Origin of the sequence: Shewanella vaxholmensis, assembly GCF_031932135.1 — a bacterium.
GTDB lineage: Bacteria > Pseudomonadota > Gammaproteobacteria > Enterobacterales > Shewanellaceae > Shewanella > Shewanella hafniensis.
Window position 1 is genome coordinate 57,672 of the sequence record NZ_JAUOEV010000009.1, and the last position, 57,671, is coordinate 115,342.

The 57,671-nt window shown below is 46.0% G+C and carries 47 protein-coding genes and 11 tRNA genes (2 of these 58 cut by a window edge); 31 read left to right on the forward strand and 27 right to left on the reverse strand.

The genetic code is table 11. From position 1 onward, the window contains the following. On the reverse strand, positions 1-214 hold the 5' portion of the coding sequence (locus Q4Q46_RS09905; protein WP_311905863.1) for a glucosaminidase domain-containing protein. Its footprint begins 599 nt before the window's first position; the window shows 214 of its 813 coding nt (coding positions 1-214); the start codon lies at positions 212-214; its stop codon lies off the left edge, out of view. Between the two features lie 339 nt (positions 215-553). On the opposite strand from Q4Q46_RS09905, the gene Q4Q46_RS09910 reads away from it, so the two are divergent. Continuing rightward, positions 554-1,492, forward strand: a complete 939-nt coding sequence (locus Q4Q46_RS09910) for a YvcK family protein (RefSeq protein ID WP_311905864.1) — start codon at positions 554-556, stop codon at positions 1,490-1,492. 110 nt (positions 1,493-1,602) lie between these two features. On the opposite strand, the gene Q4Q46_RS09915 is transcribed toward Q4Q46_RS09910, so the two are convergent. The 5 genes from Q4Q46_RS09915 to Q4Q46_RS09935 form a co-directional block, all read right to left on the reverse strand. Continuing rightward, on the reverse strand, positions 1,603-2,796 hold the full coding sequence (locus Q4Q46_RS09915; protein ID WP_311891098.1) for an amino acid aminotransferase: 1,194 nt from the start codon (positions 2,794-2,796) through the stop codon (positions 1,603-1,605). A gap of 407 nt (positions 2,797-3,203) precedes the next feature. Continuing rightward, positions 3,204-3,290, reverse strand: a tRNA-Leu gene (locus tag Q4Q46_RS09920). A 49-nt stretch (positions 3,291-3,339) separates the two neighbouring features. Next, a tRNA-Cys gene (locus Q4Q46_RS09925) sits at positions 3,340-3,413 on the reverse strand. 24 nt (positions 3,414-3,437) lie between these two features. Continuing rightward, a tRNA-Gly gene (locus Q4Q46_RS09930) sits at positions 3,438-3,513 on the reverse strand. A 343-nt stretch (positions 3,514-3,856) separates the two neighbouring features. Further along, complete coding sequence (locus Q4Q46_RS09935) at positions 3,857-5,290, reverse strand: glyceraldehyde-3-phosphate dehydrogenase (RefSeq protein ID WP_106650455.1); 1,434 nt, start codon at positions 5,288-5,290, stop codon at positions 3,857-3,859. Positions 5,291-5,493: 203 nt separating this feature from the next. Here Q4Q46_RS09935 and Q4Q46_RS09940 point away from each other — a divergent pair, with 203 nt between their 5' ends. Next, a complete protein-coding gene (locus Q4Q46_RS09940) occupies positions 5,494-6,393 on the forward strand; it encodes a DUF2989 domain-containing protein (RefSeq protein WP_311905865.1) in 900 nt (299 codons plus the stop codon). A gap of 201 nt (positions 6,394-6,594) precedes the next feature. Beyond that, entirely contained in the window at positions 6,595-7,605 is a 1,011-nt protein-coding gene (gene gap, locus Q4Q46_RS09945; protein ID WP_006081590.1) for a type I glyceraldehyde-3-phosphate dehydrogenase, read from the forward strand. 147 nt (positions 7,606-7,752) lie between these two features. Here gap and nadA read toward each other — a convergent pair whose 3' ends face one another. From nadA to astE, 5 genes are all read right to left on the reverse strand, one after another. After that, the gene (nadA, locus tag Q4Q46_RS09950) at positions 7,753-8,835 is read right to left on the reverse strand and encodes a quinolinate synthase NadA (protein ID WP_311905866.1); all 1,083 of its coding nucleotides are present in this window, start codon (positions 8,833-8,835) and stop codon (positions 7,753-7,755) included. Between the two features lie 132 nt (positions 8,836-8,967). Beyond that, positions 8,968-10,590 carry a dihydrolipoyllysine-residue acetyltransferase gene (locus Q4Q46_RS09955; RefSeq protein WP_311905867.1) on the reverse strand — a complete coding sequence of 541 codons (1,623 nt, stop codon included), beginning with the start codon at positions 10,588-10,590 and terminating at the stop codon, positions 8,968-8,970. 9 nt (positions 10,591-10,599) lie between these two features. Next, the gene (locus tag Q4Q46_RS09960; RefSeq protein WP_006081587.1) at positions 10,600-11,577 is read right to left on the reverse strand and encodes an alpha-ketoacid dehydrogenase subunit beta; all 978 of its coding nucleotides are present in this window, start codon (positions 11,575-11,577) and stop codon (positions 10,600-10,602) included. 3 nt (positions 11,578-11,580) lie between these two features. Continuing rightward, complete coding sequence (locus Q4Q46_RS09965; protein ID WP_311905868.1) at positions 11,581-12,759, reverse strand: thiamine pyrophosphate-dependent dehydrogenase E1 component subunit alpha; 1,179 nt, start codon at positions 12,757-12,759, stop codon at positions 11,581-11,583. 162 nt (positions 12,760-12,921) lie between these two features. Further along, a complete protein-coding gene (astE, locus tag Q4Q46_RS09970) occupies positions 12,922-13,956 on the reverse strand; it encodes a succinylglutamate desuccinylase (protein ID WP_311905869.1) in 1,035 nt (344 codons plus the stop codon). A 342-nt stretch (positions 13,957-14,298) separates the two neighbouring features. Here astE and msrA point away from each other — a divergent pair, with 342 nt between their 5' ends. Continuing rightward, positions 14,299-14,778, forward strand: a complete 480-nt coding sequence (gene msrA, locus Q4Q46_RS09975; RefSeq protein WP_311905870.1) for a peptide-methionine (S)-S-oxide reductase MsrA — start codon at positions 14,299-14,301, stop codon at positions 14,776-14,778. 113 nt (positions 14,779-14,891) lie between these two features. Here the strand turns inward: msrA and pgm are convergent, their stop codons facing one another. Beyond that, on the reverse strand, positions 14,892-16,544 hold the full coding sequence (gene pgm / locus Q4Q46_RS09980; RefSeq protein ID WP_311905871.1) for a phosphoglucomutase (alpha-D-glucose-1,6-bisphosphate-dependent): 1,653 nt from the start codon (positions 16,542-16,544) through the stop codon (positions 14,892-14,894). A 62-nt stretch (positions 16,545-16,606) separates the two neighbouring features. Then, complete coding sequence (gene seqA, locus Q4Q46_RS09985) at positions 16,607-17,149, reverse strand: replication initiation negative regulator SeqA (protein ID WP_107947487.1); 543 nt, start codon at positions 17,147-17,149, stop codon at positions 16,607-16,609. 297 nt (positions 17,150-17,446) lie between these two features. On the opposite strand from seqA, the gene Q4Q46_RS09990 reads away from it, so the two are divergent. The 6 genes from Q4Q46_RS09990 (at position 17,447) to efp (ending at position 21,308) form a co-directional block, all read left to right on the forward strand. Beyond that, on the forward strand, positions 17,447-18,223 hold the full coding sequence (locus Q4Q46_RS09990; protein WP_311905872.1) for an alpha/beta fold hydrolase: 777 nt from the start codon (positions 17,447-17,449) through the stop codon (positions 18,221-18,223). A 101-nt stretch (positions 18,224-18,324) separates the two neighbouring features. Beyond that, a complete protein-coding gene (locus Q4Q46_RS09995; protein ID WP_006081578.1) occupies positions 18,325-18,546 on the forward strand; it encodes a DUF2788 domain-containing protein in 222 nt (73 codons plus the stop codon). A 10-nt stretch (positions 18,547-18,556) separates the two neighbouring features. Beyond that, on the forward strand, positions 18,557-18,829 hold the full coding sequence (gene ybfE / locus Q4Q46_RS10000; RefSeq protein ID WP_006081577.1) for a LexA regulated protein: 273 nt from the start codon (positions 18,557-18,559) through the stop codon (positions 18,827-18,829). 54 nt (positions 18,830-18,883) lie between these two features. After that, positions 18,884-19,411, forward strand: a complete 528-nt coding sequence (fldA, locus tag Q4Q46_RS10005; protein ID WP_006081576.1) for a flavodoxin FldA — start codon at positions 18,884-18,886, stop codon at positions 19,409-19,411. 112 nt (positions 19,412-19,523) lie between these two features. Further along, complete coding sequence (gene earP, locus Q4Q46_RS10010; RefSeq protein ID WP_311905873.1) at positions 19,524-20,702, forward strand: elongation factor P maturation arginine rhamnosyltransferase EarP; 1,179 nt, start codon at positions 19,524-19,526, stop codon at positions 20,700-20,702. 45 nt (positions 20,703-20,747) lie between these two features. Next, positions 20,748-21,308, forward strand: a complete 561-nt coding sequence (gene efp, locus Q4Q46_RS10015; RefSeq protein WP_006081573.1) for an elongation factor P — start codon at positions 20,748-20,750, stop codon at positions 21,306-21,308. A gap of 152 nt (positions 21,309-21,460) precedes the next feature. On the opposite strand, the gene Q4Q46_RS10020 is transcribed toward efp, so the two are convergent. Then, positions 21,461-22,795, reverse strand: coding sequence for a glutamine synthetase family protein (locus tag Q4Q46_RS10020; protein ID WP_311905874.1), 1,335 nt, complete (start codon positions 22,793-22,795; stop codon positions 21,461-21,463). 310 nt (positions 22,796-23,105) lie between these two features. Beyond that, complete coding sequence (locus Q4Q46_RS10025) at positions 23,106-24,488, reverse strand: Na+/H+ antiporter NhaC family protein (RefSeq protein WP_311891111.1); 1,383 nt, start codon at positions 24,486-24,488, stop codon at positions 23,106-23,108. Positions 24,489-25,263: 775 nt separating this feature from the next. On the opposite strand from Q4Q46_RS10025, the gene Q4Q46_RS10030 reads away from it, so the two are divergent. From Q4Q46_RS10030 to Q4Q46_RS10040, 3 genes are all read left to right on the forward strand, one after another. Continuing rightward, on the forward strand, positions 25,264-26,478 hold the full coding sequence (locus Q4Q46_RS10030) for a pyridoxal phosphate-dependent aminotransferase (protein ID WP_006081570.1): 1,215 nt from the start codon (positions 25,264-25,266) through the stop codon (positions 26,476-26,478). A gap of 247 nt (positions 26,479-26,725) precedes the next feature. Next, positions 26,726-27,313, forward strand: a complete 588-nt coding sequence (yfbR, locus tag Q4Q46_RS10035) for a 5'-deoxynucleotidase (protein WP_220776450.1) — start codon at positions 26,726-26,728, stop codon at positions 27,311-27,313. Positions 27,314-27,338: 25 nt separating this feature from the next. Continuing rightward, a complete protein-coding gene (locus Q4Q46_RS10040) occupies positions 27,339-28,688 on the forward strand; it encodes an anti-phage deoxyguanosine triphosphatase (protein ID WP_311891112.1) in 1,350 nt (449 codons plus the stop codon). Positions 28,689-28,873: 185 nt separating this feature from the next. Here the strand turns inward: Q4Q46_RS10040 and Q4Q46_RS10045 are convergent, their stop codons facing one another. From Q4Q46_RS10045 to zwf, 4 genes are read right to left on the reverse strand one after another with little or no spacing between them, the layout of a single operon-like run. Next, positions 28,874-29,515 (reverse strand): bifunctional 4-hydroxy-2-oxoglutarate aldolase/2-dehydro-3-deoxy-phosphogluconate aldolase, encoded by a 642-nt coding sequence (locus Q4Q46_RS10045; RefSeq protein ID WP_311891113.1) that lies wholly within the window; start codon positions 29,513-29,515, stop codon positions 28,874-28,876. Positions 29,516-29,535: 20 nt separating this feature from the next. Further along, positions 29,536-31,362, reverse strand: coding sequence for a phosphogluconate dehydratase (edd, locus tag Q4Q46_RS10050; protein WP_028759996.1), 1,827 nt, complete (start codon positions 31,360-31,362; stop codon positions 29,536-29,538). 9 nt (positions 31,363-31,371) lie between these two features. Further along, positions 31,372-32,070 carry a 6-phosphogluconolactonase gene (gene pgl / locus Q4Q46_RS10055; RefSeq protein ID WP_006081565.1) on the reverse strand — a complete coding sequence of 233 codons (699 nt, stop codon included), beginning with the start codon at positions 32,068-32,070 and terminating at the stop codon, positions 31,372-31,374. A gap of 9 nt (positions 32,071-32,079) precedes the next feature. Beyond that, positions 32,080-33,552 (reverse strand): glucose-6-phosphate dehydrogenase, encoded by a 1,473-nt coding sequence (zwf, locus tag Q4Q46_RS10060; protein ID WP_106650437.1) that lies wholly within the window; start codon positions 33,550-33,552, stop codon positions 32,080-32,082. A 312-nt stretch (positions 33,553-33,864) separates the two neighbouring features. On the opposite strand from zwf, the gene Q4Q46_RS10065 reads away from it, so the two are divergent. Further along, positions 33,865-34,719 (forward strand): MurR/RpiR family transcriptional regulator, encoded by an 855-nt coding sequence (locus Q4Q46_RS10065; protein ID WP_106650436.1) that lies wholly within the window; start codon positions 33,865-33,867, stop codon positions 34,717-34,719. Positions 34,720-34,905: 186 nt separating this feature from the next. Next, on the forward strand, positions 34,906-36,345 hold the full coding sequence (gene pyk / locus Q4Q46_RS10070) for a pyruvate kinase (protein WP_311905875.1): 1,440 nt from the start codon (positions 34,906-34,908) through the stop codon (positions 36,343-36,345). 267 nt (positions 36,346-36,612) lie between these two features. Here pyk and Q4Q46_RS10075 read toward each other — a convergent pair whose 3' ends face one another. Beyond that, positions 36,613-38,892 carry an acyl-CoA dehydrogenase gene (locus Q4Q46_RS10075; RefSeq protein WP_311905876.1) on the reverse strand — a complete coding sequence of 760 codons (2,280 nt, stop codon included), beginning with the start codon at positions 38,890-38,892 and terminating at the stop codon, positions 36,613-36,615. A gap of 16 nt (positions 38,893-38,908) precedes the next feature. After that, a complete protein-coding gene (gene psrA, locus Q4Q46_RS10080) occupies positions 38,909-39,547 on the reverse strand; it encodes a TetR family transcriptional repressor PsrA (RefSeq protein WP_006081559.1) in 639 nt (212 codons plus the stop codon). 220 nt (positions 39,548-39,767) lie between these two features. Between psrA and Q4Q46_RS10085 the strand changes: the two genes are divergently transcribed. After that, positions 39,768-41,633: a M2 family metallopeptidase gene (locus Q4Q46_RS10085; RefSeq protein WP_311905877.1), complete on the forward strand. Its 1,866-nt coding sequence runs from the start codon at positions 39,768-39,770 to the stop codon at positions 41,631-41,633. 100 nt (positions 41,634-41,733) lie between these two features. On the opposite strand, the gene smrA is transcribed toward Q4Q46_RS10085, so the two are convergent. Further along, positions 41,734-42,324 (reverse strand): DNA endonuclease SmrA, encoded by a 591-nt coding sequence (gene smrA, locus Q4Q46_RS10090; protein ID WP_311905878.1) that lies wholly within the window; start codon positions 42,322-42,324, stop codon positions 41,734-41,736. Between the two features lie 118 nt (positions 42,325-42,442). Between smrA and Q4Q46_RS10095 the strand changes: the two genes are divergently transcribed. Next, positions 42,443-43,018, forward strand: coding sequence for a DUF4440 domain-containing protein (locus Q4Q46_RS10095; protein ID WP_106650430.1), 576 nt, complete (start codon positions 42,443-42,445; stop codon positions 43,016-43,018). A 129-nt stretch (positions 43,019-43,147) separates the two neighbouring features. Beyond that, positions 43,148-43,675 carry a YchJ family protein gene (locus Q4Q46_RS10100; protein ID WP_311905879.1) on the forward strand — a complete coding sequence of 176 codons (528 nt, stop codon included), beginning with the start codon at positions 43,148-43,150 and terminating at the stop codon, positions 43,673-43,675. A gap of 18 nt (positions 43,676-43,693) precedes the next feature. On the opposite strand, the gene Q4Q46_RS10105 is transcribed toward Q4Q46_RS10100, so the two are convergent. From Q4Q46_RS10105 to Q4Q46_RS10115, 3 genes are all read right to left on the reverse strand, one after another. Beyond that, the gene (locus tag Q4Q46_RS10105; protein ID WP_220776443.1) at positions 43,694-45,877 is read right to left on the reverse strand and encodes a putative bifunctional diguanylate cyclase/phosphodiesterase; all 2,184 of its coding nucleotides are present in this window, start codon (positions 45,875-45,877) and stop codon (positions 43,694-43,696) included. A 251-nt stretch (positions 45,878-46,128) separates the two neighbouring features. Continuing rightward, complete coding sequence (locus tag Q4Q46_RS10110; RefSeq protein ID WP_006081553.1) at positions 46,129-46,416, reverse strand: DUF406 family protein; 288 nt, start codon at positions 46,414-46,416, stop codon at positions 46,129-46,131. 208 nt (positions 46,417-46,624) lie between these two features. Beyond that, the gene (locus Q4Q46_RS10115; RefSeq protein WP_106650426.1) at positions 46,625-47,113 is read right to left on the reverse strand and encodes a VC2046/SO_2500 family protein; all 489 of its coding nucleotides are present in this window, start codon (positions 47,111-47,113) and stop codon (positions 46,625-46,627) included. 125 nt (positions 47,114-47,238) lie between these two features. Between Q4Q46_RS10115 and Q4Q46_RS10120 the strand changes: the two genes are divergently transcribed. The 4 genes from Q4Q46_RS10120 (at position 47,239) to Q4Q46_RS10135 (ending at position 49,059) form a co-directional block, all read left to right on the forward strand. Beyond that, positions 47,239-47,323, forward strand: a tRNA-Tyr gene (locus Q4Q46_RS10120). Positions 47,324-47,394: 71 nt separating this feature from the next. Next, a tRNA-Tyr gene (locus tag Q4Q46_RS10125) sits at positions 47,395-47,479 on the forward strand. 84 nt (positions 47,480-47,563) lie between these two features. After that, a tRNA-Tyr gene (locus Q4Q46_RS10130) sits at positions 47,564-47,648 on the forward strand. 265 nt (positions 47,649-47,913) lie between these two features. Then, on the forward strand, positions 47,914-49,059 hold the full coding sequence (locus tag Q4Q46_RS10135) for a PLP-dependent cysteine synthase family protein (RefSeq protein WP_311905880.1): 1,146 nt from the start codon (positions 47,914-47,916) through the stop codon (positions 49,057-49,059). Between the two features lie 118 nt (positions 49,060-49,177). Here the strand turns inward: Q4Q46_RS10135 and queE are convergent, their stop codons facing one another. Next, entirely contained in the window at positions 49,178-49,846 is a 669-nt protein-coding gene (gene queE / locus Q4Q46_RS10140) for a 7-carboxy-7-deazaguanine synthase QueE (RefSeq protein WP_311905881.1), read from the reverse strand. A 171-nt stretch (positions 49,847-50,017) separates the two neighbouring features. Between queE and queC the strand changes: the two genes are divergently transcribed. Further along, positions 50,018-50,740, forward strand: coding sequence for a 7-cyano-7-deazaguanine synthase QueC (gene queC / locus Q4Q46_RS10145; RefSeq protein ID WP_107404460.1), 723 nt, complete (start codon positions 50,018-50,020; stop codon positions 50,738-50,740). Continuing rightward, positions 50,737-51,333, forward strand: coding sequence for a rhombosortase (rrtA, locus tag Q4Q46_RS10150; protein ID WP_311905882.1), 597 nt, complete (start codon positions 50,737-50,739; stop codon positions 51,331-51,333). Before queC ends, rrtA begins: the two co-directional genes overlap by 4 nt. A 76-nt stretch (positions 51,334-51,409) precedes the next feature. Here the strand turns inward: rrtA and uvrB are convergent, their stop codons facing one another. Further along, on the reverse strand, positions 51,410-53,416 hold the full coding sequence (gene uvrB, locus Q4Q46_RS10155) for an excinuclease ABC subunit UvrB (RefSeq protein ID WP_311905883.1): 2,007 nt from the start codon (positions 53,414-53,416) through the stop codon (positions 51,410-51,412). Between the two features lie 1,433 nt (positions 53,417-54,849). On the opposite strand from uvrB, the gene Q4Q46_RS10160 reads away from it, so the two are divergent. From Q4Q46_RS10160 to rsxA, 7 genes are all read left to right on the forward strand, one after another. Further along, positions 54,850-54,925, forward strand: a tRNA-Asn gene (locus Q4Q46_RS10160). Between the two features lie 54 nt (positions 54,926-54,979). Continuing rightward, positions 54,980-55,055, forward strand: a tRNA-Asn gene (locus Q4Q46_RS10165). A gap of 32 nt (positions 55,056-55,087) precedes the next feature. Further along, positions 55,088-55,163: transfer RNA gene (locus tag Q4Q46_RS10170), tRNA-Asn, on the forward strand. Between the two features lie 43 nt (positions 55,164-55,206). Beyond that, positions 55,207-55,282: transfer RNA gene (locus tag Q4Q46_RS10175), tRNA-Asn, on the forward strand. Between the two features lie 50 nt (positions 55,283-55,332). Next, a tRNA-Asn gene (locus tag Q4Q46_RS10180) sits at positions 55,333-55,408 on the forward strand. Positions 55,409-55,612: 204 nt separating this feature from the next. After that, positions 55,613-57,517, forward strand: coding sequence for an EAL domain-containing protein (locus Q4Q46_RS10185; protein ID WP_311905884.1), 1,905 nt, complete (start codon positions 55,613-55,615; stop codon positions 57,515-57,517). Positions 57,518-57,642: 125 nt separating this feature from the next. After that, positions 57,643-57,671, forward strand: partial view of an electron transport complex subunit RsxA gene (rsxA, locus tag Q4Q46_RS10190; protein WP_006081543.1) — the beginning only. Its footprint extends 550 nt past the window's final position; only the first 29 of its 579 coding nucleotides appear in the window; the start codon lies at positions 57,643-57,645; the stop codon falls past the right edge of the window.

Below are 57,671 nucleotides of genomic sequence, written 5' to 3' on the forward strand. Positions count from 1 at the left end.
GCAGAAAATCAAAAAAGGCTTTCTTCTTTTCTGTGATATCGTTGATCGCAGAAAAGTCAGGAACTTGCGTAACAGGATCGACAGCGTCAACGAGTTGGGTCGCAATGCTAGATGAACCATTCGTGTTGGGAATGATCCAAACGCGCAATGCAAAAATCGCCACTATGACCATGGCTAATGCCAATGTAAACGATCCGATTCTACCCGTTTTCAATAGTTCACCTTAAGTATGACGCCCGTATTGGGCAAATAAAGGGCGGATTATAAGCTATTTGTCAGATTTAACGAAATGTGCCCGCCGTCACTGTCATTAATCACGCATCTGGCACATTAACTCAGGTACAATATTGCGCCTAAGTCGCGATTCTAAATCCGTGTATACGTGCTTGCCGTATGACAGTCGATAATAGATGCAAGCTTTCGACTGAGCTTTTATACTAAGGTTCCTTAACGCAGTTAAATTGCACAGTAGCGCTTACGTCATTGCGCTTTGTACGTAATCAGTGATGACAGTAACATTCATTTTTCGGGTATTCAGGAAGGAAGAACCCAGATGCAGCATTTGATGTTAAATCAATTTGAACGTGTCGTCGCCATTGGCGGAGGCCATGGTTTAGGCCGAGTATTATCGTCACTCGATTTTTTAGGCAGCCGTTTAACGGGAATTGTCGCGACCACAGATAACGGTGGCTCTACCGGTAGACTCAGAGCCGAGCAGGACTGTATTGCCTGGGGCGATTTACGCAACTGCTTATCCCATCTAGCCAATCGCCCTTCCGTCGGCTCACAACTATTCGAATACCATTTCCAAGGTGAAACTGAACTCAGCGGCCATAATCTGGGTAATCTTATTTTACTGGCGCTTGATCAGCTGTGCGTTCGTCCATTAGAAGCAGTTAATCTCATCCGTAATTTACTCAAGATTGAAACCCAGCTGATCCCTATGTCTGAACAACCCACACACTTAGTGGCTCTGCAAGCCTGTGGTAGTAAAGTATTTGGCGAGATCAATGTCGACAGTATGGATGAAGCACCTATCGCGCTCTGCCTTGAGCCACAGGTCGATGCAACTTTTGAAGCCTGTGAGGCTGTACGGCACGCAGATTTAATCATTTTAGGCCCTGGCAGCTTCTTAACCAGCATAATGCCGCCGCTGCTATTACCTAAGTTTGCAAAAAGCCTAGCCGCTACTAAAGCTCAAGTGATCTTTATCGATAACCTTGCAGAGGAAGCCTCACCCGCGGGTCGATTTAGTATTGAGCAACGTATCGCTTGGTGCCATCAAGTGATTGGCAAGCCCATCATTCACAAAGTGTTACGTCATGGCGAACAAACGCGTTTAGGACCACTCATTAACTATTTTCCGTTGAAGAATCGCCATAACCCGAATTTACATGATCAAGCGAACCTATTAGATGCATTAAGCGCCCTGCTGCGAATTAAATCTGAGCTCACGCTGCAATCGCAGGAGCCTCTCGCGCTTAGCTGCTAATCACTGAATAGCCCGCACATACTGAAAAACATAAAGGACAGCAAATGCTGTCCTTTATGTTTAAGGCTAAAGAAAAATTCCTTTAGCCTCTTTCTATAACCTAATAAGCCTTACAATACTTGCGCTATCGCTTTGCAGATCACTGGCATATTGGTCTTAGTCATACCTGCAACGCTAATGCGTCCTGAACCAACGATATAAACCCCAAACTCGTCTTTCAAGCGCGCCACTTGGGCTTTATTCAAACCAGAGAAACTGAACATACCATTTTGGCGAGAAATAAAGCTAAAGTCCTGAGTCACGCCTTCAGCCTTTAAGCTTTCAACGAACAAGGTACGCATTTCGGCGATACGCTCACGCATCTCTTTAACTTCCTGCACCCACATGGCTTTCAGGGCTGCGTCATTTAAGATAGTGCTGACGATCAGCGCGCCATGTGCTGGCGGATTAGAATAGTTTGCACGTATGGTACGTTTCACTTGGCTAAAGGCACGCACGGCAGCATCAGCATCTTCAGCCACCACAGTTACGGCGCCGATACGTTCGTTGTACAAACCAAAGTTTTTAGAGAAAGAGTTAGCAACCAGCAGCTCCGGCACTTTTGATGCCACTAAACGAAGACCAGCCGCATCTTCTTCAATTCCAGCACCAAAACCTTGGTATGCAAAGTCAAACAATGGCACAAGTTTCTTATCGGCACACAATTGGGCTACGAGTTCCCATTGCGCCAAGGTTAAATCGATACCTGTTGGGTTATGGCAGCAACCGTGTAGCAACACAACATCGCCTGCATTCGCGTGAGACAAGTCCGTCATCATGGTATCAAAATCGATATCATGGGCTTCTGCTTTGTAATAACCGTATTCTTTAACGGCTAAACCCGCAGTTTCAAAAATGTTTTGATGGTTGGCCCACGTTGGATTGCTGACCCAAATAGTGTGCGAATCGGTATTACGCAGTAAAAACTCAGCAGCAATACGCAGTGCACCTGTGCCGCCCGGGGCTTGCGCTGTGGCAGCACGGCCAGAAGTGATTAATGCACTGCCCTCACCGAATAACAATGTTTGTACAACATGGTTATACGCTTGCACGCCTTCAATGCCTAAATAGTTTTTGGTCTTCTCTTGCTCAAGTAAAATAGCCTCGGCTTTTTTCACTGAAGTCAGCACTGGAGTTTGTCCAGCCTCATCCTTATAAATACCGACACCCAGATTAACTTTATCCTGACGGTGATCAGCCTTAAAGGTATCAGTTAAACCAAGAATGGGATCTGCGGGTGCGAGTAATACTTGAGAGAAAATCATGACTACGTATCCTAATTATGCGCGTGTAGGGGAAATTTCGGCTTATTTATACCACTGTCTTTAAGGGGGGAATAGCGACTTAAGCACCTTCTCAGGGAAATTCTTACGCCATTGTAGATTTAACAGTAAAAGTTTAATTTTTTTATGTAATTATAAGCATAAACGGAAAATTGCTTTAATAAAGTTATTTATAACATCTAGATCACAAAATCCTGTAATTTTATCTTGTAGAAAAGAATCGCGCTGACGTCGCAATACTGAATGAATAAAATGTGAGTGGAATCTATAGCTAATTCTAACTTAGCCGAGTAATCATCTTAAATACCACTAAGTGAGCCAGTGGCATTCGGCTTTGAGGATCTATAAAGCAAAAAAGCCCTGACATCAGTCAGGGCTTTTCTGTTTTTTGGTACCCGAGGCCAGACTTGAACTGGCACGCTGTTACCAGCGAGGGATTTTAAATCCCTTGTGTCTACCGATTCCACCACTCGGGCAAACTCTTTATATTAACGACGTGAATCGTGTCATTAATACTTTAAACTATGGAGGCGCGACCCGGAGTCGAACCGAGATCGACGGATTTGCAATCCGCAGCATAGCCATTCTGCCATCGCGCCCAAATTGCCAAATTAATTAAAATTTGGAGCGACATATCGGGTTCGAACCGATGACCTATACCTTGGCAAGGTATCGCTCTACCAACTGAGCTAATGTCGCCTATCATTGCGCTTAATCATTAGAAGCCATGCTAGGCATGCTTTCCCCTGACTGCGGATTGGCATTCTACCGATTTAGACCTCAGAGTCAATCAACAATTTTTAAAAAATGATCTAAGCCGCACCGTTTGCCCAATAAAGCGCCACAAGTCCGCGAAGTTGATGTTTCCTTCATCAATTTAGGCTTTTTTGCCGATACTAACGCCGAGCGGCAGATGATTAAGTGAGGCAGAAAAGCTGTGGTTGATTGTGAGGATTGAGTCGAACTCAATTAAATTGCCTGAGTATAGAAAACAAAAGCGCCCTACTGGGCGCTTTATGTGAAGGTTATTAACGCAGCTAACTTATGCCGGCAGAGATAGCGTCGTTAAACCTAACATAGTTTGCATTACACCAACCACTTGGCAGCTGTAACCAAACTCGTTGTCATACCATACATAAAGAATGGCACGCTTGCCTTCTGCGATAGTTGCCTGTGAGTCAACCACGCCCGCATAACGAGAACCCACTAAATCGCTCGATACAATTTCAGTAGAGTCGGTGTAATCGATTTGATTTTGTAGTGGTGATTGCAGCGCCGTATCTTTCAGGTACTCATTCAGCTCATCTTTACTGGTTTCAGCATTCAAGTTCATGCTGATGATGGCCATAGAGACGTTCGGCGTTGGCACACGAATCGCGTTACCGGTTAACTTGCCCGCTAACACTGGCAGTGCTTTAGCAACGGCTTTCGCGGCGCCTGTTTCAGTGATTACCATGTTTAATGGTGCACTGCGGCCACGGCGGTCAGCGGTGTGATAGTTATCAATCAAGTTTTGATCGTTGGTATAAGAGTGAATCGTCTCAACATGACCATTCTCAATACCATATTTATCATTCACAGCTTTCAGTACAGGCGTAATAGCGTTGGTCGTACAGCTTGCCGCAGAAACGATAATGTCTTCTGGGGTAATGTCGCCTTCATTCACACCGTAAACGATGTTCTTGATCGCGCCTTTTGCAGGAGCTGTCAACAACACTTTACTCGCGCCTGGGCTCTTAAGGTGTAAACCAAGACCCGCTTCATCTTTCCAAATACCAGTGTTATCAACAACGAGTGCATCGCTGATATCGTATTTAGTGTAATCCACTTCATCAGGCGAGTTTGCATAAATCACTTGGATATAGGTACCGTTGGCGATGATGGCATTGTTCTCTTCGTCAACTTCCACAGAACCATTAAAAGGACCATGGACTGAGTCACGACGTAATAAACTGGCACGTTTCTCTAAATCACCTTTCTTACCGCCACGTAATACGATAGCGCGTAATCTTAACTTATTGCTGCGGCCTGTGCGTTCAATCAGCAGGCGTGCTAATAAGCGACCGATACGGCCAAAACCATAAAGCACAACATCACGCGGTGCGACATCATCAGCATGGTCGATGGCATCGGCCAACTCTTTTGCCATATAGCTTTCAATTTCACTGACATCGGTGTGATCACGCCAGTAATTGACTGCAAGCTTACCAATATCCACTTTACATTGTTTAACTGCGAGTTTGCTCAAAGCTTGAACGAAGGGGAAACTCTCGCGTAAACGTAATTTTTCACCGACATGACGACGAACTAAACGGTGCGCTTTAATGATTTCAATCGTAGAAGCATTGAGTAACGGCTTGCCGTAGACCACGACTTCAACGCCTTGGTTACGGTACAACTTGCCTAACAAAGGCTGCATCGCCTCTGCCATTTCAAAACGTTCTTGCCAACTTTGTAGGTGTTTATCAGCGCTCATTTACAGATCCTTTATCTCACTTTTCAATAAAATGTACTGAAAGGTTTGAGTAACATGACGAAAAGACCAATAATCTAATGCGGGTTTTAGGGAAAACCCTGTTTTGGTCGGCGCCATTGTAATGAAAGTCGCGCTGTGTTGCCAGTAAGATATTTTCTGTAAATCTGTAATTTTATTAGAAAAATTATCGTTTGGAGAGTGTTTTGAGACAAAATCTAGTAATAATTACATCATTTACCTTTGGGATGAGCCTTTTTGGTCTTTTCGGTTGTGATAATGGCCGAAATATCTCAGCAATTTGTAAAAATAATCCTGAAATTTGTGCCGATTTGCATAAGGATGGCTGGTGTTTGGCCGAAAAAACTAAACTAATCCAGAACCGCTACGAATTAAAAGACAACGAAAACCCCACAGGCAAACAACTCTACCTGCAATTGACTTACCTTGAGGATTACAGCCGCTGTATTGAACTCGCCTCTGGTGTTCAGCATATCATCCACACCAATCGCACCGCGGATAGAGCCAGAGCCTTTAGATTAAGCACCCAGAATTTAAGTTTGCTACAAGATCAAACCCGCGAGCGACAAGATCCTTTCATGTCCTATTACCAATGGACTCGCTTTGGCGATACCGCAGCGCTAAATAGATTATTAGAGCATGAAAACGCCGGCGAAGTGACTGACCCTTTCCTACTTGCCCAAGTCGCAACTTACTACAGCAATCGAAATGCCATCAAAGCGCAACAACTCTATCTTAAGGTCTTTGCAGAGATCCAATACGATGATTTCGACGTTAACTGGTTACTTGGGCTCGCATCAGTCTATCGCCAGCAGCAGCTATTTGATAAAGCCTATATGCTGACGAAGGCAAATTTACTACTTACGCAGCAGAAGTATTCAGAGGAAAAAATGCTAGCCTTGCTCGGTGGCAATAAAACGCTGGCGACTGAACTCGATTTAAAAGCCCAAGCCCTTATCGATGCGCTAAAAAACGGGACTTATTCTCAGAGTCCAGTAAGACAATGGCTTGATCCTCAAGCGGTTGACCAAGCGCCAACTACAACCGAGGCTGTGCCGCCTGCGCCTGTCGAAAAAACAGACTAAGCAACTGATGGCAAAATGTTTGCCATCTTGTAATTTTTTACCCAATTAACGCGTAAAAAATGGCGATTTCGCGACCGATGTAAAAAAAATACCTAATTTGTTAATCAAGACAGCGGTAAAATGCCGATTTAACTTGACGATAGCTGTCAGTTTGGTAATTTTACTACCAGTTGAATTTTATAATCACCAGAGGGATATGAGATGACTATCCGTGTAGCAATAAATGGCTATGGCCGTATCGGTAGAAACGTATTACGCGCCTTGTACGAAAGCGAAAAAGCTTATCCAATCAAGATTGTCGCTATTAATGATTTAGGCGACGCTTCAATCAACGCTCACCTGACAAAATACGATTCTGTTCATGGTCGTTTCAATGCCAAAGTTGACCATGATGCCGAAGCGATTTATGTGAATGGCGATAAGATCCTCACTTTCCAAGAACGTGATCCTGCAAAACTGCCATGGGCTGAATTGCAAGTTGACGTGGTTTTCGAATGTACTGGTATCTTCACTTCTAAAGAAACTGTTCAACCACATTTAACTGCTGGCGCGAAGAAAGTGATTATTTCTGCTCCAGGTAAAAACGTCGATGCCACTGTTGTTTACGGTGTGAACAACAACGTGCTGACGTCAGACATGACAGTGATTTCAAATGCTTCTTGTACAACTAACTGTTTAGCCCCTTTTGCTAAGCCGTTAAATGACGAGATTGGTATTGAATCAGGCCTGATGACAACCATTCACGCTTATACCAACGATCAACGTTTATCTGACGTGTACCACACAGATTTACGTCGTGCCCGTGCTGCAGCACTGTCAATGATCCCAACTAAAACTGGCGCAGCTGCTGCTGTAGGTTTGGTTGTACCTGAATTACAAGGTAAGTTCGACGGTTTAGCGGTTCGTGTACCTACAGTTAACGTATCACTCGTGGATTTATCTTTCATCGCTGCCCGTGATACGACAGTTGAAGAAGTGAATGCCATTATCGAACGTGCAGCCAGCGTTGCGCCATTGAGCGAAGTGTTAGCAGTAAACAAAGAGCCATTGGTGTCTATCGATTTTAACCACAATGCGTTCTCTTCAAACTTCGACGCCACTCAAACCCGTGTAAACGGCCGTTTAGTGAAAGTGATGTCTTGGTATGATAACGAGTGGGGATTCAGTAACCGTATGTTAGATAACGCGGTTGCACTGATGAACGCAAAGTAATCTAGTTACTAGATCCTGCGTTACTCAATCAAGCCTCGCATTTGCGGGGCTTTTTATTGCCTTAAATTCGATTAAACAATAGCCATAAAAAATCCCCACTCTATCGCGGGGATTTTTATAACACTGGAGAACAGCTAAAGAACGGGCTTAGGCATTACCCTTCACTTTCATATTCAGTGTCTTAGCAAAATCCAACATGCGCGTCAGCGGGATCAGCGCTTTAACTCTTAAGTCTTCATCCACAAAAATCTCATGGGTGGTTTTATCGCTGTCGGCGAGTGATGCTTCAATCGCCTGTAGACCGTTCATCGCCATCCAAGGACAGTGAGCGCAACTCTTACAGGTTGCGCCATTTCCGCCTGTTGGCGCTTCGATTAAGATTTTACCTGGCGCCGCCTGCTGCATTTTATAGAAGATGCCGCGATCGGTTGCCACGATAAAGCGCTCATTCGGCATAGTTTGCGCGGCTTTGATCAGCTGACTGGTCGAGCCAATAGCATCGGCCATCGCCACCACACTGGCTGGTGACTCAGGGTGCACAAGGATAGCCGCATCTGGATAAACGCTTTTCATATCGCGCAGCGCGTTCGATTTAAACTCGTCGTGAACGATACAATCGCCCTGCCACATCAACATTTCTGCGCCCGTCTGTTTAGCTATATAACTGCCTAAATGACGGTCTGGTCCCCAAATGATCTTTTTACCTTCGCTGTCTAAGTGCTCAACGATTTCGAGGGCAATACTGGAGGTCACCACCCAGTCGGCGCGCGCTTTAACGGCAGCCGAAGTATTGGCGTAAACCACCACAGTATGATCTGGGTGCGCATCGCAAAAAGCACTGAACTTATCGATTGGACAACCTAAGTCCAATGAACAAGTGGCTTCTAAGGTCGGCATTAAAATGGTTTTTTCTGGGCTTAAAATCTTGGCGGTTTCGCCCATAAACTTGACCCCAGCAACGATTAAGGTTTTTGCTGGGTGATCGCGGCCAAAGCGTGCCATTTCTAAAGAGTCTGAAACGCAGCCGCCGGTTTCTTCGGCAAGGGCTTGGATTTCAGGATCGGTATAATAGTGGGCAACCAGAACGGCATCTTTTTCAATGAGCAGTTGTTTGATACGCGCCTTATAATCGGCTTTTTGCGCATCGGACAAAGGAACTGGCTTAGGCGGAAACGGGTAATCAATGGTTTCTATTGTTGGAGCAAATGGGCTGGGGGCAAACTGACTCATAACACATCCATCAGGATAACTACGTCCGGGAATTATACGTAATTGGGATCAAAAGATTAACCCATTTGTGCAAAGCAAATAAAAAAGGACGCTTTTAGCGTCCTTTTAGTGTCAGTTATTCATGCCAGCGGCTTAGCGCATCGCTAATAACATCTCTTGCGGCTGCTCAAGATACTGTTTCCACAGATTACAGAAGCGAGCAATGGTGCCACCATCGATCACTCTGTGGTCGCCTGACCAGCTCACTTGCATGATTTGGCGAGCTTCGACTTCCCCTTTCGCGTTAAAGCGCGGTAGGGTTTGCAACTTACCTAAGGCCACAATCGCCACTTCAGGTTTGTTGATGATAGGCGTTGCCACTGTGCCACCTAAGGCGCCAATGTTAGAGATCGAAATGGTGCCGTCTTTCAGATCCGCTGGCGCCACGCGGCCACTGCGGGCAGCTTGGGTCAGGCGGGTGATTTCTGCCGCCACTTCTAAAATACTCTTGTCCTGCACATCTTTGATGTTGGGCACCAAGAGACCGACTTTAGAATCCACCGCCATGCCGATATTGTGGCGCGCTTTGTAAGTCAGCTCAGTACAATCAGCATTCACTTGGCTATTCATCACAGGGAACAGACTTAACGCGAGTGACATCGACTTCATAAAGAAAGGCATCATGGTCAGCTTCACTTCATCGGATGAATACTTCACTTTCATGCTTTCACGCAGTGCAACTAAGTCTGTTAAATCAAATTCTTCGCAATAGGTAAAGTGCGGAATGCTCGACACAGATTCCACCATCATGCGTGCCATCACAGCTTTTACGCCGCGAATAGGCTCAACCGTGTCAGCGCGTTGAGTCACTGTCGATGTTGGAACTTGGGTTTGAGATGCTTGCGTCGCTTGAGCTGGCGCCTCTTTTACCTGAGTCGTACTTGGAGCAGAAACATTGCTTGCGCCTTGTTGGAAACGAGTGATGTCTTCCTTGTACACACGGCCGTGCTTTCCTGTGCCAGGTACTTGGCTCAAATCGATATCTAACGACCGCGCCATCCGGCGAACCGCAGGGCTGGCTAAGGCTTTACCTTGACGAGCAGGCTCTGCACTCACAATCTGCGCTGCCGGTGCCGCATTCGCCACAGTATCAGTGTTTGTTGTCGCCGCAGGTGCAGAAGCCATATGCTTAACTTCAATGGCAAATAAAGGCGCATGCACTTTGGCCAGCTGACCTTTGCGATAATGCAGTTTGGCAATTTTACCCGCTTTAATGGCAGGAATTTGCACCAGCGCTTTATCTGTCATCACGTCGGCAATCGGTTGATCTTCCTCAACCCAATCACCTTCGCTCACTAACCATTCAACGAGTTCACATTCAACAATGCCTTCGCCGATATCCGGTAGTAAGAATTCTTCAATGCTGACGGATGAACTGGATGACGTATTGGCAGTTGTTGCCGCCACAGGCTCAGTCACTTTTGCAGTCGTCGCAGCAGGTTCAGCCACAACAGCTTCACCTGAAATTTCAACGGCACCTTCAATTTTTACGGCATAGAGCGGCGCATGCACTTTCGCAATATCACCCTTGGCGTAATACAACTTAGTGACCACGCCCGCAAAAGGTGCAGGGATTTGCACTAAGGCTTTGTCTGTCATGACATCGGCAATCGGCTGATCTTCAACGACTGTGTCGCCTTCTTTGACCAGCCATTCAACCAACTCACACTCCACAACACCTTCGCCAATATCCGGCAAAATAAAATCTTTAATCATACCGGACTCCTAGAAGGTCACTGATGCTTTGATGGCTTCAAACGTTTTGAATGCATCTGGCATGTATTCTTTTTCATGAATGAGTGGGTACGGGGTATCTAAACCACAAACGCGGCTGATGGGCGACTCTAGATACAAGAAGCATTCTTGCTGAATCGTCGCGGCAATTTCACCGGCAAAACCACCCGTTAATGGCGCTTCATGATTGACCAGTAGACGTCCAGTCTTTTTGACTGAATCAGCAACAGTATCGATATCCCAGGGTGACAAGGTGCGTAAATCAATAATTTCGCAGGAGATCCCTTCTTTAGCGGCCATATCGGCGGCTTTTTCAAGGATTTCCATTTGCGCGCCCCACGCCACTAAGGTGATGTCTTTACCTTCGCGAACCACTTCAGCCTTGCCCAGTTCAATTTCATAATCGCCCGCTGGCACTTCGCCAACCGATGCGCGATATAAACGCTTAGGTTCAAAGAAGATCACTGGGTTTTTGTCACGAATTGACGCTAACAACAGGCCTTTTGCTTGCTCGGGGTTACGTGGCACCACCACTTTTAATCCCGGTGTCTGGGTAAAATAAGCTTCGGGTGATTGTGAGTGATAATGGCCGCCAGCGATGCCGCCGCCATAGGGCGTACGGAACACTAATCCACCGACATCGAACTCATTACCGCTGCGGTAACGGAACTTGGCAGACTCGTTGACGATTTGATCGAACGCCGGAAAGATATAATCGGCGAATTGGATTTCAGCCACAGCAGTCATGCCATTTGAGGCTAGACCATTGGCAAAACCGGCAATACCTTGCTCTGTCAGCGGGGTATTAAAGCAGCGATCGCGACCGAATTTCTCTTGAAGACCGGAAGTGGCGCGAAATACCCCACCAAAGTGACCCACATCTTCACCAAAAACCACCATGCGCTCATCGGCTTGCATGGCGATCGACAAGGCCTCATTGACGGCCTGTAACATATTCATTTCAGCCACGGCTTATAGTCTCCCTGCACTTTTTGGATAGGCTTGCGGATATTTCTTGATATGTTCTTTAAGATCGGCGAGTTGCTTTCTCAGCACTGGCGTAGGCTTGTCGTACACATCTTCAATAATTTCATCCAGCATAGGCACAGGAATTTTTTCAGCCACTTTTACCGCAGCCAATACTTCTTCACGATATTTCTCATTCAGTTTCACATCATCCGCTTCAGCTAACCAACCTTTGTTGATAAGCCATAATTTGAAGCGTTTAACCGGATCGTGTTGCTGCCACTTGGCTTCTTCATCTTTCGAGCGATAACCAGATGGATCGTCTGATGATGAATGCGCGCCGAGACGGTAAGTCATGGCTTCAATCAGCACAGGCGCATTATGCTCAATCGCATAGGCGCGAGCTTGCTGCGTTGCGGCTAACACGGCCAGCATGTCATTGCCGTCAACACGAATAGTGTGCATGCCATAACCCACACCGCGACTCGCAATACCGTTACCGGCAAACTGCTCTTCGGTTGGGGTTGAAATGGCGTAGCCATTGTTACGGCAGAAGAAAATCACTGGGCATTTCAGTACCGCGGCCATGTTTAGGCCAGCATGAAAATCCCCTTCCGATGCAGCGCCTTCGCCAAAATAACAAACCGCGACTTTGCGCTTACCTTGCATTTTTAAGCTGTAGCCCACACCCGTCGCCTGCGGGATTTGTGTCGCAAGGGGTGAAGAAATCGTTTGATAATGCAATGCCGCACTGCCGTAATGGATTGGCATTTGGCGACCTTTACCGAGATCCTTCTCGTTACTGAACATCTGATTCATAAACTGTTCAGTGGTAAAGCCGCGATAACGCAGCGCCGCATGCTCACGATATTGCGCGAGGATAACATCTTCTTGATCGAGTGCGGCCACACTGCCGACAATCGCCGCTTCTTCACCCGTACAGGTCATGTAGAAGCTGATGCGTCCTTGACGCTGGGCGCCAAGCATACGTTCATCAAGTACCCGAGTGAATACACAGGTATCGTAAATTTTAGTGGCTAAGGTTTCATCTATCACAGGCAAAACCGCGGTTTCATAAGTGGTGCCGTCGGCTTGTAGAATTCGAAGGATAGGAATGTGTAGCGATGCCTTATCCAAGAAGCCGACACGGTGCACTGTATCAGTGTTGAGTGTTGCTTTGCTCATATTGTGCTCTTGTTATCTCATTACGCACCAAAGCGTTTTGATGCGTCTGTTTATACGAATATGCCCGACGAACATTACGTTAACGTAAACTACCTATCAACCATTGGCATAGCTCAAACCACAAGTTATCCCTGCCTCGCATGTATATATTGCTTTACAAGCCTAACGCACATCCGCATTCACCGCAGGGATCAGGCAAATCACAGTGCGATTGCCAATAGGCACTTTGGCATTAGGGAACACGACAGACTCAAACTCATGTTCCACTTTAATTTCTTGCCCACCTTCCCGCGCTAAAACAAAGCCCTTCGGGAAAGATCTGAAGTTTTCGACATCGGTTGCGAAGGTAAATTCAAAATCATCGAAATGTTTATTGATGACCCGGCACACTTGGTACAAGTTAACCTTATCGGCATCAAATGCATCTAGCTCCAACGGCTTAGCGGTGATCAAGCGCATAAACATTTCATGGGTGGCGATAAAACGCGTCATGTCGTTCTGCCCCATGGGAAACACTTTGCCAAGCTCAATGGTAAAGGCATCGGCGCCGTAGCGTTCGGAGGAAAAATAGCTAAAGGTCGTGGTCGGTTCGTGGTGAAAAAGAACCGTATCGACACCGCTTGCGGCTAAAAACATGATTTGCTCGCCACTAAAGGCATGCCCGGGACGATAGGGATAAATAGCGAACTTTTCATGCTTCGAGGCGCGCATCGCCGTGTGCAGATCATAATGAATGCGCTGACGACCATCGGCAACCGCGGTATAAAAACGATCGACATAGGCTTCGAGTTTTTTGGCGCGCACTCGCTCAGGATTGACTAATCCCGGAGGATTGGAATGCTCACCACTAAAGAGACGATTCATGTTCTCATCGATAATCCGCGTGCCGTTATTAATCGCTAATGGATTACCAATCAGGAATAAAGTGCGCTGCTTTGCAATGATCTTTTGCTGTAAAAGCTGCTTAATTAAACCATTGCAGAGTTCAATGGGCGCGGTCTCGTTACCGTGAACACCGCAAGAAATGACAACATCTTTTCCTTCATTCTGGGCGGGCTCAAAAACGATAACGCCGGTATCCCACACTTCAACTTGGGTATGGTCGCCTAAGCTAAATGAAAACTCGCCATCGAACTGTTCAGGATGGGCTAAGGTGAGCGCTAAAAAATCCTTTGAATCTAACAGAGCTTGTAACACAGAATTCTCCTTATAATGGTGTGTAACAGTAACGGCGCAATAGCATCAGTGCAGATAGCCATAACCACTCAAGCATTCATCTCACCGCGGTTAGGCTGACTCGCACCTTAAAAAGCGGCTTCAATACTAACACATGTTTTTAATGCTGTTCTCAGACATTTATCGCCATAGGACCCAGTTTTGAACGGAATAAGATCAACGCGGCGCTTTGCTATGCTGAGTGTAAATTTCCCATCATCTTATCGAAAAATCGTCCAGCATAAATATTCCTGCTAGAGGCTTGCTTTTGCGCGCGAGTTTTATCACAATCCTTAGCCATCTAGACTTCTATTGGATTTAATTATGGCGTTAGCAACCTTTGGTGCCGGCTGTTTCTGGGGCGTAGAGTATTTTTTTAGACAAGTGAATGGCGTTTCGAATGCCACCTGCGGTTACATGGGCGGCAATAATAGCGCGACCACCTATGAAGAAGTCAAAAAAGGCAAAACGGGCCACGCCGAAGTGGTACAAGTGGAGTTTGACTCTGCCCTGGTCAGTTATGAAGACTTGCTCGAGGTATTTTGGAAAAACCACAATCCAACCAGCCTGAACATGCAAGGTGGAGATATAGGCACTCAATATCGCAGCACGATTTTCTTCCATGACAGTGAACAAAAAGCCGCAGCAGAAGCCTCAAAATTAGCTTTTGCCCGATCAGGTCGTTGGGGATTACGCCATATCGTGACTGAAATAGTGCCATTGCAACAGTTCCATGTGGCAGAGGAATATCACCAAAATTACATTGATAAGAATAACTTACCGAGTTGTCATATTGAGTACTAAATACAGTCAAATCAGCATGAGTTTAATACTCATAACTGACATTAGACACAAACAAAAACGCACTCAGATCTGAGTGCGTTTGTTTTTTTATACTTTATAAACCTACTGCTGCATTAAGCGTTCAGCGCCTTATCAATTAATGCCTGCGCATCTTTGATAATTTCAGCTAAATGCTGCTCACTGATAAAACTCTCGCCGTAGATTTTAAATAACGCTTCCGTGCCCGATGGACGCGCCGCAAACCAACCATTCGCCGTAGTCACTTTAATGCCACCAATGGCCGCATTATTGCCCGGTGCATGGGTTAACACGTTTTCGATTGCCTCACCCGCAAGCACTGTGGCATTTAAGGTTTCAGCATTTAATAACGCAAATTTGGCCTTGTTTTCAAGACTGATTGGGCTATCGATACGCTTGTAAAAGCTTTGGCCAAATTGTTTTACTAGCTCTTGATGGCGTTGACCTGGAGTTTTACCTGTCACCGCAAGAATTTCTGCGGCAAGTAACCCTAGAATAAAGCCGTCTTTATCTGTACACCACGTAGTGCCATCACGGCGCAAAAACGCCGCGCCAGCGCTCTCTTCACCGCCAAAGGCGATGGTGGCTTCGGCTAAACCATCAACAAACCACTTAAAACCCACAGGCACTTCGAGTAACTTTTTGCCATGGAAAGCACAGATTTTATCGATAAGCGCACTCGATACTAAGGTTTTACCTATGGCTAAGCTATCGCTCCAATCCGGTCTGTGCGTCAGTAAATAATCGATAGCGACCGCAAGGTAGTGATTAGGGTCCATCAAGCCTGTACCAGGGCAGACAATGCCGTGGCGGTCATAGTCAGGATCATTGCCAAGGCATAAATCAAAGGATTCTTTATGGGCGAGTAACCCTGCCATCGCATAGGGAGACGAGCAATCCATGCGGATTTTGCCGTCTTTATCCAGCGGCATAAAGCTAAAGCTTGGGTCAACTTTATCATTGACTAAGGTGATATCGAGCCCATAACGCGCGGCAATCGGTGCCCAGTAGAAAATCCCTGAACCACCGAGCGGGTCAACACCGATACGCAGCTTAGCGTTGGCAATCGCCCGCATATCGATAACATTTTCTAAATCAGCCACATAGGGCGTTACCAAATCAATGGCGTTGACATAGCCTGAGGCCAGCGCTTCGGCATACGCTAATTTTTGCACGCCAGCTAACGCTTGGCGTAAGTAATCATTGGCACGCGACTCAATCCAAGCCGTGATATTACCTTCGGCCGGTCCACCATGGGGTGGATTGTATTTGATCCCGCCATCTTGAGGCGGATTGTGGGAAGGCGTGATAATCAAACCATCGGACAGTGCCGCACCTGTGATATTTGCTTCGCGATTGGCGCAAATCACCCCATGGGACACCACAGGCGTTGGCGTGAAACCATCATTCTGCTGGATGTGCACTGTGACTTTATTTGCCGCCAGCACTTCAATGGCCGATAAATAAGCGGCGTAGGATAACGCATGGGTGTCAATACCGAGGATCAACGGCCCATTGATATTCACCGATTGGCGATAATCCACCACAGCTTGGGTAATCGCCCAAATGTGTTGTTGGTTAAAACTGCCATTAAAGGCGCAGCCTCTGTGCCCAGAAGTGCCAAAGGTGACGCGTTGTTGTACGTCATCCATATTTGGCGTGATGCTGTAATAATGGCTCATCAGTTTTGGAATATTGACCAGATCCGTCTGATTAGCGATTTGTCCTGCCCTTTGATGTATTGCCACCTATGGCTCTCCTGCACTCAATTACAATTAAAAACAATGATTAAACTTAGCTCGATCGCGGATTAAACGCGCTCGGCAATGCCCGCAGCAACCGTTGCATCACAGCCAAATTGCACTAAGACTTCAGATAAAATGGTGCGTTTCTTGGCGGTATTGTTGTTGCTTGTCACCCAGAAACCACTGGTACCGATTTCTTTAGGATTCGCCGATGCACTCGCTTCCAGCAATTGCTCTTTCGAACGGGCAAAATACAAACGATCGCGCCCTTGGATCTGCAGAATTTGCGAGAACTGCTCTGGGGCTAATTGATACAGACTTTCGAGCAAAAAGAGGAAACGCCCTACTGCGCCTTTTTGTTGCGATAACAGATGTTCATCGACTAAACGACTAAAATCATTCACAGCAGGTGCAGTTTGCACTACGGCAGCTTGAATTGGTTCAGCCTCTAAACTTGGTTGGCTTATCGCCAAAGGCTGAGGTGGTTCGACCGCATCGACGGACAGGCCGAGTAATCGACGAAGAATGTCAGAGGCGCTCTCACCAATACGTTCTGTTTTGCTGGCAATATGACGATAGAGCTCTTCATCAACTTCGATATATTTCATAACCTTAATTATCCTTTGTTATTCGACAGGCTTAACCGAAAAAAGTGTACCACAGCGATCGGGGCAGATCATTGCGATCGGTTAACAGTGTATCCATGTCTATCAATCTGATAAAGCGTCATTATTCTAAAAATACGTGAAATAGCACAGCAAACTAGCAGATAATCGACAATTGCCGAAAAAGCGCCCAATTTAATTGCCGCATATACGCTAAAGTAGCAACTGACTTGTCAAGCCAACGGCATTAAGGGCACAATTCGCGCCACGTTAAGCTAAACAGATCCAACAGGAATCACCATGAACTTTGTTTCTACAGGCCAAGGACCCGCAGTACTCTTGATCCACGGCTTGTTCGGCAACCTAGATAACCTCAAAGGCCTAGGACAAGTATTAGAAAGCCAGTATCAGGTTATTCGTGTCGATGTCCCCAATCATGGTTTAAGTGAGCATTGGGATGAGATGGATTACCCTCGCCTCGCCACTGCCATGGTTGCATTACTCGACGAACTGGCTATTGAACGCGCCCATATTGTGGGTCACTCCATGGGCGGTAAAATCGCCATGGCGACAGCGTTAGCTCATCCAGAGCGCATTATCAGCATGGTGGCAGCCGATATCGCCCCCGTCGCCTATGAGCCAAGACACGATACAGTGTTTGCCGCATTAGCAAGTCTGCCCTTAGAAGGTCATACCGACAGACGGTTTGCCCTAAACCACTTGATTGACAAAGGTATCGACGAAGCCACGGCGCAGTTTTTACTCAAAAACCTGCAACGTACCGATACGGGTTTTCGTTGGAAGCTGAACTTAAGTGGTCTAAAGGCTTGTTACCCCAACATTATTGGTTGGCACAATCAGGCGCCAAATCCAGTACAAAGCTATAGTGGCCCGAGTCTATTTATTCGCGGCGGTGACTCAAATTATGTCACTGGTGAGCACAGAAGCGCTATCATGGCGCAATTCCCTGCGGCGCAGGCGAAAACCCTCGAAGGCTGTGGTCATTGGTTACATGCACAGAAACCCGCCATCTTTAACCGGATTGTGTCTGAATTTATTGACAAACAAGCAATGTAAATCAGCAGCAAACTCGACCTAAAGCATATGGCAGCCGCCATCTTGATGTGATATATTCGCGCCTCTTTTGGCCTTAGAACACTCTCGAGGACTAAGAAAGTATGTTATCTCAGTACATGGAACAAATTGAAACCATCGGCCTGAACCTGTTTTTTGCCTCGATATTTTTCTTTATCGGCATGGCCATCCACGATGTGCTTAAACAAGGTAACGTGCCGAAATTTGGTCGATTTATTGTTTGGTTAGTGTTATTTCTCGGCTGCGCCGGGTTTATTGTAAAAGGTATTATCCAGATCACTTGGGAAGGCTCAGGGATCGGTTAACAATAAGAACATGGCAAAAGAAGCGACAGACAGAACCACCATTGACCTTTTTGCCAATGAAAAGCGCCGGGGCCGCCCACGAAGTAATCCTTTGTCCCGTAGCCAGCAGCTTAAGGTCAACAAACGCAATCAAATCCAGCGCGATAAAGCCAACGGATTAAAGCGAATAGAGTTAAAGGTGTCACAAGATTTGTATGACGCCTTGAATGAGCAGGCATTGGCCAGTAACATCAGCCGTAGCCAGTTAATCGAATTAATTCTTCAGCAACAAGTTGAATGCTGAACGAGTACCAGCAAGATTAACCTAATAAGTGAACTAGACATTAAAGGATAGACAATGGCAACTGTAGGTCTTTTTTTCGGTAGCGACACAGGTAACACCGAAGCTGTAGCCAAAATGATCCAGAAAAAACTGGGTAAAAAAATGGTTGAGGTGAAAGATATCGCCAAAAGTACCAAAGAACAGATTGCAGAGTATGACTTGCTGCTGTTCGGCATCCCGACTTGGTATTACGGTGAAGCACAATGTGACTGGGACGATTTCTTCCCTGAATTAGAGCAAATTGATTTTACTGACAAACTTGTCGCTATTTTTGGTTGTGGTGATCAAGAAGACTATGCTGAGTATTTCCTCGATGCCATGGGCATGGTTGGCGATATCGTTCAAGCGCGTGGTGGTATCATCATTGGTCACTGGCCAACTGCGAGCTACAACTTCGAAGCCTCTAAGGGTCAAGTCGATGACGACCACTTTATTGGCTTAGGTATCGATGAAGATCGTCAGCCAGAACTGACCGAAGAGCGTGTCGATGCTTGGGTTAAGCAAATTTACGAAGAAATGTGCTTAGCAGAATTAGAAGACTAATTGGGCTAACCATTTGATTAAAGCGGCCTTAACGCCGCTTTTTTTATGCTTATATTTTTACTTATTGCAACTATCTACTTGTTGTAACTAAGAATAATGACATATCACACTCATGACCAATACACCCCGCTCCACCCATTGGGATATCTTTTGCACTGTCGTCGATAACTATGGCGATATTGGTGTCACTTGGCGTTTAGCCAAACAAATGGCTAATGAGTACCAGATTCCCGTTAATTTGTGGGTCGACGACCTCGCAAGCTTCTCGCATATTTTACCGACACTCGATCCACTAAAAGTCACTCAAAGCTTCAATGGTGTGAATATTATTCATTGGACTAAGCCTTTACCCATAGCGTTTGTCGCAGGAAATGTGCTCATCGAAGCCTTTGCCTGTGAACTACCCGAACAGGTAAAAGCGCAGTTGGTTTATTTGCATCAACACGATCCCAAATCTGTGCCTATCTGGTTGAATTTAGAATATTTAAGCGCAGAGGATTGGGTCGAAGGCTGCCATGGTTTACCTTCATTACAAACCAATGGTTTAAAGAAGTATTTTTACTTCCCGGGCTTTGGCGCAAAAACCGGTGGGCTCATCTGCGAGCAAGATTTGTTTGCCGAGCGCGATGCTTGGCAAGCTAACTCAGCTAACAAATTACAGCTTTTTAGTCAGCTAGGTCTTAAAGGGATTGAGGCTCAAGATACTGTGGTTAGCATCTTTAGCTATGAGACCGAGGCGCTACCCGCATTATGCGAGTTATGGCAGCAATCGGCCGAGAAAGTCCATGCGCTTATTCCCAAGGGGCGTAGCTTAAACAGTCTGACGCATTTACTGCCCTGTGAAATTGCCGCACTCGTGCCGGGTCAGCAGATAAATCATGGCAATTTGACTCTGCACATTTTGCCTATGACAGATCAACAGGGGTTTGATCGCCTGCTCTGGAGCTGCGATTTTAATATCGTCCGCGGTGAAGATTCCTTTTTACGCGCCCAATGGGCCGCAAAACCCTTCATTTGGCACATTTATCCCCAAGAAGATGATTATCACCTCGTAAAATTAGAAGCTTTTCTCAAACTTTACTGCGATAATCTGCCACCTAAAATTGCTTGTTATTGGTCTGAATTGAATCTTGCGTTCAACCAAGCACAGCAATCTGCCGTGAGCCTTCACTGGCAAAACCTTAATCCTGTTAATTTGCCCTTGTTGCACCATGCTAAACAATGGCCAATTAATGCATTAAATGCTGCAGATCTCGCTACTCGACTAGTTCAGTTCGTTAAAAACAGCTAAGATACTGCGCGAAAACAGAAAAATCTAAATATAGGAAATAGTGTAATGAAAACTGCTCATGAAATCCGTCCTGGTAACGTGATCATGTTAGATGGCAGCCCATGGGTTGTGCAGAAAACTGAAACAACTCGTTCTGGCCGTAACGCTGCTATCGTTAAGTTAAAGTTGAAAAACTTACTGCTTAACTCTGGTACTGAAACGACTTTCAAAGGTGAAGATAAGTTAGAAGACATCATCCTAGATCGTCTTGATTGTACTTATTCTTACTTTGCTGATCCTATGTTTGTATTCATGGATGCAGAATATAACCAATATGACGTAGAAGCTGAAAACTTAGGTGATGCAGCGGCTTATATCGTTGACGGTATGGAAGAAACTTGCCAAGTGACTTTCTACGATGGCAAAGCTATCTCTGTTGAAATGCCAACCACTATCGTACGTGAAGTGATCTACACTGAGCCTTCAGCTCGTGGCGATACTTCAGGTAAAGTGATGAAGCCAGCAACTATCACTGGCGGCGGCACTGTTACTGTTGCTGACTTCGTGAAAGTTGGCGACAAGATTGAAATCGATACTCGTACTGGCGAATTCAAGAAGCGCGTTTAATCGCCCTTCTCGTTTCCAGTCGAAGAAAAGCCAGTGATTGCACTGGCTTTTTTGTTGCTGTTTTTTAGTCGCGTGATTTGTGGGATGTATTTATGTCGAGTCACTCAAGGAAATAAGACGTTATCCAGCAACATCCCTTCAGCAAATAAGCACTAGCATTGCGGCCCTAAGAAACGTCGCTCCCAAGCACCTATCTCACTCAAATAACTTTGAAACTCAATCTCCTTCACCGACACAAAACCCGTGACAAAATCATCCCCGAGTAAGCGCCTTGCCGAATCACTTTGGCGCATTTGCGTTAATGCAGCGAGAAATGTCTGCGCTAAGTCATGGCTGCTCTCATAAGCACTACCGGTTTCTGGCGCGCTGGGTGCGAGTCTTTCTTCCATTCCCGCAAGACCCGCAGCCAAAGATGCGGCAATCATCAGATACGGATTAGCATCGGCGCCCGCAATGCGATTCTCTAGCCGTCTCGCCACCGGCGCACTCAATGGCACTCGTAAACCTGTTGTGCGATTATCGACGCCCCAGCTTAAATTAATCGGCGCTTGGCTACCGGAAATGTAACGTCGGAATGAATTGATATTAGGTGCGAATAACAACATTAAATCAGGTAGATATTTCTGTAATCCGCCGATGTAATGGTGAAAACGTTCGCTGTCACTACCATCAGCATGGCTGAAAATATTGTTGCCTTTATCATCGACGACACTTTGATGTAAATGCATAGAACTGCCGGGTTGGCCCGCTATGGGTTTCGCCATAAAAATTGCATTCAAGCCATGTTTAATGGCAATTTCTTTCGCCGCATATTTAAACATAAAGGTTTGATCTGCAAGAGCCAACGGATCGCCATGCACTAAGTTAATTTCATATTGCGATAGCCCCATCTCATGGATCCAAGTATCACCTTTGATCCCAATCGCATCGATGGCGGCATTAAACTCATCCCAAAATGGCGCGAGTTCATTGAGCATATTCATGCTAAACGCGGATTGACCATTTTCAGCTCGGCCACTTTTTGAAATGGGCGCCTGATACGGCACACTCGGATCGGTATTGGCTTCAGTCAGATAAAACTCAATCTCAGGGGCCACCACGGGCGTTAACCCAAGGGCTTGGTAACGGGCCAACACATTTTTTAAAATAGAACGCGGCGCAAATGGGCATAAATTGCCATCGAGCAACACACAGTCATGGATGGCAAATGCGCGCGGCACTGTGCTCCAAGGGATCATTTTTAGGGTACTGTAATCGGGGACTAATAGGAGATCAGGGTCGGCATCAGGGAAAATAGGATCGTAGGAATATTCCCCAGTAATCGCCTGCATCGAAATCGCTTGGGCAATACGTAACTCAGCCCCCTGAGCAAAGCTTCGGGCTGGCATGAGCTTCCCCCTTGGATAGCCTGAGATATCGGGGAATAAACATTCGACATCACGTATAGTGCCGTGCTGGAAAAACGCAGTAAGAAGGGTTGAGTCCATTTGATTCGTTTGCCACTAATGTTGAAAATAACACCATGAAGGATGCAAAGTATAATCAGGCTTTGATTTGAAAAGCTACATGGCAACGATGAAATATGTAAAATATAAATGACAATTCCGTAAAATATAATTTGACATCGTCTAAAGTTCTCCCTTCAAGAGTGGAATCGCCTTCAACCTAGTTCAAGCCTAATCACTTTGCCTCATTTTTGATTCACTTTAGCCGCCTAACCCAATGACGGCAGACATAAAAAAACCAGCCGCAGCTGGTTTCTTATATTAATGGTGACTGGTTCGACAGTGGCTTAGGCTATGCAATCACAATAAAGCCGATAAATGCGATTACTGCTGCAATAAGCGCGTAAGGTAACTGAGTCACTGCATGGCTCACTAAGTTACAACCTGAGCCTTGTGCGGCCAATACGGTTGAATCTGAGTAGAAGCACGCTTGGCTACCAAATGATGATGCCGACAACAAGGCACCAATCACTAATGGGATATCCGCGCCCACCGATTGCGCTAATGGCATCACGATAGGAATGGTCACCGCAAAAATGCCCCAGCTCGAACCCGTCGCAAACGCGAGGATCGCCATGGATAAAAACACCACAGCAGGCAGCAATTTAGGCGTCATAAACGGGCTTAAGGATTCAATCACGTACTGCGGCAGTAATAACTCATCGCATACGTCCTTAAACACAAATGCCGCAATCACAGTGCTAATCGCCGGTAACATGCTCTTAAAGCCATCAATCATCTGGTCCATCATCTCGGATAACGGCATCAAACGCTGCACAGCATAATAAGGGATAGTGATGACTAAAGTCGCCAGCAAGCCTTTCCACACGTCGATATCAAAGTACACGGTAAAAGCCACTAACAAACCAATCGGCACTAAAAAGTTATGCAGTTTGCCATGATTATCGGCGTGCTTAAATTCCTCTTCGATGGCTTTAACCGCATATTCGTCCGAGGTTTGCACTTGGTCAAAATCCACTTGAGCTTCTGCTGGCTCGCCTTGGGCGGCGCGCAGCTGCGCAGTTTTCATCGGGCCAATGGCAGGCACTATGCCGAGTACTACAAGTAGCACCATAGCCACGGCTAACCAAGCGTAAAGCATGTAAGGAATCGCTTGCATGTAGACAGCAATGCCCTGACCTTCGGCCGCAACACCGTTATCGACCAATAACCCACCAAAGAATACTGCCCAAGTCGATAATGGCACTAACACACATACAGGCGCGGCAGTGGAATCCACGACATAGGCGAGCATCTCACGGGACACTTTAAATTTATCCGTTACACGCTTCATGGTTTCACCCACGGTCAGCGCATTGAGATAATCATCAATAAAAATCACGATCCCAAGAATAAACGTCATCAATAGGGAAGATTTGGGTCCCTTAGCAAATCTCAGTGCATTACGACCAAACGCTAATGCGCCGCCGGTGCGGACCAAAAGCGCAATCAGCGCACCAAAACCACCACACACCAGAATCAACCAACCTATGGTTTCATCGGCCATGACCTTCAATGACACACTGGCAAAATTGTTTAAGACTTGACTGGGATCGAGTAACAGGAAACCGGTTACCGCACCTATGATCAGAGATAAAATGGGACGGCGTAACCAAATAGCTAACACCAATACCACCAAAGGTGGGATGAGACTTAACGCTGTCGGTTCAGACATGCACTTAGGTCCTCTAAATAAATCGCCTAAAAGGCAAATGGTTTTAGAATAACGTCTGAAATCAATATGATTCAGAACGTCAACACAGCTGCTTCATGATGACTAACCCTGAAGATAAAACCCGCTAATTGCTTGCTATCTGAGGTGCCTTGCCAAAAACATCGCGCAGAAAATAAAGCGCATCGAATATTGAGTCAACTATAAATTTAACTTGCTAGAAAATAATTTTAACGGTCGCAGACAAAACCAACATAACACTTTAAATTTAAAGCATTTTAACTCAATCGCAACGAAACCGTTAATGATCCTATTAGCTTAATAAGCATTCAATAAATATGCCTATTTATCACAAGGTCATATACAGTTTGCATAAGTTGATCTTATCGAGGAACTGTAATTAAAAATCAATCATTAAGCTTTTGCTAAAATACAATTTTCCCCGACTAAGATTTATAGGACGAACAAAGGAAACGAAATAACCGTCAACCACTGAAAATGCATTTCTGTTAAGCGTGATTATTTTCTTCTTACATCTAAAAAACACGTAAAGCAGGTTTTATTTACCACCATCGACAGTCTAACGCTCTTTAAATAATATAAAAATCAGAATATAAAACTTGTTCTTATTTCATTAATTGACTGTTAAAGCATATTTAACTAAGTAGTTTTTATAAAAAAAGTCCCATTCTGTGCAGTTCCCCCCTTTCATCTACAGTGAAATTTCGTTATGGTGCGCTAACTTAAGCCAAAACTTTATGCATGTTCCGAGGTGTAAATGCGCCCTATCATCAAATCCAACAAGCTGGATAGCGTTTGCTATGACATCCGCGGCCCAGTGCACAAGGAAGCCAGACGTTTAGAAGACGAGGGTCATCGGATCCTCAAACTTAACATTGGTAATCCGGCACCCTTCGGTTTCGAAGCGCCTGAAGAAATTGTGCGCGATGTGATCCTTAATTTACCCAGTGCCCAAGGCTACTGTGAGTCAAAAGGATTATTCTCTGCCCGCAAGGCCATAGTGCAGCATTATCAAGCCCAAGGGATTTTTGGTGTCGATATCGAAGATATCTATATAGGCAACGGCGTCTCAGAACTCATTATGATGGCGATGCAAGGTCTGCTTAACACCGATGATGAAATTTTAATCCCCTCACCTGACTATCCACTGTGGACGGCGGCGGCCAATCTCGCTGGCGGTAAAGCGGTGCATTATCGTTGCGATGAAGAAGCGGACTGGTTCCCCGATCTCAACGACATTAAAAGCAAGATTTCATCGCGTACCCGCGGTATTGTGCTGATCAACCCGAACAATCCTACGGGCGCGGTTTACAGCAAAGAATTACTGCTGCAAGTGGTTGAGCTTTGCCGTGAACACAGTTTGATTTTATTTGCCGATGAAATTTACGACAAAATTTTGTATGACGAAGCCAAGCATGTTCCTGCTGCTGGCCTGTCGGACGATATTTTAACTGTTACCTTCAATGGTCTATCAAAGGCTTATCGCGCAGCGGGATTTCGCGTCGGTTGGATGATGTTGTCTGGCAATCTTAAAGCAGCGAAGAGCTATATCGAAGGTTTAGAGATGCTGTCCTCGATGCGCCTGTGTGCAAACGTGCCCAATCAACATGCGATTCAAACCGCGCTCGGCGGCTATCAAAGTATTAACGAGCTGATATTACCTAAAGGTCGCCTGACAGTTCAACGGGATGCCTGTTACGAATTGCTTAATCAAATCCCGGGCGTGAGCGTGAAAAAGCCTAAGGGCGCACTCTATGCTTTCCCTAAACTGGATATGAAGAAATTCAATCTGCGGGATGATGAGCGCTTAGTGCTGGATTTACTCAGAGAAAAGAAAATTCTGTTAGTGCACGGCACCGCCTTTAATTGGCCTGAGCCCGACCATTTGCGAGTGGTTTTCTTACCCTATAAAGAAGATCTGAAAAAAGCATTTACCGAGTTTGGCGCCTTCCTCGAAAACTATCGGCAGTAGGTTTAGCCTCAGTTAACGGTTTGAGTCATAAAGCGATCCGAGTGGTCGCTTTATTTTTAGCGATTTGTACAAAACCTCCCGCTCATGCTCACGTGTCATCCAAGGCTGTGATAATCTAACACTTCATTAGCGTCAATACTGCTTATTCAACTCGTGTCACGTCTTCCATTGCAGCTTGTCGCCTTTCTATTCACTCATTAGCAGGTAAACCATAAGTTATATACTTGGTCACTTTTACAGGAAAACTATGAGTCACTTATTTGCCCATTTAGCTCGAATGAAACTTATCCAGCGCTGGCCTTTGATGTACAACGTTCGCACTGAAAATGTTCAAGAACACTCGCTGCAAGTTGCCATGGTGGCCCATGCACTGGTGATCATCAGCAATAAAAAGTTCGGCACGACGCTCTGTCCCCATCAAGCCACAAGTCTGGCGATTTTTCACGATGCCAGTGAAATCCTCACGGGTGACTTACCGACGCCGGTGAAATACTTCAACAAAGAAATCGAAGCCGAGTATAAAAAGATTGAGGCGATTGCTGAGCAGCGCATGCTGGATATGGTGCCAGAGGAATTTAAAGCAGATTATCGCAGTCTGTTCATCAGTGATTACGCCGATCCCGTTTACAAGACAATAGTGAAATCGGCTGATACTCTGTGCGCCTATCTTAAATGTCTTGAAGAAAACCGTGCGGGCAACAGTGAGTTCAATACCGCCCGTAAGCGCCTCGAAGACATGTTGGCGACAAATCCTGACCCCGCCGTACAGTATTTTATGAACTGCTTTGTGCCCAGTTTCACCTTGAATTTAGACGAAATTAACAAGATGCTTTGATTTTCCACTCTCGCTAGGAATGCATATGACTTCAAGTGTTTGGCAAGAACGCCGTCATGGTGAAGATAAACAACGGCGTAACGATCACCGCAGCCCTTACCAAAGAGACAGGGCGCGTATTCTCCACTCGGCCGCCTTTCGCCGCCTGCAGGCCAAAACGCAAGTGCTCGGCGTTGGCATGAATGACTTCTATCGTACTCGATTAACCCACTCACTTGAAGTCTCGCAAATTGGCACCGGCATAGCCGCGCAGCTTAGACGCAAATATCCACAGCATAAGCAGCTGCTTTGCTCTATGAGCCTATTAGAGTCCCTGTGTTTGGCCCACGATATTGGTCATCCTCCCTTCGGCCACGGCGGCGAAGTCGCATTGAATTACATGATGCGCGACCACGGCGGCTTTGAAGGCAATGGCCAAACTTTTCGAATTCTCTCTAAGCTTGAGCCCTATACATTAGATTTCGGGATGAACTTGTGTCGGCGTACCATGCTGGGGATTTTGAAATACCCCGCGCCGCACTCGCAGCTGTTTGTCGCGGGTGAGCATAACGATATCAGCAACCATAGGCAGCTCAAGCCGTCACAATGGCCGCCGGTTAAGGGCATTTTCGACGATGATAACGACATCTTCGCTTGGGTACTTGAGCCTTTATCTGAGGCAGACCGCAGTCGTTTTACCTCGACGCAGCAAGGTTCACACCCCGCCCTGCACCACTATCCGCATCTGCGCACTCAGTTTAAATCCTTCGATTGCTCGATTATGGAACTGGCAGATGATATCGCCTATGCAGTGCACGATCTCGAAGATGCGATTGTAATGGGCATAGTCACAGCATCCCAGTGGCATCAGGATGTGGCGCCAACACTCACAAACAGCGGCGATGCATGGATACGACAAGAGCTTGCTGATATTGGCAATAAGCTGTTCTCCCATGAGCATCACCTGCGTAAAGATGCTATAGGCACACTCGTTAATGGCTTTGTCACCGCGATTGTTATCTCAGAAGATGACGTGTTTGAAGAACCATTATTGCGCTTTAATGCCACCTTAGAGCCCGAATTTGCCATTGCGCTCAATGTGCTCAAGCAACTGGTTTATAAATATGTGATCCGTAAACCTGAGATCCAAATGCTCGAATATAAAGGCCAGCAGATTGTGATGGGCTTATTCGAAGCCTTCGCTTCCGATCCTGAGCGTTTACTGCCACTGAACACCCAAGAGCGCTGGCGTGAAAGTGAGCAACAAGGCTTAAACAGTCACAGAGTTTTAGCGGACTATATTTCAGGGATGACAGATGAGTTCGCGGGGCGACTGTATCAACAGTTATTTAGCCCCAAAGCCGGCTCAAATGTTGAACTGAGTAAGGAAATGTAGCCAAGCAGACATTGCGCTGCCCGACTTGCTATAAAGCCAGACCGTTTGTAAATGTGCGAATTTCTATAAAAGCTAAACTTTCTATAGCGCCCGCTGTCACAGACATTCTTTATCAAAGACGAAAGATGAAAGACAAAAAACCACCTTGCGGTGGTTTTTTATTTTGTCACTATTTCAAGCTCAATTTATAAAGCGTCAATGGCATCTTTACAAAGTTGAGTGATACGATCCCAATCGCCGTGTTCCATTGCATCCGTTGGCGCAATCCAGCTACCACCAATACAATCGACGTTTTTCAGCGCTAAATAATCTTTATAGCTGCTTGGCGTAATGCCACCTGTTGGGCAGAAGCGAATATCCGCAAGCGGTCCTGAGAAGGCTTTCAGCGCATCCACGCCACCTGAGGCTTCAGCTGGGAAGAATTTAAAGTGGGTGTAACCGAGCGCCATACCCGTCATCACTTCTGAAATACTCGCAACACCAGGGATCAATGGTACAGGACCATGCATACCCGCTTTGAGCAGTTCAACTGTCGCGCCTGGGGTGATAATAAATTGCGCACCAGCGGCAATCGCAAGATCTAGCTGAGCTTCGTTTAAGATAGTACCCGCGCCCACTAAGGCCTCTGGCACTTCTTTGGCGATTTTCGTGATAGCTTCAAGTGCGCAAGGCGTACGCAAAGTCACTTCTAACACGCTAATGCCGCCGGCAACCAGTGCTCGCGCTAATGGCACCGCATGTTCAATCTTGTTAATCACCATCACAGGAACAATAGGGCTGCGTTTAAAAATATCTTGTGGCTGTAGTGACCAGTTATTCTCAAGCATTGCGTTATTCTTCCTTTGTATTAATAAAGTTCATCGATGGCATTAGTACAACGCGCACCAGTTTCTGGACTACTTAGATTTGAACGTAGCGCACTAAATAACTCGCGGCCCATGCCATAACGTGAGCGATGTAAATCCACTATTCCCGCTGCTCTGGTGGCAAGTTCAGCTTCAGATACAAGCAGGCTCAGTTCGCCTGTTAACGCATCGACACGGATCAAGTCGCCATCTTGGACTTTGGCAATTAAACCGCCATCTAAGGCTTCTGGCGTCAAGTGAATGGCCGCAGGGACTTTACCCGACGCGCCAGACATACGACCGTCGGTCAGCAGCGCGACTTTAAAGCCTTTGTCTTGAAGCGTTCCCAATAGTGGGGTTAACTTGTGCAGTTCTGGCATACCGTTGGCTTTCGGGCCTTGACCTTTAACCACCACAACACAATCTCTATCCAGAGCACCGGCTTGGAACAAGGCATCAAGTTTGTTTTGATCGTCAATCACCACTGCGGGCGCTTCAACGACACGATGTTGTTCTTGTACTGCTGACACTTTGATCACAGCGCGGCCTAAGTTACCTTTGAGTAATTTTAAGCCACCGTTGCCTTGGAAAGGTGATGCGACTGACGTTAACACTTCAGTATCTAAGCTAGTCGTTGGACCATCGACCCAGCGCAGTTCACCGTCGAGCAGCCTTGGCTCTTGGGTATAACGGCGTAAACCAAAACCCGCAACGGTATTCACATCTTCATGCAATAGACCCGCATCGAGCAATTCTTTGATTAAGTACGCCATGCCACCGGCAGCGTGGAAATGGTTGATATCGGCGTGACCGTTTGGATACACGCGCGCCACTAATGGCACTGCATCGGATAACTCAGAAAAATCATCCCAGTTCACGATAATACCGGCAGCTCTAGCAGCGGCGACGATGTGCATAGTCAAGTTAGTAGAACCGCCAGTAGCCAAAAGTGCCACAATGCCGTTAACCACAGACTTTTCGCTGACCACTTCACCGATTGGGGTATATTGGGTACCCATTTCGGTTAAACGACACACTTGCTTAGCCGCCATCTTGTTTAAGGCTTCACGCAGTGGATCATCAGGATTTACAAATGACGAGCCAGGTAACTGCAGACCCATCACTTCAAGCATCAGCTGATTCGAGTTTGCAGTGCCGTAGAAAGTACAGGTTCCTGCACTGTGGTAAGACTGGGCTTCTGCTTCAAGCAGCTGCGCGCGATCCACTTTACCTTGGGCAAATTGCTGACGAATACGGGCTTTTTCTTTGTTCGGGATACCTGATTTCATCGGCCCAGCAGGCACGAATAACATAGGTAAGTGACCAAAGCTTAAGGCGCCGATAAGCAAACCAGGAACGATTTTATCGCAAATGCCGAGCAGTAAAGCGCCATCAAACATGTTGTGAGACAAGCCCACAGCCGTTGCCATAGCAATCACTTCACGACTCAGTAAGCTCAATTCCATACCGGGTTGACCTTGAGTCACACCGTCACACATGGCCGGAACACCGCCCGCCACTTGTGCAACACTGCCGACTTCCTGACAGGCTTTTTTCAGCAATTCAGGATAGCTTTCATAGGGTTGGTGCGCAGATAACATGTCGTTAAATGCCGTCACTATGCCGATGTTAGCCTTATTCAATTGACGCAATGCATTTTTGTCGTCTGGATTACAGGCGGCAAAACCATGGGCTAAGTTGCCACAGCTCAATGAGCTACGGTGTACACCATGGTTACGGGCATCATTCAATGCGGCGAGATAACCTTCACGTGACGCTTTGCTACGGGCAATAATTCTGTCGGTAACAGCTTGAACTACTGAGTGCATCTTGACTCCTTAAGCGCTCCAGAACACATCAACGGGCGTTTTACGCTGCGCTAATACGGCTCTGATAGGCATAGCATGGACATCATCACTTTCTAACGCTTGACGATATACGGATAATTTCTGTTCCCCAACCAAGTGCAGATAAATTTGTCTGCTGTTCAGAATCGCACTCTTAGAGAGCGTTATTCTGCCGTGGGGCGCTGTGGTGGGGTTAGTCGCCACGCACAGGGCTTGGGTTGTGAGCGCATTTTCAAGCTCAGCGCTACAGGGAAACCAAGAACAAGTATGACCATCGTTACCCATGCCTAATACCACCACATCAAAAGGACGAGGGAAATTAGACAAAGACTCGGCGGCCATATCGGCGCCCGCTTCTGCGGTCGAAAACATGTTTTTTAAACCGCGGAATTTGGCATTCGACGCACGGTTCTGTAATAAATGTTCACGCACTAGACGTTCATTAGAAGCATCGGCGTCGGCTTCAACCCAGCGCTCATCGGCAAGCGTGATATAAACATCACTCCAATCGATGGACTTCATGCTCAATAGTTGAAATAACTTAAGCGGCGTCGAACCACCGGAAACCACTAAGCTCGCTTTTCCGCGGGCATCGACGGCTTCCTGTAACTGGCTTGCAATCTTGCTAGCCAGTTGCTGTTCTAACGCACTTGGCGTATCGAAAGATTTGAATACGGTTTCTTTAATCATCAAAGTCTCCTACTCGTCCCACGAACGGCCATCTTTGGTGATCAAAGCAACTGACGCAACTGGACCCCAAGTACCCGCAGGATAAGGTTTTGGTTTTTCGTTGCTTTGTTCCCACGATTGGATAATGCCATCCACCCAAGTCCATGCCTGCTCGACTTCGTCGCGGCGCACGAACAGCGCTTGATTACCGAGCATTGCTTCGAGTAATAGACGCTCGTAGGCATCGGCGATACGTTCATTTTTGAAGGTATCGGAGAAGCTCAAATCGAGTTTAGTGGTTTGTAGACGTTGTTTTTGCTCCAAACCTGGCACTTTGTTCATCATCTGGATTTCAACCCCTTCATGGGGCTGCAGACGAATAGTCAGCTTGTTAGGTGGCAGATTACGGTAGCTTGAGCGATACAAGTTATGCGGTGGGTTTTTGAAATACACCACAATTTCAGAGCTCTTAAACGGCATACGTTTACCGCTGCGTAAATAGAAAGGCACGCCCGCCCAACGCCAGTTGTCGATATCCACACGAATCGCCACGAAGGTTTCTGTGTGTGATTGAAGGTTAGCGCCTTCCTCTTCTAAATAACCCGGTACTGGGCTGCCCTTTAAGAAGCCTGCGCTGTACTGACCGCGTACGGTATTTTCATACACATTGTCAGAATTAATCGGACGCAGTGATTTAAGCACTTTGACTTTTTCATCACGAATGCTGTCAGCGTCTAAGTTGACCGGTGGATCCATAGCAACGAGCGTTAACACTTGTAGCAAATGGTTTTGGATCATGTCGCGCATCTGACCCGCTTTGTCGAAGTAACCCCAACGGCCTTCGATACCCACTTCTTCTGCGACTGTGATCTGGACGTGGTCAATCGTACGGTTGTCCCACTTAGAGGCAAATAAAGAGTTAGCAAAACGCAGTGCAATCAAGTTCTGTACGGTTTCTTTACCTAAGTAATGGTCGATACGGTAAACCTGACGTTCTTTGAAGTAAGCGGAAACTTGATCGTTGATAACGCGAGAAGAGTCTAAATCTGAACCGATTGGCTTTTCGAGTACCACGCGTGAATCTGGGTGAATAAGATCTTGCTCGTGCAAACAACGGCAAATGTCACCGAATATCGCAGGTGGCGTAGCAAAGTAACTCACCATGACACGCTCTTCTGGTTTGAGCAGTTCATGGAAGGCACTGTAGCCCGCTGAATCGGTAAAGTTAGTGCCTATATAGTGACAGCGGGACAGGAAACGTTGGAGAGTCTCTTCGCACAAAGGCTCTTTAACGAAGGTGTTTAAGGCAAGCGTGACTAATTCGATAAACTCTTCTTGAGTAAACTCATCTTTCGCGACACCGATCACTTTCGTATCTTTATCGAGAAGTTCAGCTTTATCTAGCTGGTATAAAGAAGGTAACAACTTGCGTCGTGCCAAATCGCCTTTAGTACCAAAGAGTACGAAGTCACAAGCTTTGGCGCCTGATGTTGTTTTGCCCATTGCGTTACGATCTCCTTTGTATGTCGTGTCCCTTCATGTCGATGAAGAAATCCACACTTTTGTTGTAATATAACAACAGAATTTGTTAAATGCATCTATTTTTATAAATATTAACATTCTTGCTAACTAGGCACTTACAGCATAAATCTGATATGCTTTTTGTGCTTAAATTACTGAAGCTAGTAAAGTCTTATTTCAAAATTGTACTGAAAAGTTACTACAAAGAGTCTCTTTGTGGGCCGCCGGCCTTGATCTGTCACCCACAAAACTAAAAAAATAAAATTACATTCTCAATTTAGCGGACATACGCGTATGAATACCCTAGAAAAGGTTCAAAAAAGCCTCACCCATTTTAGTAAATCAGAACGCAAAGTTGCAGAGGTGATCTTAGCATCACCACAGACAGCTATACATTCTAGCATCGCCACACTGGCTAAGATGGCAGATGTCAGTGAACCTACTGTGAATCGTTTCTGTCGCCGCTTAGATACTAAAGGCTTCCCTGATTTTAAGTTACATCTAGCGCAAAGTCTCGCTAACGGTACTCCTTATGTGAGCCGCCATGTTGAAGAAGATGACTCACCAGAATCTTACACGACAAAAATCTTCGAATCTTCAATGGCTTCGCTTGATACCGCACGTCAAAGTTTAGATATTTCAGCCATAAACAAAGCGGTTGATATACTCACTCAAGCTAAGACTATTTCCTTTTTTGGCTTAGGAGCCTCCGCTTCTGTTGCCCATGACGCACAAAATAAATTTTTCCGCTTTAATGTGCCTGTCATCTGTTTTGACGATGTTCTAATGCAACGCATGAGCTGCATAAACAGCAATGAAGGCGATGTTGTCGTGTTGATATCCCACACTGGTCGTACTAAGTCATTGATTGAGATAGCGCGTTTAGCGAGAGAAAACGGTGCTGCTGTAATTGGTATTACTGCCCGCAACTCACCGTTGTCGATGGAATGTACACTGCCAGTGACAATGGAAGTACCAGAAGATACCGACATGTATTTGCCTATGGCCTCGCGTTTAGCCCAATTAGTCACTATAGATGTATTGGCAACGGGCTTTACCTTACGTCGAGGTCCACGTTTCCGCGATAATTTGAAACGCGTAAAAGAAGTGTTAAAAGAGTCTCGCATCAATAAAGATCCGATACTGTAACTCACTTCCTTTTCTAAAAATGGCTAGCGTTGATCCTTTACCTAGCCATTTATCGTGCAAATATCAGCGATACCTCACAAATTTCATACATAACTTTAGATCATTTTGATTGTAACTTTACTACATAATCTGGAATTGCATGGTAATATAGGCCCAAGATTTTTTTAACTTTAACGGAGTATCCTTATGTTCCGCAGAACCAAAATCGTCACCACTCTAGGTCCCGCTACCGATCGTGATGATAATCTACGCCGCATCATCGCGGCAGGTGCAAACGTTGTACGTCTTAATTTCTCCCACGGTTCCCCAGAAGATCACTTAAAACGAGCGACTCAAGCGCGTGAAATCGCTAAAGAGTTGGGCGTTCATGTGGCTATTCTGGGTGACTTACAAGGTCCTAAAATCCGTGTTTCTACTTTCAAGGACAATAAGAAAGTACAACTGGTATTAGGTCAAGCCTATGTACTTGATGCCGAGTTAGCCAAAGGTGAAGGCGACGAGACACAAGTGGGTATCGATTACAAGCAATTGCCAGACGATGTGACTGTTGGTGATATCCTGATGTTAGATGATGGCCGTGTTCAATTACGCGTTGAGCGTGTTGAAGGCCGTAAAGTGCATACCACAGTGACTGTGGCAGGCCCTTTATCTAACAACAAAGGTATTAACAAGCAAGGCGGCGGACTTTCTGCTGCTGCGCTAACCGAAAAAGACAAAGCTGACATTTTGACTGCGGCAATGATCCAAGTGGATTATTTAGCCGTGTCTTTCCCGCGCAGTGGTGCTGATTTAGATTACGCCCGTGATCTTGCCCGTCAAGCCGGTTGCAATGCCTTGATCGTGGCTAAAGTTGAACGCGCTGAAGCCGTTGCGACCGATGCGGCTATGGACGATGTGATCTTAGCATCTGACGTGGTTATGGTTGCCCGTGGTGACTTAGGTGTTGAAATTGGTGATGCTGCGCTCGTTGCGGTGCAGAAGAAGTTAATCGCCCGCTCACGTCAACTGAACAAAGTCGTCATCACGGCCACTCAGATGATGGAATCGATGATTTCAAGCCCTATGCCAACCCGCGCCGAAGTAATGGACGTGGCAAACGCTGTGCTTGATGGTACCGATGCTGTGATGTTATCAGCTGAAACCGCTGCCGGTGACTTCCCAGAAGAAACCGTTAAGGCAATGGCAAACGTGTGTGTTGGCGCAGAATCTCACCCAAGTGTGATTGTGTCTAAGCATAGATTAGATGTGCGTTTCACTTCAGTTGAAGAAACGATTGCACTATCGACTATGTATGCGGCTAACCACCTTGAAGGTGTTAAGGCGATTATTGCTTTGACTGAATCAGGTGCGACACCACAGTTGATGTCACGCATCAGTTCTGCACTGCCGATCTTAGGTTTATCACGTCACGCAACAACCCTAGCCAAAATGGCCTTGTACCGCGGCGTGTTACCCATCTACTTCGATTCAACTATCCACCCAGCCGATGAGCTAGCGCAAAAAGCGTTAGAAGCATTAACAGCTGCAGGTTATTTGAACAGCGGTGATATGGTGCTGATGACCAAAGGCGATGCAATGGAAACGATTGGCGGCACTAACACCTGTAAAGTGTTGATCGTTGCTTAAGTTACTTAAGCTTCTTCTAACAACTAAAGCGCGTTAGAAAAAAGCCAATAAAAAACCACCTTATGAAGGTGGTTTTTTTATATCTGCAGTTCTCTGTAAATGCTGTTATCTGTAAGTGCTGATTTCAGTTGGTGCTAATTTGTCTTTCTCTCATTGCTGAGGGAAATCTAAGCGGCCCTATCGCCCAAGCGGAGTAATCATTAAACTTAATACCACTTAGACCAGAGCGCACTAACATTAAACGCTAACATCAAACACTAGCAATCACTATAACGCTTCGAAATCATTCACATTAATTGCCGCTAAGCGCAGCTTATCAGCATGCTGCAATTTCTGCTCTTCATCGGCAGTGATAACGCCTGTCTCGAGGGCTTTTGCAAACAAGACGAGATTAGGCACTTTGGCTGGCAATTCACCGGCACGCTGCGCTTTCTTCAGTTTTTTATAGATATCTTTACAGGCATATTGCGCAACAAATGCTTGCTCAACTTCGGCAATACCGCCCTTATCTCCTTCAAATTCAGGACATAGGAAGGTAATACGGTCACGAGCAGGACCAGGCTTCAACATGCCGCCGACTAAATCGGTCGCCATTTTGTCGCTCGGTGCATTGAAGTGATTACCCAGCGGGAAGATTAAGCCGCGCAGTAACCATGCCACAGGACGGCTCGGGAAGTTACGAATCGTATCTTCCAGTGCTTTCGCCGCTAAGTGCAAACGATTGGCCATAACGTAATGTACTGCAGGCAAATCGTCCTGTTGACGGCCATTGTCTTCAAACAACTTCAAAGTTGCAGAACCTAAATACAGCTGGCTGAGCACATCGCCCATACGTGCCGACAACATTTCTTTGCGTTTTAAATCGCCGCCCATGATCAGCATAGATAAATCTGTCATTAAGGCTAACGCAGACGAAATACGCGACATATCTTTATAGTACTGCTTAGTTTCACCGCTCACTGGCGCACTGCCAAAACGGCTACCGCTTAACGCGCTAAACAGAGCACTGAACGCATTGCGTGTGGCATAACCCATGTGGCCCATTAATAGCGCATCAAAACGCTCTAAGGCTTCATGTTGGTTTTCCATCGCAGCAGCTTCCATTTCGGCAAGCACGTAAGGATGGCAGCGAGTCGCACCTTGACCAAAAATCATCAAGGAGCGGGTTAGAATATTCGCGCCTTCGACAGTGATCGAAATTGGATTCGACATATAAGGGTGGCCTAAATAGTTTTTAGGTCCTAATTGAATGCCCTTACCCGATTGAATATCCATGGCATCGTTCATCACTGAACGGCCTAACTCAGTCATGTGGAACTTAGCAATCGCAGTCACAACCGAAGGTTTCACTTTAAGATCGATACCCGTAGTTGTTAAACGACGCGCAGCTTCCAACTGATAAGTGTTGGCAATAATACGCGCAAGCGCTTCTTGCACCCCTTCAAACTGGCCAATCGCCATACCAAACTGATGACGCACGTAGCTGTAAGCCGTTGTCGTCTTTGTCGCCATGTGACCAGACGCCGTTGCCAATGCTGGCAATGAAATACCGCGGCCCGCCGACAAACACTCAACCAGCATACGCCAGCCTTTACCGGCAAATTCAGGGCCACCGATAATCCAATCCAGCGGGATAAATACTTCTTTGCCTTGAGTAGTACCGTTCATAAACGCCATGCCCAGCGGATTATGACGACGACCAATCACCACACCAGGATGATCCGTTGGGATCAACGCACAGGTAATGCCTAAGTTTTTCTTATCACCAAGCAAGCCTTCAGGATCGCGCATTTGGAACGCTAAACCCAAAACCGTCGCCACTGGCGCCAGCGTGATGTAACGTTTATCCCAAGTCAATTTTAGCCCGAGCATCTCTTCGCCATTGAAGGTATCACGGCACACAATACCCACATCGGGGATAGCGCCGGCATCACTGCCCGCTTCAGGACCGGTTAATGCAAAACAAGGGATTTCATCGCCTTTAGCTAAAGCGGGTAACCAGCGTTCTTTCTGCTCACTCGTACCATAGTGGGTCAGCAGCTCACCCGGGCCTAAAGAGTTTGGTACCATTACTGTAACAGCAGCGCTTACGCTGCGGCTGGCTAATTTGCTGACAATGGTAGAGTTAGCATAGGCAGAGAAAGCTTTACCACCGAATTTCTTCGGAATGATCAGGGCGAAGAAACCTTCTTTCTTGAAGTATTCCCACAACTCTGGTGGTAAATCTTTACGGTTATGCACTATGTCGAAATCATCGATCATCGTCAGTGCTGTCATCACTTGATTATCGATAAAGTCTTTTTCTTCAGCGGTCAGCGTCGGTTTGCCGTAGCTGTGCAAGGTATTCCAGTTAGGATTTCCGCGGAACAACTCCCCTTCCCACCAGACATCACCGGCTTCCATCGCTTCGCGCTCGGTATCTGAAAGTGGCGGTAAGACCTTCTTGAAAAAACTAAAAACTGGGCGGGTAATAAACTGCATCCGGATATTTTTCACCGCAAACAACACGACAATGGCTATCAGGGCAAGAATTATAATCGTCAACATTATCAAGACCTTTTAATTAAGAAGAAACGGGGACTGATACGCCAGCCGCCATGTATGGGATCACTTTACGGATCACGGCTTCGATGTCGTTATGCTCACCAAACTCAGCAGCAGCGATATCGTTTAGGGCATCGGCGGACGCCATAGTGAATACGATAGTGCCTAAGGTAAAGTGTAAACGCCAAAACATTTCAGCGGGTGGAATATGTGGCGCACTGGCCGACACGGCTTTAACAAAAGCATCGAGATGCTGGCCGTAATGGGTAGTGATAAACCAACGTAAATGCCCTTGGCTTTCGATATAGCCACGGCCTAAAAGCTGCAGGAAGATCGTGGTGCCTTCGGTACGTAGCGCGTTTAAATCCAATAAAGGATCGACCAGCGAAGACAAAATTTCTTCGAGTGTTGCTTGTGCTGGCGCGGCATTTAAGCGATTAATTTGGTTTGAAGCCGCAGGCATAAACACGTCTAAATAACGCGCTAATACTGCACGGATCAGCTCTTTTTTAGAACCAAAGTGATAATTGACCGATGCTAAATTCACCTCAGCCTTACTGGTGATGAGTCGCAACGAGGTCTCAGAAAAGCCCCGTTCGGCGAACAGTTTTTCTGCGGCATCAAGTATTCTAGTTTTTGTATCGGATCGACTTGCCATTCCGTGACCTTGAATTAATTTAAAACACTCGTTTAAATTAAACATTGGCACCACGGATGTCAAACTAAAATTGGACAAATTCGCCGCTTTCTAGCCGGCATTCAAGCCGTATATGGAACATCTGCGAAATAAGTGTGACCAACAAGCCCATTAACCCTTGTGCAATACACCTTAGCTTTAGGTAAACTGTGTAACACAAAAACAACAAGGACAAGTAGACATGGTTATTTCATTGAATCGTCGCAGTAAAATCGCCCTCACAGTCGCCTTAGCGCTGGGATTAACAGCCTGTAATGATGCACAAAGTAAAACAGACAAGCCTGCTAGCACTGAAGCGGCGGTCATCAATGCCACGCCTAATAAAGTACAAGCGATTGCTTTTATTAACGATGCTGAAGCCAAAATGGCTGAATTATCGATTGAATCTAATCGCGCCGAGTGGATTTACAGCAACTTTATTACCGATGACACTGCTGCCCTCTCTGCCGCAGTCGGTGAAAAGGTCAGCGCAGCGTCAGTAAAATTTGCAACAGAGGCGGCTAAGTACGCCAATGTGGACCTCGATCCCGTTAATGCTCGCAAACTCAATATATTGCGCAGTGCGTTAGTGTTACCCGCCCCGCTCGATCCTGCGAAAAATGCCGAGCTTGCACAAATAAGCTCGGAGTTAAATGGCTTATACGGCAAAGGAAAATACTGTTTTGCCGACGGTAAGTGTATGACCCAGCCTGAGCTATCGAGTTTAATGGCCGAATCACGTGATCCCGTTGCATTACTGGAAGCGTGGAAAGGCTGGCGTGAAATCGCCAAACCTATGCGCCCCTTGTTTCAACGTGAAGTGGAACTGGCCAATGAAGGCGCGAAGGATCTCGGTTATGCAAACCTGTCTGAGCTATGGCGCAGTCAATATGATATGAAACCCGATGATTTTTCACAGGAACTTGACCGTCTTTGGGGCCAAGTCAAACCCCTTTATGAGTCCTTGCACTGCTACGTACGCGGTGAGCTCAATAAAGAATACGGCGATAGCGTCGCACCGACCACAGGACCTATCCCTGCACATTTACTCGGTAATATGTGGGCCCAGCAATGGGGTAATGTGTATGACTTAGTCGCCCCTGACAATGCCGACCCAGGTTACGATGTCACTGAATTACTGGCAAAAAATGGCTATGACGAGCATAAAATGGTGAAACAAGCCGAAGGCTTCTTCACGTCGCTAGGATTTGCGCCATTGCCAGAAAGTTTTTGGGCACGTTCTCTATTCGTTCAACCAAAGGACCGTGATGTGGTTTGCCACGCCTCGGCATGGGATCTCGATAATCTCGACGATATTCGCATAAAAATGTGTATCCAAAAGACCGCCGAAGACTTTAGCGTGATCCACCACGAACTTGGACATAACTTCTATCAACGCGCTTACAAGCAGCAACCATTCCTGTTTAAAAACAGTGCTAACGACGGTTTCCATGAAGCGATTGGTGACACGATTGCGCTGTCGATCACCCCAAGCTACTTAAAACAGATTGGTTTACTTGAAGAAGTGCCTGATGTCTCTAAGGATATTGGGCTTTTACTGAAGCAAGCTTTAGATAAAATCGCCTTCCTGCCCTTTGGCTTGATGATAGATCAGTGGCGCTGGAAAGTGTTTAGCGGCGAAATCACACCAGCGCAATATAACCAAGCTTGGTGGGATCTGAGGGAAAAATACCAAGGCGTAAAAGCACCGACTGAACGTAGTGAAGCAGATTTTGATCCGGGTGCTAAATACCATGTACCAGGCAATGTACCCTACACCCGTTACTTCCTAGCACATATTTTGCAATTCCAATTCCATCAAGCGCTGTGTGAAACTGCAGGTGATAAAGGTCCGGTACACAGATGCAGTATTTATGGTAATCAAGCAGCGGGAGAGAAACTCAATAAGATGCTCGAGTTAGGCTTAAGTAAACCTTGGCCAGAAGCATTGAAAGAAGTCACCGGCAAAGAAGCTATGGATGCCAAAGCTGTGCTCGATTACTTCGCGCCACTTAAAACATGGTTAGATGAGCAAAATACCGCGGCTAATCGCCAATGCGGTTGGTAATCATGAGTTAAACCATCGCCAAGTTGTATAAAACAAAATGCCCAACGAGATTGGGCATTTTTATTCGAGACTTTTTATTTCATACACGGCCTGTTTTGGTCTAACGCCAGCCTATGCCTTTACGATTGGCTTCACGGTTCTCAAGCTTTAGCTGTTCAGACTTAGTTAACATCACATACAGCGCCCCAGTGCCGCCCTGCTCCGTTTTCGCCGAATGATAGGCCAGCACCATATCAAGCAGTGATAACCAACAACACACAGCGGACTTAAGTAATCCCGCAAAGGGTTGGCTCTGATAACCTTTACCGTGGATCAACATCACACACCGCTCACCGTGCGCCTGCGCTGCCAGTAGATAGTTGAGTACGGCCTCGCGAGCTTGATTAAGCCGATAGGCATGCACATCGAGCTCCATCTTGATACTGTATTGCCCCATGCGTAACCGCTTGAAAACGCCGCCTTGTACCCCTTCACGTTTAAAGCTGACAATGTCATCCGGCGCTTGCTGCACAAACACTTTTAAATCCAGCGGCATACACGTTAAATAAGCTTCCCTTTGTAAGGCATCACGTCTGTGGATTTGTTCCGCCGTTAACGCTTTGGGCGCAAAACTCACCACAGGCACCTCGCCTTTCAGTGGTACAACTCCGGCCATTTCCTCAAAAAACAGTGCTGATTCATCATCCAGCATGGCAAGCTCCTTTACTTCACACTCTTGTACAGAAACACACTTTGTAATCATTCAAGGCTTTAGTTCAGCGGGCGGCTCCATTATAGTGACGCCATGATTGCCAGATTAGAATAAAGTAATGAAATTTTTGCCGCTAGTCCTGATGTGCCTATTGTCGCTGCCAAGCTTAGCCAATCCAGCTAAAACGCATACAAAATCCACAGATGATCAATTGATCAATGCTAATTATCCTTTATTTATTAGCGCTTTTAATCAATTATCCCCTGAAGTGACCCGTGAAATTTATGCCGATGATGCGAGCTACTTATCTGAGAGTCAAAGTAAAGAGATTTACTATGGACGAGATAATATCGTTGCGATTTACAAGAAATTTTTCGATAAAATCCGCGCTAAGAAAGCCACTATCGACGTGGATTTCCGCATTACTAAACGTAAAATTATCGGCAATGGTGCCATAGATACTGGCTATTATTTAGTTCGATTTTATCCCGCACAAGAAACGGGTGAACCTGTGAGTGAATTTGCAGGCAAATTTGCCATTGGTACAGAAAAGGTCTCAGCGACTCAGTGGAAAGTAAGTTTAGACACCAATAATCGTGCAGAACCTAGCTATTATCTAAATGCGAAACCTGTGCCTAATTTGTATTATGGCCGCCAGTTCCCGCCTTTGCCTGTCGGTAAAAAATTACCCTAAGTTTTGTGCTGACGATATTTAACGCATTCAGATACATACTTAATGCATTAAAATGAAAGTATAATGCGTTAGAATAAAAGCCTAATTTATTTAAATAAATCATCATTTAATCGATATAGCAAAGAAAACATGATTACAACTGAACAAAGCTGCCCCTGTGGCAGTAGCAAACGCTATCAAGATTGCTGCAATCCACTGCATATTCATGTCGATTCTGGGCAAGTCATTGCGCACACGCCCGAGCAACTCATGCGCTCACGTTACTGCGCATTTGTGTTGAAAAATTTTGATTATATTTTAAAGACACATCACCCCGAGTATCTAAACGGTCTCACCCTAGCGAGTCTTAATACTGGCCCTCACCCACATTGGCTAGGACTAGAAGTACTCAGCAGCAGTGAAGCACCCGCCCACAACTCTCAAGCTGCGAATCAAGCAATCGCGGAACCAAGACATGGCAATGTGACATTTAAGGCTTGGTACACACTCGAAGGTGAAATTGATGCTATCTATGAACGTTCGGAATTCATCTATCAAACGGGTCGATGGTATTACAGCCAAGGCCTGCAAATGACGGCGAAGTTACCCGGCAGAAATGATCCTTGCGTTTGCCATAGCGGTAAAAAATTCAAACAATGCTGCTTAAAATCCCTCTGATTTAACAAGTACACCAGTCTAGTGGGTCAAGACCGAAGGGCTTTTGGCCGACAAAATAAATTGTGCAAACTCAGGCTCCCGCAATGCGGGGCTATAGAGATAACCCTGCGCCTGATGGCAAAAACTTTTCGCTAAAAAGGCTTCTTGTTCAAGGGTTTCAACCCCTTCTGCCGTCAAGGAGATATTCAAGGCACTCGCCATGGCGATAATGGCTGAGACAATTTCGCGGCTTTCGCGGCTCACAGTCAGATCTGAAATAAACGACCGATCAATCTTAAGTTTACTGATCGGGAACTGCTTCAAATAACGCATTGAGCTATAACCCGTGCCAAAATCGTCAATCGCAAGCCCTACGCCTAATTCCGCTAATTCTTGGCATAACAGCGTCGCGTGGCGAATGTCGCCCATCAACTCAGTTTCAGTGATCTCTAAAATTAACGTCTTAGGTTTCAATCGATAACGAGTCAACAGCTGCCACACCTGCTCGAATAAATTGCCACTGAAAAACTGACGGGCCGACACATTCACGTGCATTGTCATGTCCGCATTATGGTGTTGCCATAGGTTCAACTGGCGACATGCGGCCTCTAACACCCAGCTACCAATGGAATTAATCATCCCCGACTGCTCGGCAATGTCGATAAAAGATGCGGGAAATAGCACGCCCCTTTTAGGATGGTGCCAACGGATTAAAGCTTCAGCACCAATATAGGTATTCTGCTCTAAATCCCTCAGTGGCTGATAATAAAGCTCAAACTGACGGCCACGAATGGCACTGTGTAAATCGCGCTCTATCTGCGCATCTTCTTTAAATGCGCTCAACAAAGTACTGTTAAACACTTGGATTGCAGTGCCTTTTTTCTTTTTAGCATACTGCACTGCAATATCGGCACAGGTTAACGGCGCAAACAAACTCGCCACCGAGGCGATATCAACCACAGCTAAGGCAGGCTTAGGCTCGACTTGCTCGCGACCGATTAAGATAGGCATAGCCAGATGCTGATACAGACGCGTACTAAAATAGTCGAGATCGTATACCGCGTTATCATCGGTCAACAATACGGCAAATTCATCGCTGCCGACGCGGGCAATTTCGGTGGCTTTATTGATTTCGGAGAAATGTTTCAAACGGCGGGCAATTTCTATCAACAAGCTATCGCCATTCTCATGACCATAGGTATCGTTAAACCGCTTAAATCCTACTAAATCAACTAATAACAACAAACCTTTATTGGTACGTTCAAGCACTCGATTAAAGTGGGTGCGGTTATGTAACCCCGTTAATCCACAGCGCCAAGCGAGGCGTTCAAGCTCTGACTTGTAGTTGTGCTCATCGGTATTTTCTTCACACGAGACCAAGGCATAATGATTGCCGCGATCAGTAATGAATTGACTCAAGACGTATGTCAGCCAATAGCGGCTGCCATCGGCACGACTAAACTGCACTTCGCCTTTGGCAATCTCGCCCCTAAATATCTGCGCTAGGGTTTGCTCGGCTAATTGGGCATGCTGCTTAAAAAAAGCCAATTCACGGATATTTGCGCCGATTATCTGCTCACGGGGCATGCCGGTGATTTCACTGTGTGCCTGATTCACATACTCGACTTTTTCAGTATGCAAATTAATGAGCATACTGATCTGTCGCGATTGCTCCGTCGCGCAGCGAAATAGGCTCAAACTTTCTTCTTTGTCGTAGCTGTGTTTTGTCGCTAAGGTCAGGGCTAATTGATCGGCCATCTGGCACGATAGGTGGATTTCGCTGTCGTGCCAATGGGGAGTGAATTGCGCCCGCTCGATGCAGAGCACACCTTCGAGACGACCATTAATGCGAATGGCGATGTCGAGAGTTGAATTGATGTGCCGCGGGATAAAGTAGCACTCTGCCAATTCACTTAAACGGGGATCGGTCAGGGCATTGCCGGCATCGATATGGCGCAGGGTTTTAAGCTCGTGCACATAACGGGGACAAGCTTGTAATAGTTTAGGCCTATGAATGTCTTGCAACATCATAGAACCAAATTGTGCAACGAGTGTTTGGGTTTGTTGATCAGCTGAAAACGTCCACACTGACACCAAAGAAACCGCTAAATTCTGGCACAACAACTCTGTGGCTAACTCTGCTGTCTTGGTGAAATCGCCCTGCTGTTTTGCAGTTGACTGAACCAAAGACTCCAATAAATGCTGATGCTGACGTCGCTTCACGCTGATTCCCTACAAAACTTCGTGTTGGGCTAAAGGTCTTTGCTACGCGCAAAAGTACCTTGAAATGTGCAATTAAGCTGATTGAATTATTCTTATTTGGAGGCAGATTACACTATCTATTGTAAGTGCAGCAACATGTGGCACAATTTATTACAATTCAGTTAACAACTGCAGCATTTTTAGACAGTTAAAACGATTAAGCTCGAATTCTATCCGCTAAAATCTATCCACTAAAAGTGCTGCACAAAAACTTATAAACCGTTTTCCAATTGGAAAATCATTTTCTCGGCGCTCACACCAAAGGTCAGCAGTAAATCGATACCCGCTGCCGTGGTCACAAACTCAGTTTGTACTTCAGCAAATCGAGCTTGGGCGCGGCTCGCCATACTTTCGGCATCTGTTTGCGCGCTATCGCCAACAAAATTTAACGTCAATAACGTATCATGTTCATCAATGACGGCGCCGATATCGACAAAACTGCCACAATCGGTGCAAGTATCATTCACTGCCGGATTCTGTGCTTCTATTATGCCTTTCATCTGTATTCCTTATTTATAAAGCGACTGATTAACGGCATCACTAAACTATGCCGCTAATTTATTTGCGCGGTAAGTGGGTAACTCGATAGGTTAATCAGAATTATAGGTAATTAAGCCTCAAGATAACTGGCTTTAGCTCACGCTTATTTACTGAAATGGCGCAGATTGACGCTATTGGTATTGTAGAGGACTTGCTGGAAATGGGTAACTAGGCGGAAGCGAGCAGAGGCACGAGATTACGTTGGATTGCCAATTGATCGGCAAAATGCATGATTTCAACCTTAGGCGCGCTGAGTTGGCCCCGCTGCCTGAGCTGGGTGACATGATCACAGTTACTCAGGGCCTCGGCCATTGCAACGCTCTCACCGCCTCGGATCACTAAGGCTTCCGGTCGTAGTGCCTGCTGTAATTGAAATGCCCGCGGACCTTGCGCCATAAAAATACTGCTGTTATCGACTACAGGTTCGGCTGAGGATAAATCCGCCATTAAGCTTTGCTGTGGTGGTAATTCGAACTGACGCTGTAATTTTTGCGCCATATCGAGATCTTTTTGCCATTGAAATTGCGCCATGTCCCGTGCGTCAACCGACAGTAACGACAGCAACAGGGCGAATTCGCCCCGTCTGTCGTTTTCTATCGCCGCATTTAAGCGGGTGCCAATTTGGGCTTCGTTGACTAAAGGAACATCAATTTGCATAAAAAAACATCGTCAAAACAATTCGTTGTTAGTTAATCGACCATTTGATGCATAACTTTAGGAAAATTTTTAAATTGGGTATTTACATGCAAAAGGTTTCTGACTACTATGGCGGCCGCAATTGAGGAGGGGTTCCCGAGTGGCCAAAGGGATCAGACTGTAAATCTGACGGCTCAGCCTTCGAAGGTTCGAATCCTTCTCCCTCCACCATTTGCACTGTAAGTTTGTGAGTGTTGTTCGAAAATGATGTAGAGTTTTACAAAAGCGTTAAAGGTATTCGTGGAGGGGTTCCCGAGTGGCCAAAGGGATCAGACTGTAAATCTGACGGCTCAGCCTTCGAAGGTTCGAATCCTTCTCCCTCCACCATCTTTATCTCTAACGCAGATAATCATTTTCAAGTATCAAACATGGCCAATGTTTGGTTCAGCTTTAAAAGTAAAGAAAGTTTGTGGAGGGGTTCCCGAGTGGCCAAAGGGATCAGACTGTAAATCTGACGGCTCAGCCTTCGAAGGTTCGAATCCTTCTCCCTCCACCATTTCTTTCATTGTCTATACCGCTCTTGTTCAACTTCCGTTTTTTCTATTCCAGTTTTATATGCCATAGCTTCATCTATTCATTTTGTTCTAATTACATTCTTTGTATTAAACTGCACTTCTATTTGAAGCCATATTTTTTAGTTCGCGATATTTGTCTTTAACATCAATCACGCCTCGCGCGACTTCAAGCTAATGCCCCCAAGCGAGTAACGCCAAGCAGATCCAATAAAACCGCTTTGCACGTCCCTGTGATATGCTCTAACAATGATCCCTTTCGAAGTGACTATGATGATATCTAACACAATTCAACCGCCAGTGGACTCACACAGCGCTCGCAGACTCTGCCCAACGTGGGAAGCCCATGCGATAGGCAAGATTGAAGCGGATTTTCAGCGCAGCGCCGATACCCATTTGATTAAACTTGAATTACCTATGCTCGATGGCATAGATATTTATCTTAAAGATGAAAGTACCCACCCGACAGGCAGCTTAAAGCATCGCCTCGCCCGCTCACTCTTCCTCTATGCCCTGTGTAACGGCTGGATTAAGCAAGGTACGCCGATTATCGAATCCTCATCGGGCAGCACGGCGATTTCTGAAGCCTATTTTGCCCGCTTACTCGGTTTACCTTTTATTGCCGTAATGCCTAAAAGCACGGCTAAAAAGAAGATTGAGCAGATCACTTTCTATGGCGGCCAATGCCATTTTGTCGATCATTCCAGTGAGATTTACGCCGAATCGGCACGCCTCGCCGCAGAGCTTGGCGGCCATTATATGGATCAATTCACCTACGCCGAGCGCGCGACCGACTGGCGCGGCAATAACAATATTGCCAATTCTATTTTCAATCAGATGGAACGCGAGCCACACACAATCCCGCGTTGGATAGTGATGAGTCCAGGCACAGGCGGCACATCGGCGACCATAGGCCGTTACATCCGCTATCAAAGGTTGGCGACCCAACTTTGCGTAGTTGATCCACAAAACTCGGTGTTTTTTGATTTCTATCAGAGTGGCGATGCCAGCTTAACCTGTTGCAATGGCAGTAAGATTGAAGGCATAGGTCGACCAAGAGTCGAGCCATCGTTTATTCCTGGCGTTGTCGATACTATGCTGCAAATCCCCGACGCAGCATCAGTGGCGACAATTCATTGGTTAGAACAACTGATTGGCCGTAAAACCGGCGCATCGACGGGCACTAACCTGTACGGTGCATTGCAACTTGCCGTACAAATGCAAGCGCGCGGAGAGCAAGGCTCAATCGTGACCCTAATTTGTGATTCGGGTGAGCGTTATCTCGATACTTATTACGATGCTGATTGGATTGCAGCTAATATTGGTGATATTGCCCCCTATCAGCGCCAACTTGCGGCATTCAATCATTTTGGTCAACTAAGCGAGCTTGATTAACCGACTCGATTAAATCCCTTGAGTTGACGGTTTTAAAGTCCACCGCTAAACGTCAGCCATAAAAAACGCCCCACAGTTGTGAGGCGTTTTTTATCGTTGGTAGAGTAACCCAAGAGCATTAATCAATATTCAAATACTTATGGGTTTGGATCGATAAACGCCAATTACGGGCAATACACACCTTCATCGCCAGTTCAGTCGCTCTGGGCTTTTGGCTAATCGGCTGCAGGCAAATCGTTTTCGTGGAAATATCGATGCCTTGCAGTAACTCATCCAATTCAGCAATGTGATTTTCAGTGGCGATGGGATGCTTGATCTCATTGGCACGGTTAAGCGCCTGCGCTAATACCTTATAGCCACCTTTCATGTTCACCTTGGGCGATACCGTCACCCAAGTGTCATCGGCACAGTTGATGTCGAAGGTGCCACTGGTTTCGATTTGGGTGGCAAAGCCTTGGCTGTGAAAAGTTTCAGTTAATTCGCGTAAATCGTACATACAAGGCTCGCCGCCGGTGATCACGATATGGCGCGCAGTGAAACCTTTGGCATGAAAAGCTGCGATAAGACTTTGCGCCGTATGATCTGCCCAGCGACCAATAGTGCCGTCTACGCTAATGACTTGCTCTGGCGTCACTTTATTCACTTCAAGCACATCCCATGTCTGTTTCGTATCGCACCAAGCACATCCCACGGGACAACCTTGCAGGCGAACAAATATGGCGGGCACTCCGGTAAAGACACCTTCACCTTGAATGGTTTCAAATACTTCGTTGACTGGGTAGTTCATGCTGGCGTTCCACTTTTCTGGGGCGGCATTTATAGTGGATTTTAGCTTGAGCTGCAAGTTTTTGCGCCGAGAAAGCCTATTTGATGTAGATCGCCAGAGTTTGCAAGCCCTATGGCCTGAGTTACACTAACGGCCTATTTATGCGTGTTCTACGGTTAAGTGAAATCCTTTATGTCAACGAGCTTAGTGTCAAAACCCTTAGCGTCCAAAGCAGTGGTAGTATTCAGTGGCGGACAAGATTCGACAACCTGTCTTATCCAAGCCCTAACCCAGTACGATGAAGTACACGGGATCACCTTTGACTACGGTCAACGTCATCGCGAAGAAATTGAAGTCGCCAAATCCTTAGCCAAACGCTTGAAGATCACTAGTCATAAAGTCATGGATGTCACATTACTCAATGAGTTAGCGATATCGGCACTTACCCGTGATGCGATTCCCGTCTCACATGAGCTAATGGAAAATGGCCTGCCGAATACTTTTGTGCCTGGACGTAATATTCTGTTTTTAACGCTTGCGGGCATTTATGCCTATCAATTAGGCGCTGAAGCGATTATCACCGGCGTGTGTGAAACCGATTTTTCGGGTTACCCAGATTGTCGCAACGATTTTGTTAAAGCGATGGAATCAGCCTTAGTTCAAGGCATGGATAAACAACTGAAGATCATCACGCCTTTGATGTGGCTCAATAAGGCACAAACCTGGGCGCTGGCGGATAAATATCAGCAACTCGATCTGGTTCGCCACCATACCCTCACTTGCTATAACGGTGTGATTGGTGATGGTTGTGGCGATTGCCCTGCCTGTCATCTGCGTAAACGGGGTCTGGACGACTATCTGCAGGATAAAACCGCAGTCATGGCTTCACTCGACGCTAGCGAGCCAAATGCATGACACGCAGTCCCTATTGGGTCGCGCTGGTGGTGAGTCTGATATGTGCGGGTTTGTATGTCGCAGGCTTAGCCAGTCCTGCTGTCGACAACCTACTCGCCTATCGCCGCAGTGCTATTGCTGATGGTGAATGGTGGCGCTTAATCAGCGGTAATTTACTTCACACGAATCAGTGGCACCTGTTGATGAATCTTGCGGGTCTGTGGGTTGTGCTGTTTTTGCATCATTTCCACTACCATCTCAAAGGCTTAAGCGCGCTATTTCTTGTGTTATGTCTACTCGAAGGTATAGGTTTATATTTGGGCTACCCGCAATTGCTCGGTTATGTCGGCTTAAGCGGTATGTTGCACGGCCTATTCGCCTACGGCGCGGTGCAGGATATTATCCGCAAGCTACGTTCAGGCTATCTGCTGTTACTTGGTGTTATCATTAAAGTCGGCCACGAACAGCTTTATGGCGCCAGCAATGATGTCACCGCCATGATAGGCGCGCGCGTGGCAACCGAGGCGCATTTGGTCGGTTTAATCTGTGGGCTGATTTGTGCTTTAGCGGTATTCATCACGCTAAAGTTTCGCCACGTAAAAGCCTCTGCTTAATTCACTGACAGACATTAAAAAGCCGTCGCAGCATAATTGCTGGACGGCTTTTTTAATTTTTAGCGTTAAAGTAAACCTAGGCCTTGATCAACAAGTCCCGCAAATGCTTGACTTCATCACGCATCGCCGCCGCTTGTTCGAACTCTAAGTTGCGCGCATGTTCGTGCATCTTCTTCTCAAGCTTATCGATTTGATGACTCAACTCAGTTGCATCAACTTTGTGGTAATCGGACTTAGACTCTGCCACTTTGCCATACACAGCTTTGGTGTCACGACCATCATCCACATCCATCACATCTGTAATACGTTTAACCACCCCCTTCGGAATGATCCCATGTTTTAGATTATGAGCCCGCTGTTTTTCGCGGCGCCGTTCAGTTTCACCCATGGCTTTGGCCATCGAATTAGTAATACGGTCAGCATAGAGGATTACTTTACCATTGACGTTTCGCGCGGCTCTGCCGATAGTTTGAATAAGCGAGCGTTCAGAACGCAGGAAGCCCTCTTTATCGGCATCTAAAATACACACCAAAGATACTTCCGGCATGTCTAAGCCTTCGCGCAAGAGGTTGATCCCAACCAACACATCAAACTTTCCTAATCGCAGATCGCGGATGATCTCAACTCGCTCCACCGTGTCGATGTCGGAATGCAAATAACGCACTTTTACACCATGCTCGTCGAGGTATTCGGTCAAATCCTCCGACATACGCTTGGTCAGTGTTGTGACTAATACCCGCTCATTCACCGCCACCCTTTTGGCGATTTCGGACAATAAATCATCCACTTGAATACCGACTGGGCGCACTTCTAATTCAGGATCAAGTAACCCTGTCGGTCGTACGACCTGCTCTGCAATCTCGCCTTCGCTCTTTGCTAACTCGTAGGCACTTGGCGTCGCCGACACATAAATGGTCTGCGGCATCAATTGTTCAAACTCTTCAAACTTGAGCGGGCGGTTATCTAATGCCGACGGTAAGCGGAAACCGTATTCCACGAGCGTGGTTTTACGGGAACGATCACCTTTGTACATAGCGCCGATTTGCGGCACAGTCACATGGGATTCGTCGATAATTAATAAGCCGTCAGCGGGCAAATAGTCGAGCAAGGTTGGCGGCCCTTCCCCAGGAGCGCGGCCAGACAAATAGCGCGAGTAGTTTTCGATACCGGAGCAGTAACCTAACTCCACCATCATTTCCACATCGTATTGCACTCGCTCATGAATACGCTGCGCTTCGATTAACTTATTGTTATCGAGTAAATATTGTTTTCGCTCACGCAGTTCTTCTTTAATGAACTCAGTGGCGGCGATAATTTTTTCCCGCGGCGTCACATAGTGAGTCTTAGGGTAAACTGTCGTACGTGCTATCCGTTTAATAATATGGCCCGTTAACGGGTCAAACTCACTTAAACGCTCAATCTCATCGTCAAACAATTCAACACGAATGGCATTACGCTCAGAATCGGCGGGGAAAACATCAATCACTTCTCCACGCACGCGATAGGTGCCGCGCTGCAGTTCAATATCATTACGCGTATATTGCAACTCACTGAGACGGATTAAGATATCACGCTGCCCCATCACATCGCCTTGGCGCAGATGCAGCAACATTTTTAAATAGGAATCGGGATCACCCAAACCATAAATGGCCGACACAGAGGCGATGAGCACCACATCTTTGCGCTCTAACAGCGCCTTGGTCGCCGACAGGCGCATTTGCTCAATGTGGGCATTTACTGACGCATCTTTCTCAATAAAGGTGTTAGATGCAGGCACATAGGCTTCTGGCTGATAGTAATCGTAGTAAGAGACAAAATACTCGACCGCATTATGGGGAAAGAACTCTTTCATCTCGCCATAAAGTTGCGCCGCCAAGGTTTTATTCGGCGCCATGATAATTGTCGGGCGACCTAACTTTTGGATCACATTGGCAATCGTAAAGGTTTTACCTGAGCCCGTCACCCCAAGTAAGGTTTGGCAAGCTAAACCCGCTTCGAGTCCATCGACTAATTTGTCTATCGCTGTAGGTTGGTCGCCTGCGGGGGCGAATTGCGATTCAAGCTGAAAAACAGATTCTGACACGCGCACATATCCTTTTAATGAGTCGCCCCATTCTAATCAAGTCACCGACTAAGCTCCACAGTTATCCTTACTGTCGCCGTTCATTACGCAGCAACACCGCCAGATGACAATTTAGTGGAAGCAACATGAAACTTTTACACCAAGTCATTTTCAACGATTTTTGCTTACAAAACACCCGCAAACTAAGCAAAAATGCCAATTTAATACACAAGAAATCAATTTCGTTAGATTACAAAATTGCAACCTGATTTACCCCCTCAATAAAAACCACTTGCTTTTAGTATGCACTTGATAATGCTTATATTTATTTTTGAACCCCAAAATAGTGCATTTTAAGTCCGCCGCCCATACGCCAAGGCTTTGACGGCCGTTTATTAGGACAACTCACAGGGTTATCCACAGATTTTGTTGATAAGTCGAAATAACCTAGAAACCACGCGGGATTGGAGGCTGTCATGCCCCCAAATAACAGCCAGTCAACATTTAGTAATTTAATTACATTTGATAAATGTTGCTACTTGTATCAATTTCACTAATTGCAACTACCCTTGCTCTTCACTGCGTTGTAAGCCATTCGACTTGAGTAACAGATACGGCTAATTTGATGAAAGCTAAATTAAAATCAGTCACATATTGCGTGTTGAATTGAACACTTTAACGTTTAAAAAGCAATGAACGGCGATCAAATCTCGTTGAATTACTTGTTGGCGCTAAGCTAAAACCTAGCATAGACCAGTGATTAATACTCTAGCACTCCTTAATTATTCTACTTTCGAAGCCAAGATACGCTTCAACGCCATTACATTAATAGTTCACTTTTACAGCAAATGTCTTCTATATACGACATACGACGTATAGGCAGCTTAACCTTTAACTTGCTAGCCAATCTTGCATCGGACATGGTGACGTATGCCATACCGAAGAAAGAAGCGTTCGTTAATCGCCGACCATACAGCAATGTGCCTCACGGTTTAAGCCTTGAGGTTTACCAAAGCTCTATATCCCTCTTTATGCTGCTGCGATAACTTAACACTGCATCACTATGTTGGCTTACCAAACTAACCCAATGCTTATCAGTCAGTAGAAAAGAGGAATTAAACCCGCAGCAATATCCGGTAGCGCTTTATATTTAAATTGTTTAAGTCTATTTATTGACTCTGAGCTCAACTGATTTCCCAAAGTGCTTATTTTTTAACGAGTGATTTCAATTTTATAGCAATTTCACCCTGCGAACGGTAGCGGCGTTCAAAGCTATATTGCGAATTGTTAAGTGGTTTTTCACTAAAAATGTCGAATTCTGCACCACGATGCACATTAGATGAGCACTTAACAGCATAATTACACTTTTTTTAGTAACTCGAGTTGACTCATCCCACAGAGCGTTTTACTATGCGCTCCGTTCTCAACGAGTCGCTACGACTGTGTGAAACGATTCCCCTGTAGTTCAGTCGGTAGAACGGCGGACTGTTAATCCGTATGTCACTGGTTCAAGTCCAGTCAGGGGAGCCAATTTAACGCAGAGTAAAAGCAAGTAAGAACAAGCAGTAACAATATGTAATCGATTCCCCTGTAGTTCAGTCGGTAGAACGGCGGACTGTTAATCCGTATGTCACTGGTTCAAGTCCAGTCAGGGGAGCCACTTACATTATTGCACTGCTGTTTTAAAACGATTCCCCTGTAGTTCAGTCGGTAGAACGGCGGACTGTTAATCCGTATGTCACTGGTTCAAGTCCAGTCAGGGGAGCCAATTTAAAGCAAGTAATTTAGTCGATAGCCATATCGCACCCGATTCCCCTGTAGTTCAGTCGGTAGAACGGCGGACTGTTAATCCGTATGTCACTGGTTCAAGTCCAGTCAGGGGAGCCATATTCAAAGTGTTATTTCTTAAAAGTCGATAGCAATATCGCACCCTCTACTCCCCTGTAGTTCAGTCGGTAGAACGGCGGACTGTTAATCCGTATGTCACTGGTTCAAGTCCAGTCAGGGGAGCCATATTTTCTAATTCAACACCCCATTCCTCAGTTTCACTCCTGCTTGGCAACTTATTCTTTTCGTTTTGTTTTTAAGCAAATGCAGTTACACTGTTACCAGCTTATTAAACAAATTTCTGAGTATCTTCACACAGATAGCGGTTTTTAAGCATTCTTGACTTAAACTTATCCTGTTCGTACTCACCAAAATCTAGAGCGGATTTTTATGGCCATGTCAAAATCATATCCAATTTTTTTACTGCTTATTTTTTTAGGTCTTTTTGCTTGGGTGTATCAAAGTGAAAACAGTCAATTGCAAGTCCAACAGCAGCAAGAACTCGATAGTTTTAAATCCAGCTTAATCCGCTACCAAGAATGGCAAGGTAATGGCACTGAACTCTTCAAAAAACTATCTCAAGACTACCAATTTCAGTTCTTCCAATATATTGATGATACCGACGGGCAACTGAGCCATACCGAAGGCAGCTTAGACAGCCAACACTCCCATCCTTTAGCCAGTTTATTTTCCATCGACCTTAGCCACACACAAAAATTGGCAGCCGGTCGTTTACAAGTCAAACTCAGCGCCAATCAAGCCATTGATACGGCAATTAGCAACACTGAAAAACTTGGCCTCATGTTGCTAGTGGCTTATCTGACATTACTGTTAGTGTTTGTTCTATTAATGTCAAAACATAGGACTGCAATACGTTATGCTGCTGATTATATTTCCAAAATACCTGAGTTAGGGTTTTCTGCAGTCGCATCATCAAAGCTGACTGGCGAGCTCAACCCTATTGGTATTTCCCTTGAAGAATGTCGCCTGCAACTTAAAACTCAAATCGATAAGCTCAATCAAGAAAACGAAAAGCTACATAAAGCCGCCTATCAAGACACAGTGACAGGTTTTAGCACCCGCCCAGGATTTACAAAAAAACTAGAAACCATTAGTAATCCAAATATTCCTCAATTGGGCTTGATGGCTATGGTTAAAGCGACCGAGTTGGCGCAAATAAACCAGAAACAAGGGCGAACAGCGGGAGATGATTATCTCGCAAGAGTCGCCAATTGTATCCGTAAAGCCTGTAGCAGCTATCCTGATGCCGAATATTTTCGAGTAGCGAGTGCTGATTTTGCAGTGTTTATTCCCGAAGTTATGCTCAAAGATGCACCGAAATTTTTAGACCAGCTAAAGATTTACCTCGATGAATATCAGCAGATGACAAAAGCGGAATCCGTTGCCCATATAGGCTTAGTCCCCTACAACCAAGGAGTGGAAGCGGCTAATTTACTGACCATTGCCGATACTGCGGTCAGCATAGCGCAAACCCTTGGGCCCAATAGCTATCATATCCAAGAAAAACTCAATGGTGATGAACAATTTGGAGACGATCGCTGGAAGATGGCGATCAATGATTTAGTCACTCGCCAAGCATTAAAATTTTACCAGCAACCTATTCAGCCGTGTCGTACTGATGTCGAAGTTTACCGCGAGTTATTAGCCCGTTTTTATAATAGCGAAGGCAAGTTTTTACCCACCACCACAGTGATTGCCATGGCTGAACGTCACGGTATGAGTACTGAGTTAGATAAACTGGTGGTGATCAGTGCATTAAAAATACTTAAGGAAAACCCGACCATTACCGGTAACTTTGGTATCAATATCAGCGCATTTTCGGCCCATCAAGACATGTTTGTCGCTTGGTTGAAGGACATATTAGGTAAGCAAAAATACATCGCCTCGCGCTTAGTATTTGAGATCAACGAGTCCGGAATGCAGTCTAACTTAGGGGCGAGTTATAAGTTTGTCCGCGAAGTGCACAGTGTCGGTTCGCGGGTGTCGATTGAGCGTTTTGGTATGAGTTTTACCTCCTTCAAATTCTTCAGCGAAGTGCGGCCCGACTTCATCAAGCTCGATGGTAGTTACACTTCTAATATCGATGAAGACAGCAACAATAAGTTCTTCGTGCGTATGATGGTGGATGTCGCAAGGCGGATTGGCATCCGGGTCATCGCTACCAGTGTCGAACGCCAAGAAGAAAAATTGACCCTCGAAAAACTCCTCATCGATGGATTACAGGGCTATTACATCGCACAGCCACAAGCTATGGCCATTACAGATCAGATTTAATACTTTAACGGGTTAATTCGTCGCCAAAATTTACAGTAAAGATGGTTAACCCTGCATTCTATATGTTGTTTATGCATACGGAAAAGTCGATAATACGGCCAAGATCCGTTTAGAAAAGTATTAGGATGACTGAATATCTCCTCCTGTTGATCAG

Coding starts and splice junctions, on each gene's coding strand:
- Q4Q46_RS09910 (WP_311905864.1), top strand. CDS start 554: ATGCAGCATTTGATGTTAAATCAATTTGAACGTGTCGTCGCCATTGGC.
- Q4Q46_RS09915 (WP_311891098.1), bottom strand. CDS start 2,796: ATGATTTTCTCTCAAGTATTACTCGCACCCGCAGATCCCATTCTTGGT.
- Q4Q46_RS09935 (WP_106650455.1), bottom strand. CDS start 5,290: ATGAGCGCTGATAAACACCTACAAAGTTGGCAAGAACGTTTTGAAATG.
- gap (WP_006081590.1), top strand. CDS start 6,595: ATGACTATCCGTGTAGCAATAAATGGCTATGGCCGTATCGGTAGAAAC.
- nadA (WP_311905866.1), bottom strand. CDS start 8,835: ATGAGTCAGTTTGCCCCCAGCCCATTTGCTCCAACAATAGAAACCATT.
- Q4Q46_RS09955 (WP_311905867.1), bottom strand. CDS start 10,590: ATGATTAAAGATTTTATTTTGCCGGATATTGGCGAAGGTGTTGTGGAG.
- Q4Q46_RS09965 (WP_311905868.1), bottom strand. CDS start 12,759: ATGAGCAAAGCAACACTCAACACTGATACAGTGCACCGTGTCGGCTTC.
- msrA (WP_311905870.1), top strand. CDS start 14,299: ATGGCGTTAGCAACCTTTGGTGCCGGCTGTTTCTGGGGCGTAGAGTAT.
- seqA (WP_107947487.1), bottom strand. CDS start 17,149: ATGAAATATATCGAAGTTGATGAAGAGCTCTATCGTCATATTGCCAGC.
- Q4Q46_RS09990 (WP_311905872.1), top strand. CDS start 17,447: ATGAACTTTGTTTCTACAGGCCAAGGACCCGCAGTACTCTTGATCCAC.
- Q4Q46_RS09995 (WP_006081578.1), top strand. CDS start 18,325: ATGTTATCTCAGTACATGGAACAAATTGAAACCATCGGCCTGAACCTG.
- ybfE (WP_006081577.1), top strand. CDS start 18,557: ATGGCAAAAGAAGCGACAGACAGAACCACCATTGACCTTTTTGCCAAT.
- fldA (WP_006081576.1), top strand. CDS start 18,884: ATGGCAACTGTAGGTCTTTTTTTCGGTAGCGACACAGGTAACACCGAA.
- earP (WP_311905873.1), top strand. CDS start 19,524: ATGACCAATACACCCCGCTCCACCCATTGGGATATCTTTTGCACTGTC.
- efp (WP_006081573.1), top strand. CDS start 20,748: ATGAAAACTGCTCATGAAATCCGTCCTGGTAACGTGATCATGTTAGAT.
- Q4Q46_RS10020 (WP_311905874.1), bottom strand. CDS start 22,795: ATGGACTCAACCCTTCTTACTGCGTTTTTCCAGCACGGCACTATACGT.
- Q4Q46_RS10025 (WP_311891111.1), bottom strand. CDS start 24,488: ATGTCTGAACCGACAGCGTTAAGTCTCATCCCACCTTTGGTGGTATTG.
- Q4Q46_RS10030 (WP_006081570.1), top strand. CDS start 25,264: ATGCGCCCTATCATCAAATCCAACAAGCTGGATAGCGTTTGCTATGAC.
- yfbR (WP_220776450.1), top strand. CDS start 26,726: ATGAGTCACTTATTTGCCCATTTAGCTCGAATGAAACTTATCCAGCGC.
- Q4Q46_RS10040 (WP_311891112.1), top strand. CDS start 27,339: ATGACTTCAAGTGTTTGGCAAGAACGCCGTCATGGTGAAGATAAACAA.
- Q4Q46_RS10045 (WP_311891113.1), bottom strand. CDS start 29,515: ATGCTTGAGAATAACTGGTCACTACAGCCACAAGATATTTTTAAACGC.
- edd (WP_028759996.1), bottom strand. CDS start 31,362: ATGCACTCAGTAGTTCAAGCTGTTACCGACAGAATTATTGCCCGTAGC.
- pgl (WP_006081565.1), bottom strand. CDS start 32,070: ATGATTAAAGAAACCGTATTCAAATCTTTCGATACGCCAAGTGCGTTA.
- zwf (WP_106650437.1), bottom strand. CDS start 33,552: ATGGGCAAAACAACATCAGGCGCCAAAGCTTGTGACTTCGTACTCTTT.
- Q4Q46_RS10065 (WP_106650436.1), top strand. CDS start 33,865: ATGAATACCCTAGAAAAGGTTCAAAAAAGCCTCACCCATTTTAGTAAA.
- pyk (WP_311905875.1), top strand. CDS start 34,906: ATGTTCCGCAGAACCAAAATCGTCACCACTCTAGGTCCCGCTACCGAT.
- Q4Q46_RS10075 (WP_311905876.1), bottom strand. CDS start 38,892: ATGTTGACGATTATAATTCTTGCCCTGATAGCCATTGTCGTGTTGTTT.
- psrA (WP_006081559.1), bottom strand. CDS start 39,547: ATGGCAAGTCGATCCGATACAAAAACTAGAATACTTGATGCCGCAGAA.
- Q4Q46_RS10085 (WP_311905877.1), top strand. CDS start 39,768: ATGGTTATTTCATTGAATCGTCGCAGTAAAATCGCCCTCACAGTCGCC.
- smrA (WP_311905878.1), bottom strand. CDS start 42,324: ATGCTGGATGATGAATCAGCACTGTTTTTTGAGGAAATGGCCGGAGTT.
- Q4Q46_RS10095 (WP_106650430.1), top strand. CDS start 42,443: ATGAAATTTTTGCCGCTAGTCCTGATGTGCCTATTGTCGCTGCCAAGC.
- Q4Q46_RS10100 (WP_311905879.1), top strand. CDS start 43,148: ATGATTACAACTGAACAAAGCTGCCCCTGTGGCAGTAGCAAACGCTAT.
- Q4Q46_RS10110 (WP_006081553.1), bottom strand. CDS start 46,416: ATGAAAGGCATAATAGAAGCACAGAATCCGGCAGTGAATGATACTTGC.
- Q4Q46_RS10115 (WP_106650426.1), bottom strand. CDS start 47,113: ATGCAAATTGATGTTCCTTTAGTCAACGAAGCCCAAATTGGCACCCGC.
- Q4Q46_RS10135 (WP_311905880.1), top strand. CDS start 47,914: ATGATCCCTTTCGAAGTGACTATGATGATATCTAACACAATTCAACCG.
- queE (WP_311905881.1), bottom strand. CDS start 49,846: ATGAACTACCCAGTCAACGAAGTATTTGAAACCATTCAAGGTGAAGGT.
- queC (WP_107404460.1), top strand. CDS start 50,018: ATGTCAACGAGCTTAGTGTCAAAACCCTTAGCGTCCAAAGCAGTGGTA.
- rrtA (WP_311905882.1), top strand. CDS start 50,737: ATGACACGCAGTCCCTATTGGGTCGCGCTGGTGGTGAGTCTGATATGT.
- Q4Q46_RS10185 (WP_311905884.1), top strand. CDS start 55,613: ATGGCCATGTCAAAATCATATCCAATTTTTTTACTGCTTATTTTTTTA.